At 41.7% G+C, this 46072-nt stretch carries 45 protein-coding genes, 3 tRNA genes and 4 pseudogenes; 18 read left to right on the top strand and 34 right to left on the bottom strand.

Annotation, left to right across the window (positions count from 1 at the left end; translation table 11 throughout):
• Nucleotides 1–866 precede the first annotated feature (866 nt).
• From LW728_RS09140 to LW728_RS09120, 5 genes are all read left to right on the top strand, one after another.
• Entirely contained in the window at nucleotides 867–1526 is a 660-nt protein-coding gene (locus LW728_RS09140) for a hypothetical protein (RefSeq protein WP_287766406.1), read from the top strand.
• A 286-nt stretch (nucleotides 1527–1812) separates the two neighbouring features.
• Nucleotides 1813–2448 carry a bifunctional phosphoribosyl-AMP cyclohydrolase/phosphoribosyl-ATP diphosphatase HisIE gene (hisIE, locus tag LW728_RS09135; protein WP_002804335.1) on the top strand — a complete coding sequence of 212 codons (636 nt, stop codon included), beginning with the start codon at nucleotides 1813–1815 and terminating at the stop codon, nucleotides 2446–2448.
• Nucleotides 2449–2909: 461 nt separating this feature from the next.
• Complete coding sequence (locus LW728_RS09130; protein WP_287671280.1) at nucleotides 2910–4295, top strand: dihydrolipoyl dehydrogenase family protein; 1386 nt, start codon at nucleotides 2910–2912, stop codon at nucleotides 4293–4295.
• A gap of 25 nt (nucleotides 4296–4320) precedes the next feature.
• On the top strand, nucleotides 4321–4944 hold the full coding sequence (gene tmk, locus LW728_RS09125; protein WP_287766404.1) for a dTMP kinase: 624 nt from the start codon (nucleotides 4321–4323) through the stop codon (nucleotides 4942–4944).
• A 4-nt stretch (nucleotides 4945–4948) separates the two neighbouring features.
• Nucleotides 4949–6442 (top strand): thymidylate synthase, encoded by a 1494-nt coding sequence (locus tag LW728_RS09120; RefSeq protein WP_287671284.1) that lies wholly within the window; start codon nucleotides 4949–4951, stop codon nucleotides 6440–6442.
• A gap of 270 nt (nucleotides 6443–6712) precedes the next feature.
• On the opposite strand, the gene LW728_RS09115 is transcribed toward LW728_RS09120, so the two are convergent.
• The 4 genes from LW728_RS09115 to LW728_RS09100 form a co-directional block, all read right to left on the bottom strand.
• The gene (locus tag LW728_RS09115; RefSeq protein WP_004163613.1) at nucleotides 6713–7144 is read right to left on the bottom strand and encodes a DUF4278 domain-containing protein; all 432 of its coding nucleotides are present in this window, start codon (nucleotides 7142–7144) and stop codon (nucleotides 6713–6715) included.
• 617 nt (nucleotides 7145–7761) lie between these two features.
• On the bottom strand, nucleotides 7762–8517 hold the full coding sequence (locus LW728_RS09110) for an ABC transporter ATP-binding protein (protein ID WP_004163611.1): 756 nt from the start codon (nucleotides 8515–8517) through the stop codon (nucleotides 7762–7764).
• Nucleotides 8518–9321, bottom strand: a complete 804-nt coding sequence (locus LW728_RS09105) for an ABC transporter permease (RefSeq protein ID WP_173351115.1) — start codon at nucleotides 9319–9321, stop codon at nucleotides 8518–8520.
• A gap of 349 nt (nucleotides 9322–9670) precedes the next feature.
• The gene (locus LW728_RS09100; RefSeq protein WP_287671290.1) at nucleotides 9671–10546 is read right to left on the bottom strand and encodes an ABC transporter ATP-binding protein; all 876 of its coding nucleotides are present in this window, start codon (nucleotides 10544–10546) and stop codon (nucleotides 9671–9673) included.
• Between the two features lie 164 nt (nucleotides 10547–10710).
• Here LW728_RS09100 and LW728_RS09095 point away from each other — a divergent pair, with 164 nt between their 5' ends.
• The 5 genes and pseudogenes from LW728_RS09095 to LW728_RS09075 all read left to right on the top strand — a co-directional run.
• Nucleotides 10711–11211 (top strand): L,D-transpeptidase, encoded by a 501-nt coding sequence (locus LW728_RS09095; protein ID WP_130757564.1) that lies wholly within the window; start codon nucleotides 10711–10713, stop codon nucleotides 11209–11211.
• A 125-nt stretch (nucleotides 11212–11336) separates the two neighbouring features.
• Nucleotides 11337–11591, top strand: a complete 255-nt coding sequence (locus LW728_RS09090) for a SemiSWEET transporter (protein ID WP_002739519.1) — start codon at nucleotides 11337–11339, stop codon at nucleotides 11589–11591.
• A 153-nt stretch (nucleotides 11592–11744) separates the two neighbouring features.
• On the top strand, nucleotides 11745–12998 hold the full coding sequence (locus LW728_RS09085; RefSeq protein ID WP_287766402.1) for an FIST signal transduction protein: 1254 nt from the start codon (nucleotides 11745–11747) through the stop codon (nucleotides 12996–12998).
• Between the two features lie 38 nt (nucleotides 12999–13036).
• Nucleotides 13037–13417 (top strand): annotated as a pseudogene (locus LW728_RS09080) (Uma2 family endonuclease); the annotation flags it as partial.
• A gap of 110 nt (nucleotides 13418–13527) precedes the next feature.
• Nucleotides 13528–13776 (top strand): annotated as a pseudogene (locus LW728_RS09075) (Uma2 family endonuclease); the annotation flags it as partial.
• Here the strand turns inward: LW728_RS09075 and LW728_RS09070 are convergent.
• The 11 genes and pseudogenes from LW728_RS09070 to LW728_RS09020 all read right to left on the bottom strand — a co-directional run.
• Nucleotides 13773–14552, bottom strand: a complete 780-nt coding sequence (locus tag LW728_RS09070; RefSeq protein ID WP_002781173.1) for a DUF1350 family protein — start codon at nucleotides 14550–14552, stop codon at nucleotides 13773–13775. The pseudogene LW728_RS09075 and the gene LW728_RS09070 overlap by 4 nt on opposite strands.
• A gap of 319 nt (nucleotides 14553–14871) precedes the next feature.
• Nucleotides 14872–15420: a response regulator gene (locus LW728_RS09065; RefSeq protein ID WP_287766400.1), complete on the bottom strand. Its 549-nt coding sequence runs from the start codon at nucleotides 15418–15420 to the stop codon at nucleotides 14872–14874.
• A gap of 156 nt (nucleotides 15421–15576) precedes the next feature.
• Complete coding sequence (locus LW728_RS09060; protein ID WP_287766397.1) at nucleotides 15577–16785, bottom strand: RNA-guided endonuclease InsQ/TnpB family protein; 1209 nt, start codon at nucleotides 16783–16785, stop codon at nucleotides 15577–15579.
• Between the two features lie 301 nt (nucleotides 16786–17086).
• Complete coding sequence (locus tag LW728_RS09055) at nucleotides 17087–18865, bottom strand: S8 family peptidase (protein ID WP_287709745.1); 1779 nt, start codon at nucleotides 18863–18865, stop codon at nucleotides 17087–17089.
• Nucleotides 18866–19000: 135 nt separating this feature from the next.
• On the bottom strand, nucleotides 19001–19435 hold the full coding sequence (locus LW728_RS09050; RefSeq protein WP_004163601.1) for a VOC family protein: 435 nt from the start codon (nucleotides 19433–19435) through the stop codon (nucleotides 19001–19003).
• Between the two features lie 248 nt (nucleotides 19436–19683).
• A complete protein-coding gene (gene ovoA, locus LW728_RS09045) occupies nucleotides 19684–21039 on the bottom strand; it encodes a 5-histidylcysteine sulfoxide synthase (protein WP_287766373.1) in 1356 nt (451 codons plus the stop codon).
• Between the two features lie 40 nt (nucleotides 21040–21079).
• Nucleotides 21080–22090, bottom strand: a complete 1011-nt coding sequence (gene egtD, locus LW728_RS09040) for an L-histidine N(alpha)-methyltransferase (RefSeq protein ID WP_287766370.1) — start codon at nucleotides 22088–22090, stop codon at nucleotides 21080–21082.
• 229 nt (nucleotides 22091–22319) lie between these two features.
• Nucleotides 22320–22604, bottom strand: coding sequence for a DUF7734 family protein (locus LW728_RS09035; protein WP_004163598.1), 285 nt, complete (start codon nucleotides 22602–22604; stop codon nucleotides 22320–22322).
• A gap of 32 nt (nucleotides 22605–22636) precedes the next feature.
• Complete coding sequence (locus LW728_RS09030) at nucleotides 22637–23230, bottom strand: DUF3177 family protein (protein ID WP_002740183.1); 594 nt, start codon at nucleotides 23228–23230, stop codon at nucleotides 22637–22639.
• A gap of 175 nt (nucleotides 23231–23405) precedes the next feature.
• A complete protein-coding gene (locus LW728_RS09025) occupies nucleotides 23406–23630 on the bottom strand; it encodes a Calvin cycle protein CP12 (RefSeq protein WP_002739926.1) in 225 nt (74 codons plus the stop codon).
• A gap of 315 nt (nucleotides 23631–23945) precedes the next feature.
• Nucleotides 23946–24116, bottom strand: a pseudogene (locus tag LW728_RS09020) (DUF4164 domain-containing protein); the annotation flags it as partial.
• Between the two features lie 146 nt (nucleotides 24117–24262).
• On the opposite strand from LW728_RS09020, the gene LW728_RS09015 reads away from it, so the two are divergent.
• A complete protein-coding gene (locus tag LW728_RS09015; RefSeq protein ID WP_287766367.1) occupies nucleotides 24263–24598 on the top strand; it encodes a hypothetical protein in 336 nt (111 codons plus the stop codon).
• A gap of 4 nt (nucleotides 24599–24602) precedes the next feature.
• Here LW728_RS09015 and LW728_RS09010 read toward each other — a convergent pair whose 3' ends face one another.
• From LW728_RS09010 to LW728_RS08960, 11 genes and pseudogenes are all read right to left on the bottom strand, one after another.
• The gene (locus tag LW728_RS09010; RefSeq protein WP_287671174.1) at nucleotides 24603–24989 is read right to left on the bottom strand and encodes a hypothetical protein; all 387 of its coding nucleotides are present in this window, start codon (nucleotides 24987–24989) and stop codon (nucleotides 24603–24605) included.
• Nucleotides 24990–25599: 610 nt separating this feature from the next.
• Nucleotides 25600–25684, bottom strand: a tRNA-Leu gene (locus LW728_RS09005).
• Entirely contained in the window at nucleotides 25663–26550 is an 888-nt protein-coding gene (locus LW728_RS09000; protein ID WP_004163593.1) for a M48 family metallopeptidase, read from the bottom strand. Before LW728_RS09000 ends, LW728_RS09005 begins: the two co-directional genes overlap by 22 nt.
• Nucleotides 26543–26962 carry a tetratricopeptide repeat protein gene (locus tag LW728_RS08995; RefSeq protein ID WP_004163592.1) on the bottom strand — a complete coding sequence of 140 codons (420 nt, stop codon included), beginning with the start codon at nucleotides 26960–26962 and terminating at the stop codon, nucleotides 26543–26545. The genes LW728_RS09000 and LW728_RS08995 overlap by 8 nt, the downstream gene beginning before the upstream one ends.
• Before the next feature lie 119 nt (nucleotides 26963–27081).
• Nucleotides 27082–27819 (bottom strand): sulfite exporter TauE/SafE family protein, encoded by a 738-nt coding sequence (locus LW728_RS08990; RefSeq protein WP_004163591.1) that lies wholly within the window; start codon nucleotides 27817–27819, stop codon nucleotides 27082–27084.
• Between the two features lie 31 nt (nucleotides 27820–27850).
• A complete protein-coding gene (locus LW728_RS08985; RefSeq protein ID WP_004163590.1) occupies nucleotides 27851–28618 on the bottom strand; it encodes a proteasome-type protease in 768 nt (255 codons plus the stop codon).
• A 111-nt stretch (nucleotides 28619–28729) separates the two neighbouring features.
• Entirely contained in the window at nucleotides 28730–29506 is a 777-nt protein-coding gene (fabG, locus tag LW728_RS08980; protein WP_002775997.1) for a 3-oxoacyl-[acyl-carrier-protein] reductase, read from the bottom strand.
• Nucleotides 29507–29647: 141 nt separating this feature from the next.
• Nucleotides 29648–30547 (bottom strand): lysophospholipid acyltransferase family protein, encoded by a 900-nt coding sequence (locus LW728_RS08975; RefSeq protein ID WP_287671179.1) that lies wholly within the window; start codon nucleotides 30545–30547, stop codon nucleotides 29648–29650.
• A 105-nt stretch (nucleotides 30548–30652) separates the two neighbouring features.
• Nucleotides 30653–31138, bottom strand: coding sequence for a DUF29 domain-containing protein (locus LW728_RS08970; protein WP_287766365.1), 486 nt, complete (start codon nucleotides 31136–31138; stop codon nucleotides 30653–30655).
• 228 nt (nucleotides 31139–31366) lie between these two features.
• Nucleotides 31367–31771 (bottom strand): annotated as a pseudogene (locus LW728_RS08965) (type II toxin-antitoxin system VapC family toxin).
• 6 nt (nucleotides 31772–31777) lie between these two features.
• The gene (locus tag LW728_RS08960) at nucleotides 31778–32074 is read right to left on the bottom strand and encodes a hypothetical protein (RefSeq protein ID WP_002804618.1); all 297 of its coding nucleotides are present in this window, start codon (nucleotides 32072–32074) and stop codon (nucleotides 31778–31780) included.
• A 276-nt stretch (nucleotides 32075–32350) separates the two neighbouring features.
• Here LW728_RS08960 and LW728_RS08955 point away from each other — a divergent pair, with 276 nt between their 5' ends.
• Together LW728_RS08955 and vapC are read left to right on the top strand one after the other, a co-directional pair.
• Entirely contained in the window at nucleotides 32351–32605 is a 255-nt protein-coding gene (locus tag LW728_RS08955; protein ID WP_045362322.1) for a hypothetical protein, read from the top strand.
• Nucleotides 32602–33003, top strand: coding sequence for a type II toxin-antitoxin system tRNA(fMet)-specific endonuclease VapC (vapC, locus tag LW728_RS08950; protein WP_061432511.1), 402 nt, complete (start codon nucleotides 32602–32604; stop codon nucleotides 33001–33003). The genes LW728_RS08955 and vapC overlap by 4 nt, the downstream gene beginning before the upstream one ends.
• 82 nt (nucleotides 33004–33085) lie before the next feature.
• Here vapC and LW728_RS08945 read toward each other — a convergent pair whose 3' ends face one another.
• Nucleotides 33086–33808, bottom strand: coding sequence for a hypothetical protein (locus tag LW728_RS08945; protein ID WP_042790633.1), 723 nt, complete (start codon nucleotides 33806–33808; stop codon nucleotides 33086–33088).
• A gap of 285 nt (nucleotides 33809–34093) precedes the next feature.
• On the opposite strand from LW728_RS08945, the gene LW728_RS08940 reads away from it, so the two are divergent.
• Nucleotides 34094–34870, top strand: coding sequence for a class I SAM-dependent methyltransferase (locus tag LW728_RS08940; RefSeq protein ID WP_287766362.1), 777 nt, complete (start codon nucleotides 34094–34096; stop codon nucleotides 34868–34870).
• Here LW728_RS08940 and uvrA read toward each other — a convergent pair.
• Together uvrA and cysE are read right to left on the bottom strand one after the other, a co-directional pair.
• Nucleotides 34827–37739, bottom strand: coding sequence for an excinuclease ABC subunit UvrA (gene uvrA / locus LW728_RS08935; protein ID WP_002800357.1), 2913 nt, complete (start codon nucleotides 37737–37739; stop codon nucleotides 34827–34829). The genes LW728_RS08940 and uvrA overlap by 44 nt on opposite strands.
• A 212-nt stretch (nucleotides 37740–37951) precedes the next feature.
• Nucleotides 37952–38725 (bottom strand): serine O-acetyltransferase, encoded by a 774-nt coding sequence (cysE, locus tag LW728_RS08930; RefSeq protein WP_002800356.1) that lies wholly within the window; start codon nucleotides 38723–38725, stop codon nucleotides 37952–37954.
• A 215-nt stretch (nucleotides 38726–38940) separates the two neighbouring features.
• Here cysE and LW728_RS08925 point away from each other — a divergent pair, with 215 nt between their 5' ends.
• Complete coding sequence (locus LW728_RS08925) at nucleotides 38941–40596, top strand: choice-of-anchor I family protein (protein ID WP_287766361.1); 1656 nt, start codon at nucleotides 38941–38943, stop codon at nucleotides 40594–40596.
• Between the two features lie 331 nt (nucleotides 40597–40927).
• Here LW728_RS08925 and tsaB read toward each other — a convergent pair whose 3' ends face one another.
• The 4 genes from tsaB to LW728_RS08905 all read right to left on the bottom strand — a co-directional run bounded on the left by tsaB (nucleotide 40928) and on the right by LW728_RS08905 (nucleotide 43423).
• Entirely contained in the window at nucleotides 40928–41530 is a 603-nt protein-coding gene (tsaB, locus tag LW728_RS08920; protein WP_287766360.1) for a tRNA (adenosine(37)-N6)-threonylcarbamoyltransferase complex dimerization subunit type 1 TsaB, read from the bottom strand.
• 29 nt (nucleotides 41531–41559) lie between these two features.
• Nucleotides 41560–41631, bottom strand: a tRNA-Lys gene (locus LW728_RS08915).
• A 63-nt stretch (nucleotides 41632–41694) separates the two neighbouring features.
• The gene (locus LW728_RS08910; RefSeq protein WP_149976517.1) at nucleotides 41695–42567 is read right to left on the bottom strand and encodes an aldose epimerase family protein; all 873 of its coding nucleotides are present in this window, start codon (nucleotides 42565–42567) and stop codon (nucleotides 41695–41697) included.
• A 169-nt stretch (nucleotides 42568–42736) separates the two neighbouring features.
• Nucleotides 42737–43423: a diacylglycerol/polyprenol kinase family protein gene (locus LW728_RS08905; RefSeq protein WP_002800351.1), complete on the bottom strand. Its 687-nt coding sequence runs from the start codon at nucleotides 43421–43423 to the stop codon at nucleotides 42737–42739.
• 55 nt (nucleotides 43424–43478) lie between these two features.
• Between LW728_RS08905 and yidD the strand changes: the two genes are divergently transcribed.
• Entirely contained in the window at nucleotides 43479–43709 is a 231-nt protein-coding gene (gene yidD / locus LW728_RS08900; protein WP_004162269.1) for a membrane protein insertion efficiency factor YidD, read from the top strand.
• 16 nt (nucleotides 43710–43725) lie between these two features.
• On the opposite strand, the gene LW728_RS08895 is transcribed toward yidD, so the two are convergent.
• Nucleotides 43726–44484 (bottom strand): LmeA family phospholipid-binding protein, encoded by a 759-nt coding sequence (locus tag LW728_RS08895; protein WP_287766358.1) that lies wholly within the window; start codon nucleotides 44482–44484, stop codon nucleotides 43726–43728.
• 198 nt (nucleotides 44485–44682) lie between these two features.
• On the opposite strand from LW728_RS08895, the gene LW728_RS08890 reads away from it, so the two are divergent.
• Entirely contained in the window at nucleotides 44683–45822 is a 1140-nt protein-coding gene (locus LW728_RS08890; RefSeq protein WP_287766355.1) for a ferrochelatase, read from the top strand.
• A 56-nt stretch (nucleotides 45823–45878) separates the two neighbouring features.
• Nucleotides 45879–45951: transfer RNA gene (locus LW728_RS08885), tRNA-Arg, on the top strand.
• Nucleotides 45952–46072 lie beyond the last annotated feature (121 nt).

The following is a 46072-nucleotide window of genomic DNA, read 5'->3' as shown; positions in this document are numbered from 1 at the left end:
CGACACCCCCCTTATCAAGGGGGGACTAAGGGGGGATCGACACCCCCCTTATCAAGGGGGGACTAAGGGGGGATCGACACCCCCCTTATCAAGGGGGGACTAAGGGGGGATCGAACCTAAAATCCATTTTTAATTTAATCATAACCAGCTACTTAACTCGGTTTTAAATTAAAGAAATTTATCAGGGGAGAATTGTCCCAACTGAGACAGTAGGAAAATTAATAATACTCCTTTAGATAGAGGTATTAAACAGGATTTTTTGTCTTTCTAAAACCTGAGTTTGTTTCAGGGTCACACGGGTTATCTTTTTAGAGGAGCAAAAGTACCTTGCTGTAGGGATGAATTGCCTTCCCCCTGTTTTCTTCCGTTAGGGAATTAATTCTTCTGCAATTCCAGTTTTAACGATCAAAACTGTTAAGTTTTATACATTGTAAGTAGGTGGGTGGAATTAAATATAAGACGAACGTAGGTTGGTTTGAAGTATGAAACCCAACGCCCGCTCATGTTACGCTACCGCTAACCCATCCTACAAATAATTGTGCCGCTCTACTTACCCCTCTTGATTAAGTTTTGTAAAGAATTGAGAGATTTTTTTAAACTAGAGCCTGTTTATTTGTCCAACTTTCACCCAAAAATTTTGGGTATATTTGTTAACTTTTGGGTAGTTATGTTTAAGAAAAACTCCGATAAATTGGACAAAAAATAGATAAATATTGCCAAAAAAAAGTTTTATAAAACACTTGATTTTTTTGAAAAGTTTCGCTATAGTTCTGTCAAGTCAAACAAAAAGTTATCAGCAAGCTTAACCCTTGCCTGACCTCTTTTGATGGCTATAGGACACACAATTAACGCTGGATAATTCAGTTATGATGACAACCAACAAATTAACCAAAACCTTTGCTTCTGGCTCTCTAGCGATCGGCATCGCTACCCTTTCCTCTGTTGCCGGTTCTCTACTCGTTGCTCCCTCTGCCCAAGCAGTTCAAGTATTCTGCAACACGGGCGGTTCGTGGATGGTAGGAGACAAGACGATCTCCGATATCCTGTGCGATGGTTTTACCACCCCAGATAGCTTCCTCAGATTCGCCCAGTCTGGCCTTACTTACGATTTTGGTGGTCTGTTCGACCCCCTTGAAAACACAGCAGGAAGTGTTTCCTATAAGCTCCAAATCAACGGTCCTAAGGAATTCGCAGGTGTGGAATTAGATAGCGATTGTGACGATCTGCAGGGTGGTGCTTGCAACGTAAATAAAAAAGTATGGGGCGATGCTCTAAATGGTACAAACCTTCTTGCCGACCTGTATTCATTCAACGGTGAAGAAGACTTCGGCTCCCTTTCAGGACAAACTATCTATGTTCTCGATTCATGGACTCCCACCGATTCAGCTGCACTTTCTGGTATCGAAAACGCCTACACCCAAACCGTCCCCGAACCGGGTACTATCCTCGGACTTTTGGCAGCAAAAATAACAGTTACCAATGTCTTGCACACATTGATAACTGTGACGTTGAACAAGAACAGCTAAAGGTTAGCTCCCCGTCTGGGTTTCTAGCTTTTAGCTTTCCCTGTAAGTATTGATTGTAATATAAGCCAACACCTGATTTTTGTTTTTAATCAGCTTCTGTAGGGGCGTATGGCGTCGGCCCTCCCTGCCAAGGCAATGCCTGGCGAAGGCAATTAGCCCCTACGGTGGGAAAAATTAGAGTATTGTACAGTGTAATTCTGTGCGGCCATTTAGGGGAATTCCTCAAGGCTATATAATTAAGCCTTGGGTAATTTGTCCCACCATAATTCTTGACCGCGAAAAACTGATGTCCTCTTTACTCTCCGCTATTCCCCTCGACGCAATCGCTTATAATTCCCAGGGTTTAGTACCAGCGATCGCTCAAGACTATCTTGATGCTACAGTGTTAATGATGGCCTGGATGAATCGGGAATCCCTCGAAAAAACCCTCACCACCGGGGAAGCGTGGTATTGGAGTCGTTCTCGTCAAGAATTGTGGCACAAAGGGGCCACCTCGGGCCATATCCAAAAGGTGCGTCAAATTCGCTACGATTGCGATAGTGATGCTATCCTACTGACTATTGAGCAAATCGGTGATATCGCCTGTCATACTGGCGAAAGAAGCTGTTTTCATCAAGTAAATTGGCAAAAATCACCGCCAGCGGCCGACACCCTCTCGGAATTGTTTAAGGTAATTTGCGATCGCAGAGACGATCCTCATCCGGAATCCTACACCTGTAAACTTTTGGCCGGGGGAGATAACAAAATTCTCAAGAAAATCGGCGAAGAATCGGCAGAAGTGGTCATGGCCTGCAAAGATAATGATGGCGATGCTATTGCCTCAGAAGTGGCCGATCTTTTTTATCATACCCTCGTCGCCCTCGCCTATCATCAAGTCCCCCTGCGAGATGTCTATAAAAAACTGCAAGACCGGCGCCGGTAATCAGTTATCAGTTATCAGTTATCAGTTTTAAGTGTTAAGTGTTAAGTTTCCGATTCCTGAATACCGTCTCCTGAATTCCGACTCCTGACTTGAAAATAGAGGCTGAAATAACGCAAATTCGTCAATCATACTAAATCCATTGAGTATAGGCTACATATCAGGAGCATCCCACCGAAAAACTAATGCGCGGGGGGTTTGGGGGCGGCGCCACGCCCCCAACGGGGGGTTTGGGGGGTAGAACCCCCCAAAGGCTTGGATTGAGTGATAAAATCGGAAGTAATACTAAATCCGTTGAGTATAGGCTACATATCAGGAGAGGCACTGATTTGGAAATAGAAGCTGAAATAACGCAAATTCGTCAATCAGAATATTTTCATGCTTGGCGGTGCCAACTTTGGCATCGGGACTGACGACCGACGACCGACTCCTGAATACTGTCTCCTGATTCCTACTTTATATTTGTGGTTTACGACTTAGTAATTATCGGTGCCACTCCTGCGGGGATAGAAGCGGCTTTGTTGGCTGTTCACCTCAAAAAAAGGGTGGCTTTAGTGCAACAGCCTTCTAGCGGCAATTTAGAGGCATCTGAGGACATTTTTAGCAAAGGGTACAGCCAAATTATCCATCTTTATAAACTGCTTAATCATTGGCAAGAAACGGCCATTTATCCCCAATGGCAACAGTTGCGGCAATGGTTAGAGGAAGTAGATAAAACTATTAATAAACATCATTCTTTAGCGAGATTAGCCACGGAAGGAATAGATGTGATCCCGGGTGGGGGGGAATTTGTCCGGCTGCCCCATTTGGGATTCGTGGTTAACGGTCGGCAATTGTTGGCTAAACACTATCTTATCGCTACTGGTTTTTATCCGCAAGTCCCGAAAATTTTCGGCTTAGATGAGGTTAATTATTTTACCGCTCAAACCCTTTGGCAAGAGCCAAATTTAGACAATTTAGGACAACATTTAGCGATTATTGGCAACAGCAGCATGGCTGTGAGTTTGGCACAAATTCTCCGACGTTTAGGGAAAGAAATTAGCTTAATTATCGAGGATAGTTATCTACTGCCGGATGTTGATCGGGAAATCTCCCATTTAGTTACTGCCATTTTAGAAGCGGAAGGAATTAAGATTTTACCCAACTATTGTCCTAGTCAAGTGAAAGCGATCGAGGGTCAAAAATGGTTACAATTAGGCAATCGTGTTATCGAAGTCGATGATCTCATTTTTGCTGGTAATTATCAAGTCAATGAACGGGGATTAAATTTGGCCGGGGTGGGAGTTAAACTAGAGGAGGGATTAATTAGGGTTAATCAGCAATTACAAACCGATAATTCCCGCATTTATGCCCTAAATTTGCTCAGAAATAATTATCCCGATCCTACTTTAAATCACCGGGCTGCTTTTGGGTTAGTCAAGCATCTGCTCACGGGAGAAAAATTTAACTTTAATCCCCAGCAAATTCCCTCATTTATTGCTTTCGATCCTGCTATTGCTTGGGTGGGTTTAACTGGAAAAGCGGACCAGGAGAGCTATGGTGAGGAGGTAAAGATGATCAACTATCCAATTAAAAATATAGTCCCACAGCAAATCTGGGGGGAAACCACGGGATTTTGTCAATTAATCTACCGACAAGATGGTAAAATACTGGGAGCGCAAATAGTCGGTAATCAAGCAGAGGAAATGATTAGTATTATCAGTTTAGCTTTACAAGAAAATTTAACCATACAATCCCTCAATAAAAATATTTATGCTTGGGGAAGTATGGGAGAAATTATCGGAGAAATGACGCAATTAATCCCCCCGAAAAAATCTTGGTTAACTTGGCTAAAACAATTATTTAGATAATTAGATCGAGAAGGAAGATTAAATTATGAAACCGAAATTTATTGTCTTTGAAGGTATTGACGGATCGGGAACAAGTACCCAAGCAAAACTCCTACAAGAATATTTTTTAAAGCGAGGGGAAAAAGCAGTTTTAAGTCCGGAACCTTCCGAGGGAGTCATCGGTCGTTTGATTCGAGAAATAATGCAAACTAATCTTATTTCTATCAAAGATCAAAATCAATTTGACCGACAAATGGCCTATTTATTTGCAGCTGATCGCCATTATCACTTATATAATGATTACGAGGGCGTTTTTAAACTTATTCAGCAAGAACAAACCCACGTTATCACTACTCGTTATTATTTTTCCTCCCTGGCCTACAATTGCAATAATCCCGAAGAATTTGCTTTTGTTCGACAGTTAAATCAACATTTTCCCAATCCAGATTTAGTTATTTATATCGATGTTCTTCCCGATATTTCTCTAGCAAGAATTAAAAACAGAGCCATCACAGAATTGTACGAAAAACAAGAAAAATTAATAAAAGTTCGTCAAATGTTTATCGAGATATTTAAAGAATATAAAGATAATTGTTTACAACTGGATGGTAGTGATACAATAGAAAAACTTCACCGAAATATTATTAATTATCTTGAACGACTAATTTAAATCCATGCTTAGTACAGAAACCACCCCTAAATTCACCTACCAACCCCACTATAAACCCAATCAATTAATCTGCGGTCACGGCCAAACAGCAATTATCACGGGATGGACAGTAAAACAGTCCCTTGCTAAACATTTAAATCCCGACCAATACGCGGTGATTGGTAATCTTTATAGTCCCACCAGAGGAATTAGTCCCCTGCTGAGAAACTTAATAGCAAATCCCCACGTTAGATACTTAGTTATTCTCAACGCGACTAAGGAAGATAAGAACTCTGGTAGCTGTCAATGTTTGCTAGATTTTTTTAGTCAAGGATTCCAACTAGGAAAAAGTGACACAGGTGGAGAATGTTGGCTAATTAATTCTTCTATCACGGGATATGTTGACAAAGAAATTGACCGAGAAATTCTCGAAAAATTGCGTCAATCAATTCAATACCAACTGGTTAAATCCATCCCAGAAGCGATTGAAACTGTCAAAAATTATGCAGAACAATCCCCCTTACCAACTTGGGGAGAACCATTAACCTTTCCTATCTCAGAAAATCTTCCTTCTCTCCTACCTGGGACAAGATACGGTCATCGCATTGAAGGAAAAACTATTGCCGAAACTTGGGTAAAAATTCTCCAAAAGATTAAAACCACTGGCACAATTAGACCGACAGGATATGATGGTAAATGGCAAGAATTAATTGACCTAATGGCCGTTGTCACCGATGAACCCCCAGACTTTTATTTTCCCGAACCTAATTATTTGCCTATAGATAGAGCTTTTCTTACCGAATATATCGGACAAATTCTCGATGATTCCCCTATACACCAAGGAGTTAAATACACCTACGGTCAAAGATTGCGCTCTTGGTTTGGACGAGACCAAATTGAACAGGTTATTAATAAATTAATCTCAGAAATTGACGCAGCTAGTGCAGTTATGTCCCTTTGGGATGTGAAAGACCACGAAAAGGGAGGTAGTCCCTGTTTAAATCATATTTGGGTGCGAGTGGTGGAAAATGAATTGTCTCTCACTGCAATATTTAGAAGTAATGATATGTTTGCCGCTTGGCCAGCAAATGCCATGGGATTGCGTGCTTTACAGCAACATATTTGCCAAGAAATCAATCAACGCTCCCAGTATAATTTAACCCTCGGTCCATTGATTACTATTAGTCAATCGGCCCATATATACGATGATACTTGGGAGAATGTCGAACGATTAATCGCCACCCAGTACGATAAGATTGTCAATCAGCGCGACTTTTTTGACCCTAGCGGTAACTTTTTGATTTCTGTGGAAAAAGAACAAATTCTTGTCCAACAAACTACCCCCGGCAGTGGGGAAGTTGTCGCTTGTTATCAAGGCAAAAATCCCCTCAAATTAATCCGCGAGCTTGCCGCTACCAATCCCGCAATTATTCCCGAACATATCGGTTATCTGGGAATCGAGTTACAAAAGGCATACAATTGTCTCAAAAATAATCAGCTTTATATTCAAGACCAGTAGTATGTAGGAATTATGAATTATGAATTATGAATTATGAATTGGGAATTGGGAATTGGGAAGTATTTTCAGTGAACAGTGAACAGTAAACAGTAATCAGTGGGGTGCATCTCAATAATATTATTGTAGGGGCGAATTGCATTCGCCCTCTTTTAATAACTTCTGCTGCTCACCATAAGTGAGAGAAAATCACAAATACAAGATGCACCCAATCAGTGAACTGAAAACTCAAATCTGATAACTGATAACTGATAACTGATAACTGATTACTGATTACTGGTCTTTGTTTGCCGAACCGGCGCCGCGATATTTGAGAGATGAGGAGCGAATTGGGTTGGCCACCGTGGGATTATTGGTGATTTTAACCTCCGCACCCCGATATTTACCCCCTCGCTCCTTGACAGGAGCTTCGGCGACTGTTGGCTCCATATAGGTGGCCCCACGATACTTTTTTTCGCCGGCGGTTTCCGGAGTGGGGACGGGGACATTCTTCTGCTCTTCTCGTCCTTGCCATAAAAAGGTGACGACAATCACAACTGTCAAGAGAATTAGTAGCTGAATCTGCCAAGGAGCCAAAACCAGACTCAACACTAAACTAATTACCGTGGCGGCACTGGCCAGATAAGCGATCTCATCGCTGGACTTCTGCCAGAAATAGGCAGCCAGAGCAGCGGTGAATAGTGGTAACAAAAACAAATAGGACATTCTGGGTACACCTTGTCACGCTAGTGAACCAATCTCCCTATATATTACCTCCCTAGCTTCGATCGGCGAAAAATATTAACTTAGCTTATATTACATATAAGTTTTATTTTGTCAATCCTTCTTTACAATTCGTAAAAATATTGTTACATTTATTTACATGAACTAAAAGTTAAAGCAAAACAGCCAAGACACCAAGCCGGTTCAGATTGTCTCGAGGAGTATAGGACAGAAGATGATTCCTTGAGTCCGAGACAACGGCAAAAAACTTGGCCTACTAGCTTAAAAAAGTTTTCGGGGTTTGGGTTTACCCCATTGACAGATTTGCTTGAGTTCTCCTACATAACTTAGCGCTACCTCGGCTGGACACCGAGGTTTTTTATTTTGTTACAGCGTTTTCAACTAAGTCAAACGTAGGCTCTCTTCTTCTTTGTGTGATAAGTTTAGATTATCTAGAAGCGATCAATCTTTGTGTCCTTTGTGTCTTTGTGGTTCGTTCCAGTTGGTCTCGCGTAGCGAGCGCGTTGCGACCGCCAGCAGGAATGTACCCTATAATACATTTTACCCACCAAACCCAAGAGAGCCAAACGTAGATAAATTAACTGAGCTTACCTACTTAATTAAAAATTAACTTCATTTTGATGTACAGAATCCAAATAAAACTTGATTACATCTTCTGGTGTACCCTGAGATTGCAACTGGCCCTTATTCAGCCAAATTGCTTGGTCACAGGACTCTTGAATTAAAGTCAAATCGTGGGAAACTACTAAAATAGTAGCGTTAGAATTCCAGAATTTTTTTAAACGTCGTTTACACTTATTTTTAAAACTTTCATCCCCAACGGAAAGGACTTCATCAAGAATAAGAATATCGGGGTGAACCTCTGTTGCGATCGCAAATCCTAAACGAGCCACCATCCCGGAAGAAAGAGATTTCACCGGCGCTCCCATATATTCTTCTAACTCAGCAAAGTCAAGGATATCTTTGGTTTTTTCCTTCATTTCCTGACGAGAAAATCCCAGCATTACCCCATAGAGAATAATATTATCTTTTACTGGTAAATCTGGATCAAAACCCGCTCCTAATTCAATTAGAGAGGCAATTTGTCCCCTGACTCTCACCTGTCCCTTTGTCGGTTCTAGAATACCACAAATGACTTTTAAAAGAGTAGATTTTCCCGCGCCATTAGCTCCAATGATACCTAATTTTGCTCCAGAATTAATGACTAAATCTATATCATCTAGAACTAATTTTTTGGCAGGTTGACGATATTTACCTTCAAGAAGAGAGAAGATTGTCCTTTTTAGATCATAGGAGAATTCTTCTTGAGTACGTCTTTCGAGAGACACTTGATCGAGTCGAATTACTTCTGTCATTTATAATAAATCCATAAATAAATGTCGCCAGAGTCGGAAGCAAGTCCAACCAATTCCTAAGATGATAATCCCCCCAAGTAGAGATTGAAAAATCAAACCAAAATCTGGCAATCCCGGGGAAAGGGACAATTGACGAATACTTTCGATTACCGGTAATAATGGGTTTAATAGGAGGAATGGTTGTACGGAAGGAGGAATAATTTCTGGGGGATAGAAAATCGGGCTGCTAATCCAAGCGACAAAACAAACAATTTCGTAAAAATAGGGTAAGTCTCTGAAGAAAACGTAGAGGGTACTGACAAAGAAACCCACTCCCGTGCAAACCAGAGAAAGACCGATAACGGGAAAAATCAGAGCAATTACATTAATTAAACTTTGAGACTTCCAAAGAGTTACTATAGCCAAAAGTGGAAAGATACTAATAGCAAATTGAAAAATATTTGCCACTACCATCGAAACGGGAAAAATGCTAACTGGCAGACGAATTTTATTTAAAATACTGCCATTACCGACGATACTAGGTAAAGCTTGGTTAGTGGAAGCATTAAAAAAATTTATTACTACTAAACCAGTGAAAGCCGCTAGGACATAGTTAACTATAGAATTATCAAAATAAGAGGCGAAAACCGTGCCGAAAATTGCCGTGTATAGTGCCGTCATAATCAGGGGATTTAACAAAGACCAGTAAACCCCCAGAAAAGAACCCCGATAGCGTCCCTTGAGATTACGTTCCACTAAAACACTAAGCAATTCGTAATATCGCCGCGCTGTTGACCATCTAGTTTTTGCTTGGAGATCGGTCATAGGGATAATTATCATCTCGTCAGTATTCAGTGCTTTATTCTAAACGATTACCGTCAATTTTGTCTATCGATCGAGGGAGGACTCTAGTTTTTATCCAGTTCCCGACGACTCTCCCTCTCGGGAAAAAGTTCCCCTACTAGGCCATTTATCCGGCTCAAAAAGCTTTAAAACCGCTAAAAGCCTCTTTTTTTAGGGTCGAACTCGGTTTTTAGGGATAGCCTCAGCTAATTGACCTAGACTCTAGCAGGTTTGCCAATAAAATAGATGCCGATTTAAACACAGCTAATCTCAGAAAAACCGGAGTCAAAAACCGATAACTGAACAACTTCCTAACGGCCAAAACAAGAATTTAATCTAATTGATGTCCCGTGAGTTCCACGAATATATCTTCGAGGTTGGAAGGACGACACATTACCCCAGTTTTATCGCTCAAAGTGTCCAGATAAGAGTTAGCATCGGCCACAGTGGGGAAGAATTTATAATCGATTTTATCGCCAACTTGTTTGATAACTAAACCCTCGCCATACTTAGTGCGAAAATCCGTTAGAGTTCCTAATTCGATTAATTTGCCTGCGTCCATAATGCCAATTCTGCCTGGGTTTCCCGTGGCGTTATCCTGACAGAGAAATTCCACTTCTTCCATGTAGTGAGTGGTTAATAAAATTGTCATTCCTTGCCGGTTTAAATCGCGAATTACTTCCCACAAACGACGACGATTTTGGGGGTCTAAACCGACAGTTGGTTCATCGAGAAAGAGTATTTTTGGTTCGTGAAGAAGAGCGCGAGCAATCTGTAAACGTCGTTTCATCCCTCCGGAAAGAGTTTTGGCAAGGGCAGATTTTCGATCGCTTAAACTGACATAATCTAAATAGCGATCAATTAATTCCTGTCTCTGGGGATTGGGGATATGGTGCATCCGGCCGTGAAATTCCATATTTTCCCAGACGGTTAATTCCCCATCAACGCTAATCTGTTGTAAGACTACCCCAATATTTTTCTTCACCTGATCGCGGTATTTTTTCACATCATACCCCGCCACTTCGATTTCTCCTTGACTTGCTTCGGTTAGAGTGATAATCATGCGGATTGTCGTCGATTTTCCCGCACCGTTGGGACCGAGTAAACCAAAGATTTCCCCTTTTTCGATGGCAAAGGAAAGCTCGTTAACTACCGGGAGATTATTATAGATTTTAGAAACGCGATCGAGAGCAATAGCGGCGGTCATAGTTACAAAAGTTAATATTCCAGCTATAGATTAGTGTAACCGAATTAGCCCAACTCGACGGCGATTTTATCCTTCCCCCTCGGGATCGTCCTATCGACTTTGGTTTTATCTCATCACAATCAGATTAGAATGCAGATAAAAAATCTTGACTTTGCTGCTATCAGATGCGAGTTTTTCTGCCAATTCTCTGTTTATGTCTAGGAATAGGGGAATTTTTCCTCAATCCCCCCATTAGTCCCGTCAATTCCTTTCCCGCAACCACGGTAACTCGAACGGAAACCCGTTTGCTGCTGAATTTAAAAAAAAGACGAGTTTTTGTTTACCAAGGACAGAAAATAATCGCTTCTTACCCAGTGGCGATCGGTCGTCCGGGTTGGGAAACCCCGACGGGACAATTTAGGGTGATTCAGATGGTGCGGGAACCAGTCTGGGAACATCCTTTCACTGGTCAACTGGTGCCATCGGGAAAAAACAACCCCTTAGGGGCTCGTTGGATTGGATTTTGGACCGATGGTGCCAATTTTATCGGTTTTCACGGTACACCCCAAGAAAATCTCATCGGCCAGGCCGTCTCCCACGGTTGCGTCAGGATGCGCGATCGAGATATAAAAGCTTTATTTGAAAAGGTAAAAATCGGCACTTCGGTGATAGTAGTCGCTCAATAGAAACAATGGGAAAAAATGTCACATTTACCAACACTTTACCCGATGATGTCGAGAGATCCGTCTTAACCAGCAATTTAGATAGTCAACAGTTTAAAATGAGAGAAACTGAGCCAAGAGGATAATCGGTGAATATTATTGAACTAATCGGGATCGTGGCGGGAATATTAACCACTGTATCTTTTTTACCCCAAGTGATTAAAACTTGGCGTTATCGTTCGGCTAAGGACTTGTCCTTAACTATGTTTATTTGCTTTTGTCTGGGGGTTTTTCTTTGGCTCATCTACGGCCTTTATATGAACAGTAAACCGATTATTATTGCTAATTTTGTTACTTTTATCTTAGCGGGGACAATTCTCTATTTTAAGATTAAATATGATTAAAATAACTGACAATCCCTTGCGGCCTTATTGGCTCACGTCATGACAATTCTACAATTTATTGCGCCATCTAGGGGCGCGGATAGGATTTTTAGGTTAATTTATTGTTAAGATGATCATCTTTGACCATTGAGACCAAATTTGGGGTCAAGAAACATGAGCGATCGCATCGAGTGGATTAATGCCCTATCAACCCGTCCCTCCCTAGAAGCAGCGGTGACGGAAGTAGTGGAAAAAGTGACAGATAAGTTAGTTGGATCGGCAGATCTAGCCATAATTTTTATTTCTTCTGCCTATGCCAGCGACTATCCCCGTTTAGTTCCCTTAATCTTGGATAAACTCCCTGTTCCTGTGCTGATCGGCTGCGGTGGGGCGGGGATTGTCGGCATGGGTGACAGGGAAAAAGCGCGAGAAATCGAAGCGAGTCCGGCTTTAAGTCTCACCGTCGCCCATTTGCCCGATGTGGAAGTGCAGCCCTTCTATATCGAAGCGGCGGAAATGCCCGATCTCGACAGTTCCCCCTCTAGTTGGACAGAATTATTAGGGGTAGAAGCGGCCAAAAATCCTCAATTTATCCTTTTAGCCGATCCTTTTTCCAGTCGCATCAATGATTTGTTAGAGGGTTTAGATTTTGCCTACCCCGGTTCGGCCAAAATCGGCGGTTTGGTCAGTGGTGGCATGATCGAACGTTCTGGGGGTCTATTCTACCACGATCAACAAAAACCGCGTAATAGCTATCTCTATCGTCAGGGAACCGTAGGAATCGCCCTTTCTGGCAATATTATCGTCGAAACTATCGTCGCCCAGGGTTGTCGTCCCATCGGACCGATTTATCAGGTGAGTGAGGGAGAACGCAATATTATCATCTCCATGACCGGTAAAGGGGCCGATGGGACTCCCCAACCACCTTTAAACCTACTGCGGGATTTAATCCCCTCCTTAAGGGAAAAAGACCGAGAATTAGTGCAAAACTCCCTTTTTATCGGTATTGCTAGGGATGAGTTTAAAATGCAGTTGCGGGCCGGGGATTTCTTAATTCGCAGTGTTTTGGGAGTAGATCCTCGTCAAGGTGCGATCGCAATTGGCGATCGAGTTCGTCCGGGGCAGCGGGTACAATTTCACCTGCGCGATGCCGACACTTCCGCCCTAGATTTAGAATTACTTTTGCAAGCTTTTCCCCAAGAAAGACCTAATAGTTCAGAGGTACTAGGGGCTTTAATCTTTTCCTGTCTCGGTCGCGGGGAAAATCTCTACGAAAAACCCGACTTTGATTCGGGTCTTTTTCAGCGTTATTTCGCCAATGTTCCCCTCGCCGGTTTCTTTTGCAATGGAGAAATCGGGCCGGTGGCTGGTCGCACTTTTTTACACGGTTATACCTCGGCCTTTGCCCTCTTTCGTCAGGGAATTTAATGTTATACTAAATAGTTAGTACGCTAGGGAGTAGAACGATGGTAAAAGCCCAATCTTTCTCTGAGTCGGAGATTATCTATCCCGATAGTGATGGTAAACCGATGGCCGATAATACCAAACAATTTCGCTGGATTGTGACGATTAAGGAAAATCTCGAATGTTTATTCGCAGAGAATGACCATGTGTTTATCGCCGGCGATCTGTTGTGGTATCCGGTCGAAGGGGATAATAAAACTTGTCAAGCGCCGGATGCTATGGTGGTGTTTGGCAGACCCAAGGGCGATCGAGGTTCCTATAAGCAATGGTTAGAGGACGAGATTGCGCCGCAGGTGGTCTTTGAAATTCTCTCTCCGGGCAACACAAAAGCGGAAATGCGCCGAAAATGGCAATTTTATCAGCGTTTTGGCGTAGAAGAATATTAAGCCGAGTTTTCAAGGTGCTGCGCCGTCCACTTGGTTTTCGAGACTGGCCTTTTAATTCTAACGTAAAGCCAACCTAGAACGGCGGGGTTTCAGACCCAAAATTTCCGATGATTCCCGCGATCGATAATTGGCAGAGTCCGCTTCTACAGATTCGTTTTCAACTGGAGAGTCCCCAGTTAGCTATTTTTTATCCCGATGGCTCCCGGTTTTTGACCACCCTAGAAATCAAGCAAAAAGCGGAATTAGCCGAACAGCAAGCCCAACAGGAACGTCAACGGGCCGAATTGGCTGAGGCAAAATTAGCCCGCCTAGAGGCGCAATTACGGGCAATGGGGATTAATCTAGAGGAAAACTAACGAGAGGCGGGAAGGACGGGATTTAACCACTGGAGAATCTCATCTTTAAGACGGGAATTATCCCGGGCAAGTCCCTGTTTTAACCATTGGCCGATCGCATCGAGGGGAGTAAATACTTCTCCGGTTTGCCAACTGACATCTTGACTCAAGGGAGTGAGATGATTACCTGGGAGAGTTCGCAGGGCAATTAAATCATTAAAGCGTTTTTTTAGCAGGGGATTTAATACCAGCGATTGATCGATCGTGTCGTCTTGAAAACGGATTAAAAGATTGCGACGAATGGCATAATCTTGGAAAATTAACTCGTTTGTTTCTTCGGGGGAAGGGGTAAATTCGAGGTTAAAAGTGGTGTCAATTTGCAAAGGTTCGATAAAAGGAATAGCCCGACGAATCGGATAATTATTAAAGGAAATGAGGATATTTCCTTCCCGTTCCACTTCGTAGAGACTACCGATTAATAAATGCAGTTTACACCCCATACTGTGACCCAATCCGTAGATGGGGAGATAACCTTGGGGCAGACTATGATTCCAGCGCAGACGTTCAATAATATTATCAAAACGGTTTAAAACTGTGCGGGCGATCGATTTGTGATCGAGGGTATTAACAAAGGGAGTCGCGACAATAGCGTATCCTGAATTCCCAAGACTTTCTAATAACCAACGATAGGTAATATTCGGGGCCGCCGCCACAAATGCCCCACCTAAAAAGTGAATGATACCCCGGGGACGACGGGGGAGAAAAACCCAATTACCTGCTATTTCTTGCCAATTCATAATTAGTTATCAGTGAATTAAGTAGCTGGTTATAATTAAATTAAAAATAGATTTTAGGTTCGATCCCTCCTTAGTCCTAGGGTTGATTCATAGTAGGGTTGATTCATGAATCAACCCTACCCTTAGTCCCCCCTTGATAAGGGTGGTGTCTGATAATTTTTAACGCCTACCTACTTAATAACTTAGTCACTCACCAAATAAAGACTACTTGATATTATACTAAATCCTGTTTAAAAGGGATAGGAGATTAGCCAGAGATTGGCACCACCAGATAAGGATAACTGTTTGCCCAAGTTATAAAAGATCGGAATGAATATTTTTATGCCAGTTTTTGCTTAATAAAAGCCACTAATTGAGACATTTGTTTCTTGATAGTTTCCATTTCTGTTTGCATTTGGGCAATTTGGGCATGGAGAGTCTGAATATCGGTGCTATAATCCCCAGTGAGTTCCTCTAGTTTCGGGCTAGAAACTGTCGGTTTGGGAGAATACTGTTTTGCCTTGGCTATCGCTTCTTTAATCGCTTGTATCAATTGTTTTTGGTCGAAAGGCTTCTCAATAAAGGCAAAATGCTGGAAAGGTTCGGGGATTTTCTCTACTACCTCCTCTTTCCGTCCTGACATTAACACTAGGGGGATACTTTTGAGATTATCTTCGCTTTGGATTTGCTGAAACACCTCCCAACCGCTCATTTTCGGGAGAAGGAAGTCCAAAATAATCAAATTCGGGTTTTTGGTACGGATGAGATTATAACCCTCTAATCCGTCTTTAGCTTCGAGGAATTCAAAGTTACCCTCTGGTAACATATCGCGAATGTGCATCCTGATCACTTTACTGTCATCGATAACGAGAATTTTATGATTTGACACGATAGACACCTTAGAAAAGAGACAATAGATCAGCTCGATGCTCCGAGGGGGTATTGAGGAAAACTGTCGGGATAGGCATTGAGGATTCCCAAAAAACCCTTAGAAACTAAGATACACCTTGACACTCCCGTCGCGCTCATGCGAGAGATTCTTGGTTCATCGAGTTTCCTTAATCTGGCAGGACGTATCCAACCAAACCAGAGGGAATCTCTCCCCAAGCGTATTAGTTTCGGTATGCCCTACCGTACTTAGTCCCTTTTTGAGAATGTTGATAGCGGCGTTAATATCTCTATCTTCTACATAGCCACAGTGGGGACAAATATGGGTTCTTGTCGATAGAGATTTAGGGACTTTTTGACCACAATTAGAACAATTTTGACTCGTGTTATGGGGGGCTACTGCTACCGTAGCCTTACCATATTTAAAGCCAAAATATTCTAACCATTGCCGAAAAGTTGACCAAGCCACATCATTAATAGATTTAGAGAGTTTAGAGTTTTTTACCATGCCTTGAATATTTAAGTTGACCTGGGCGATGAAATCGTTAGATTTAATGACGTGCAATGCCTCTTTTTCGACAAAGCCTTTACGTTGCCTACTTACTCTTAAATGCTTTCTAGCATATCTCTTTCTAGCTTTTTGGTAGTTGTTTGATTGGGGTTGACCTTTTCTAAACTTTTTAGATTTTTTCCGATTCAGACGGTTTAATCTTTTTTCTGCTTGGCGATAGTATTGCGGTATTTCTACCGTTTCCCCATCACTATTAGCGTAGAAAACTTTTAAACCTACATCCAATCCCACACATCTTTTAGTCGGTTCTAGCGGTTTAGCATATTCCCGAATATCAACACTTAGACAGAATTGGACATAATAACCGTCTGCTCGTTTAACAATCCTAACTCGTTTAATTTGGTCTATGGGGTAAAAGTTTAGGTCTCTAGTTCCTTTTAGTTTAACCGTGCCAATGTTTTTCTTATCTGTGAAAGTGATTTTCCTTCTATCCTCTGATAATTTCCATCCAGAGTTTTTATATTCCACAGAACGATTATTTTTCTGAAATTTAGGATAACCTTTTTTTCCTTTAACCTTTTTCTGACAATTATCATATAAACGGGCAATAGCTGACCAAGCTCGTTCGGCCGATGCTTGTCTGGCCGTAGAATTTAGAGTATCGACAAACTTGAACTGTTTGGCGAGAACTGCACAATATTTATTGAGAGAATATTTATCGATTTTGTCTTCTCTCTTGGCATCCATCCAAAGCCTTAAAGCCTTATTTCTGATGAATTGTACTGTACGAATAGCTTCATCAATGGCAGAACATTGACTTGGTTTGACCACGGCTTTCATTTCTAAGACAATCATTGTTTATCGACCTCAAACAACTTATTTTAAGTTAACCTGTAGAGCATCGGATTGTCAAGATTTTAGTTGTGCTTCGCTGTTTTATATTGGTCGGGGTTTCATCCCGTTGCGCTCAAGCAAGGGCTTCGGCCGTGAGCTCAGCCGAACGGTCTTCACCCCGACATTTGAGATAAAGAAAAAACCTCGGTTAATGTCCGAGGCTGCTGTTGTAGGAGAACTCAATGCAAAACAAAAGGAAGATACCAAAACCAAAGAGGTTTTTATCGGTAAATCACCCTTATTGTCCCATTGTAACCCCTGTTTAAGCGTATCGGGATGAAGTAGCACTTTTTAGGGCTAAATAACCTAAACCGAGACATAAAAGCGCATTTACGCCCAAAAATGCCTGAGCGATCGTACCAGAACCTAACCAGATCAGAGTAGGATGGATAACAGCACTGATACCTAAAGTCACCGCCATGGCTAAAGATACCCCCACTGCTAACCATTTTGCTTGGGGATGACTCAAAAGCAGAGCAATCAGGACAAAGGGCAGGATAACACTAGCAAAAAGCGGATTAAGGGCAGAACTTCCCTGAATAACGCCTCCTAGGTCGGAAAGAGAACTCCCCATCACTCGGAAAGGCCATTGGGGTAAATCGAAGATATAAAGACCTCTGAGGAAAAATAAGCCAGAACTGCCAAAAATTAGACCAGCATTCAAAAATCCGTTCCAGGAGAAGGGAAAATAACTTCTCAGCCACCAAGCAAGAAGATAAGAACCCAAAACCATAGCCATTTTGGGTAAAACTGCCACCGCACCGCCATCAATCCAGAAACGGGGATTGAGATAACCGTTATCGCGCAACCAACGCCAAAAATCCCGGAAAGTAATCTGTCCTTTCAGGGCCAATTGTAGGGCATTGCCCGCGTCTAATTGTCCGGCCCCAAAATGATTAAAGGGATCATCATTGATCTTACGGGCCGACTGTTGCAAAACCTCTAAAACTGCACTGGGTTCTTTAATTCCCGCAGCTTTGATTAAAGCTACCACCCCAGCAACGTGAGGGGCTGCCATGCTGGTTCCCTGAAAACCGAGGAACGCCGGTTCCCCCCCCTTAGCCGGATCGATGGTTTCTTGGATAATTTTACCCGTATCGGAGCCGCCTGGGGCAGCAATATCGATTCCGGCCCCGAAATTAGAATAGGGGGCTTTATTTCCGGAGGCATCTACCGCAGAAACGCCGATAACGTGGGGAAAACGGGCGGGATAGGCGGCGGAATTATCATCGGCATTACCGGCGGCGGCGACGATTACCACACCTTTACTATAGGCATATTCGATCGCCTCTTTCATTACTTGGGTTTCGCCCCCACCCCCTAAACTCATATTGATGACATCAGCTTTATTATCGACGGCAAAACGGATCGCTTCGGCAATATCTCCCACGGTTCCCCCACCCGTCCCGGAAAGCACCTTGAGGGGCATAATTTTGGCTTTGTAGGCGATGCCGGCCACCCCGTAGTTATTATTGGTCGATTGGGCAATTGTTCCCGCTACATGGGTTCCGTGACCGTTATCGTCCTCGGCATTGCCGCGATCGTTGACGAAGTCGTAGCCTTCGACAAACTCGGTTTCTCGCAGATCGGGAACTTTTGATACACCTGTATCAATCACGGCGACGGTGATCCCTTCACCGTGATTTTCTTCCCAAGCGCGTTCGATGTTAATTCCCCTCAGGTTCCACTGTTTGCTATAGTCGGGGTCATTGGGGGCGATAAAAGCATGATAAATATAATCGGCTTCGATCGATTCGGTGTATTTTTTTAGGTCGGAATTGCGGAGAGTTTTCAGTAGTTTGCTATCTCCTGCCACGGTGTAAAGATGTTCATCGATGGAAAAGATACTATTTAAACTGGTGGTTTTTCCGGCTTTTTTGTTGATAGCATTTAACTGCTCATCGAGTACGCTGACGGGTATATCGTCTTTAAAGTCGATCAAAATTGATTGATATTCGCCCCGATTTGCTAATCCGGTAAAGTTAAAAATAGCAAATCCTAGACCGATAATAAATAGGGTTAACAATAAAAGTTTTTTCATAGATTTCCTAAGAATTTATCATTACAAGCTAAGGTTTTTGTAGTTTTGATGAGAAAAGCTTATCGAAGTTCCCCTATTTTTGTCTCGGTTAAAGATAGAACTAACCGGTCACAAAAAAGTCACCTGTTGTTTATTTTAAGCTCGATCGCCGATCACTGTTAATTCCCGACTGGCAAAAATAGCTTCGTAGTGGCGATAATGTTTAAATTCCAGGAGATTATAGAAAGGATCCTCCAGGAAAAAGGTTTTATGTTCGGTTATCTCCCCATTAAAGCGAGTTTTTGGTTCTAGATAAAATTTTAGTTGATTGACTCGTGCTTTTTCGAGAAGATTGTCCCAATCGCTGGCATCCGGCAGAATTAGACCAAAATGGCGAGGATAAATGCTATTTTGGGGAGTAAGAGGCATTTCGGTGACGTGAGCGACTACCTGATGACCGTAGAAATTTAAGATTATCGCTTTCTCGGTTTCCCTTCCTGCTAAACAACCTAAACCATCACAGTAGAAGCTTTTAGCGGTGGACACATTGGTAATCGGAATAGCGAGATGAAAAATTGCAGGTTGATTCATGGCGATCGATTTTATCCGCGCTCTACTAGGTTCTATTGTAGCGATCGAGGGGCAACTGTTACAGGAATTTTTTAAAAAATTGGCAATTACCTAAAGTTTGCAGAATAAATCTAAAAACCTTGTTGGATAATATCTTTAGGCTTTTTTGACATCAAAAAGTGCCGACTCTTAGAGTAATCGCAGGGAAATTTTAGGCACTTTTTCCCTGAAAATCGATAAAACCCCACACCCCACACCCCACACCCCACCTAAAGACTTTGTGCGATTCTAAAACCAGCGTGTTGATAAAAATTCCGGCGAAACCAATTGCGATAGTAGGGTAGGATTTCTGTGCCGTTAGTCACCCAAGCTCCTCCTAACATCATTTTATGTTGACTATTAAAAAAAGGAGTGGAATTGTCAGCATAGAGGTAATGGGGTTGAAAGTCAGTTAAGGGATTAAAATCATCTTCTAGCCATTCCCAGACGTTACCGCGTAAATCATAAATTTCTGAGTTATTGCCCGTATTTTTTAACATTCCCACGGGAGTGGGAGAACAGAATTTTAAATTGAGGTTATAGTCATCAAAGTTATCGTTTTCTAGGCTATAACATCGATTTTTTTGATTGCCATAGGTGACTAAATTCCACTCAGCTTCCGTCATTAAACGTATTCCTTGACCTTGAAAACGACAGTAAGCGATCGCTTCATAATAGTTAACTTCTACCGGCCAATCAAGAGGTAAATCGAGAACATCAAACATGGCTCGATGTTGATAATTTCCCCCCTTATCTACCAGCCAAAATTTAGGATATTTGACTCGATAATGATTTTTCCATTGCCAAGCTTCCTCATCCCAATAACTGGGATTTTCGTAGCCACCATTATGGACAAATTCTTTAAATTCTCCGTTGGTAATCATATATTTACTCACCAGAAAATTGTTAACTTGAACTTGCCGATAACCATACTCGTTGTCCCAACCATAAATAGGAGAATCTTGGGGTTTACCAATTTCTACTATTCCCCCAGAAACCTCCACCATTTGATTAGGATAAGCTTGACCAAAAGAAGGGGCATAATGCCAACCTTGAGGACGTTGCAGACAGTCTAAGGGCAGTTGTCTGAGTAACATTGAAGATGTTTCAAAGTGAACACGCTGATGCTCAATTCCCATCATTAATGCCCAGAGAGAATGCTGAGGATGAATAGGAAGATTAAGGGGGATATTTTTAATTATTTCGACCACAATTTCATAGACTTGTTGCCGATATTCCCAAACCTTAGCCACCCCGGGCCACTGAATTTGGGCGATAGCAGAGTTTAATTCTTCAGGAGTTGCTGGATCTACTCCCACTCCAAACAATAATTCATAGTCAGGATTAGGGCTTTTTTTTAATAGGTTAACCAGCTGCAATTTATTCAGATAAAAAGCGGCAGCATGACCTAAATAAAAAATTAGGGGATTTCTTAAATCGTCAGGGTTACAATAAAAAGCTTCTTCTTTGATGATGCTTTTTAACAGCATATCTTCTAATTGCCAAGCATTTTCAAAATAGTCTAGTAGATTTTCTCGACTACAGTTGTTTAGAGAGATAGGAGCCTGTGCTTGAATCTTTTCCATGTTTTTATTCTTCTATTACTAATGATAATGTTTTCGTTATCTATAGGGATAACTGACAGAGAATTAAACCGAATAAATTTTCAGGATCGGTGAAAACCTTGAGCGGGTTTAATCCCTTTGATTCTAGGTCTTTTTGCATAGTTTCTAGGTTGAATTTACGCGAAATTTCTGTTAAAATACTTTCCGACGCTTGAAAATTAACCGTTAAATCGAGTTTTTTCAGATGAACAGGATGAGTTTTGTGACAAATTAAATACATTTCAATTTGAGATTTATCTTGATTATAGATAGCTTGATGACTAAATAAATCAAGGTTAAAATCAGCTTGAAAACGCCAATTTAAATGGGAAAGCATATTTAAATTAAAAGCGGCCGTCACCCCTTGAGCATCATTATAAGCTGCTTCTAAAATTGCCACCGGTTTTTGCAGATCAATCCCCAATAAAAAATAATCTCCAGCTTTTAGTACATTGGCAATCTTTTCTAAAAATTTATCACATTCAGATGCAGAAAAATTACCGATCGAACTTCCCAAGAAAAAAATCATTCTGGTATTATCGGAAGCATTTTGATAATAAGCTAAGGCCTGTTCATAGGTTCCAATTAACCCCTGAATAGGTAAATTAGGATATTCTTTTTGTAATTCTATGGCACTAGCTTGGAGAATAGTTTCACTAACATCGATAGGTACATATTTAGAGGATTTTTGCTGTTGATAATAAGCATCCAATAACAGACGAGTTTTAGTGGAACTACCACTACCTAATTCTATCAATTCGCAGGGACCTGTATAGGCGACAATTTCTTGAGCATATTCTTGGAGAATAGCCGCTTCTGTCCTAGTGGGATAGTATTCTGGCAATTGACAGATTTCTTCAAAAAGTTGCGAACCTTGCCGATCATAAAAATATTTAGATGGTAAACTTTTGGGGGTTTTAGTTAATCCTTCAATCACATCTTTGCCATCATCTCTAACTATATTTTGTCCCGTAGCAGCGGTGGCTAAATACTCAATTTGTAACAGTTCTTGGTTAGATTGTTTAAGTTGCATAGATTCTCCAGATTATTCTCCAGTTTTTTGATTGTTCTCGATCGATACCGAGGATGAAATCCACTTTGACAGCTTGAATGCTGGCAGAGATTATCATTCCCTAGTAATCTTACCACTAAAATGCCGCAAAATTTACCTCTTGTCTATCTAGACAAGGTTTATGGATGGTAAATAAAAGCTGTTAAATTGATCGCCAGTAAGCTGATGTTATTCAAGTAAAATTACCAGTTCAATTAATCAGTAAAGACTGCATTTCCTCTAAGGTAAGATTTTCTTGAATATAGCGAGGATTAAGGGGATGATAGGGACTAGCAAGACGATCTATCTTAATAATTGTAGCCGTTTCAGGAATGATCGGAATATCGGGATCATAGGGGGTGCTGCGAGTAAGGGAACTAGAAAAACCCTTAAAAATAGAGATTTCTTCCTCCTCCCCATCCACAGCAATAGTCACTAATAAAACCTCGTGGGGATTTTTGAGGGTGTATTGTTCGAGTTGTTGACCAATATTCATAGAAAAATGGCTAATTATCGATAGCTAAAAACTTACTGTTGTAAAGCTGAACGTCCCTGTTTGCCAAGGCGAATAAGAAGAAAATGGGCAAAATAGAGAGTATAAAAAGAGAGACCAACTAAACCAAAAAAGCCCAAAACATTAGCAGTAGCTTCTGAATGAAAAATCTCGCGAAACTGCCAGGGTGCTTCCTGCCAAACCTGACAATAGGGAGAATTTAGCAATTCCCCTGACATAGCACAGGAAAGAAAAGGTAAGGTAGAAATCGCGCCCAAAGGAGAATAGATAGTCACTGCCCAACGCCAAGCAGTGGTGACAAATTTAATCGGACTAGCGGGTAAATCTTTAATTTCATCGTTAATATCTACCCAAAACCAGAGAGAAATCGGGATTAAAATCTTAGCTAAAAAACTGGTGACAAAACCAATTGGCCAGGAAGCGATCATTAAATATACGGTAATTAATAAAAGACTAGCCACTCGCCAATAGATAATCAACAATTTTTGTAATGATTCGATTTTTGCAAATAAAGACCAAATTAACAAAATTGCCGGAATAATCACCGTAAATAGGACGGCTAAACGATAATCTATCCAAACGAGAGGACGAAACCAAAGTTGATTCATAAACTATTCAGACATAATTACACTGTCACCATTTTACTGTCTTCCGGTGCGGGAGCCAAAATCGGCCACAGCTTGACCAACAAACAAAAAAACGAGGGGCGATCTCAGCTATAAAGAGATCGCCCTAAAGCTAGGATTCTAATGTGAGGAGAGAAAAAACCGCTGCCCGACTCCATTAATCGTCATAAACGCGACACTCGGCGGCATCGGGATTATCATCACAATACTTTTCGAAGTAGGTTTTTTGGGGGTGGTCTTGACGTTGGTGAGCTGCTTCTGCTTGTAATTCTTCCACCGCATCCCAAGCGGCGGCGCATTCGCCAGAGGTGGCACCTTCCGTACTACAGACGGCTCTGGCGTTTTCTAGCTCTTCTTGAATTTTATCTTGGATATTGCTCATGATTCCTCTGGAATTGATCTATTGACACTCTAACAATTATACAGTCACCTTCTCAAACCACAGGATCGGTTATCCCACTCGATCGCCTTTCCTGTGCTATTGAGCCGATCCTAGCGCAATTGTTGGGGAATTTAAGATCAAGATTTCCTGACCGGGCCAATTTTTAGCCCAGATTTCGCACTGGAGAAATCCCTCTGGCATTTCTCCCCGGGATAGACAGCGAACAGAACCATATACTGACTTATTTAGGCCGTCTTACCAGTCTCGATGCTCCCTTAGACAGGGTGGCGCAGATCGAATAAGTTATTCTAGGGACTAGGGGAAAAAGACTGTTTTGCCGGCAATAGTCAGCATTCCTGTCACCAAAATGCCGACAATGCTAAGGAATCCAATGGTGGTAATGTTGACTCGTGCGTTGAGATCGTCAACCCGCTTTTCTAGTCGCGTAACTTTGGCATCTAAGGCCTTAATATCCCCTTTAATTTCTCCACTCTATCAATATTTTCTCGGTCGAGCATTTCTACTCTAGAATAAAAGATATTGCAATCCCTGTTAGGGAATTTCTCAGAAACTTGAGGTATATTAAGTGTGACATAATCACAGTTTCGCATTTAACCTTCATAACCTAGAATATGAATATCATTGACGCTTTAAATCTCAAAAAACCCCAAGATTACCCCTCTAGAGAAGCTTATCAGCAAGACGTTGTCAAAGCGGTACAGGTCTTAATGCGTTTAGGTATTATGGACAATCCCTCGGCCGATTTAACCGCTTCCCTAGACTCTATCCTTGAGAAATTACAAGAGGATGAACTGGCTATCTACGGTAGAAAACGCAGTAAACAAGAAATTATCGCCGATTTAAAGCAAGTTAATAGTGAAATTGCCGAACTCGATCGAGAAATAGCCGACTTAGAATGGCAAATTGCCCTCAAAAAAGCTGAAATATCTGTTAATGAGGCATCTTAGGTTTTTATCTTGATTCTGGTTCGGTTTCTCCAAACTGAGCGTAATAATCATCAAGACGGTTTTCCAGAAGCATCCTTAAGAGTTTAATAATAATTAGGGCTACGATCGCTAAGGGGATATTACTGCCAAAGGTAATTCCGATCACCCCTTCCACTATATCTGCTGTCGTTCTCGTCGCTCTTCGATGATAAAAATGGCAAAATTTTGCCTTAAAAGTCGGTGATTCAGTAGCTGTCTCGGCAATTTCTGCCAGTCCTTTCAGTTTTTCTGGTGTATCGTAGGAAGTATATTCATTCTCCAGTTGTCTGCGCTGCTCTTCCAACTGACGACGACGCAGACGAGCAGACTCTAAACTGCGCTGAAAAGCTTCCAGTTCTTCTAAATCAGTCATTTTATCCTCTCTTTTTTCTTAAGTGAAAGAACTATATTAGAACTCTTGCAAATTTAAAACGAAACATATTTATTATGCCAAAACTGCCTTAAATATGTAAATTCTGCACATAATGCACACTATAAATGTGTTAACATTGTGATGTGTATATATTGTACTTAAGTAGCTGGTTATAATTAAATTAAGAATGGATTTTAGGTTCGATCCCCCCTGCCCCCCTTGATAAGGTAGGGTTGATTCATGAATCAACCCTACCCTTGATAACGGGGGTGTCTGATGATTTTTAACGCCTACCTACTTATTATGTATATACATAAGGAACGCTTGTTACCCAGTTTTAAGAATTGCCTAGGGGACAATTGATACTTATAAATCAGCAACGCCGAGAATTGAACCTATAATGGAGAGAAGTATTCTCCAGAGTCAAGAATATGTCACTCAGTCAACTGTTGCCCACAGTTAATCAGTTATCTCACCAAGATAAGCTTCGACTCATTCACTTTCTGCTCCTAGCAGTCGCCAAAGAAGAGGGATGCAGCCCAGAACCAACTAGAGAACCTGATTGAGAAAATGTACTGCAAATTCTTATGCTTAGTTTTTGTCAGTTTAATGGGCGGAGTCGGACTCGAACCGACATGAGGGGCTACCTCGCCACATTTTGAGTGTGGTGCGTCTACCAATTTCGCCATTCGCCCTTGGCATTAGTTTTATCATTATAACCTATTTTTGGCCCCTTTAACAAATTTTGATAATCGGGGGAACTGGCCCAACGATCGATTTCTCGCGCACGCAGGACGGGGAGGGGATGGGTTAACTGTTGGGTTTGCAAACCCTTTAACATTTCCCCCATTTCCGAGGTGCTGACGGCATCGTAGGACTTGGCCTGATCGATAAAAGCCTCTAAATTTAATAAAGGTGCGAGACTGGGGGAACCTCCGGCTAACTTCATTAACACCGACATGACGATTTTTGGGTCTTGAACTGCCAATAAAGCCGCTCGATCGCAACTAAACTCGGCGCAGCGCACCCAGGCTAACATTCTCTCCTGTAGGGATCGTGCTAACATTGTCCCCCAATTGGGCAGTAATCCCGCCGCTAGGACCATAATATTGGCTAAAGTCAGATAAACGCCGTGTTCACATTTGAGATGACCTAATTCGTGGGCCATTACCGCTTGAATTTCTGCGGGAGTCAGCATTTCAATTAGGGAAGTGTGCATCACCATAAACGGTTTTTTGCCGCGCATGGCGAAGGTATAGGCGTTAGGAACGGGGTTTTGTTGAATGTATAATTGAGGTGGTTCTAAGTCGAGAACTCGGCAAGCTTCTAGGAGGAGATTATGCAGGTCGGGTAATTGTTTTTCTCCCACCAAAACACTAGCAGCAATATTATTTAAGTAAAAGAATTCCTCAGCGACGGAACCTAACAAACTTCTCACGGCTATATCTAACCCAGGCAATTGTTTAAGGGAATTAGTGGCCTCTAGGTCGATGGGATGCCGAAAATCATTGGCTTTTAAGCCGAGTAATAACTGTTTTGATAATTCCATATTCTTATTCATTTAACCAAACTTTAACGCGTTCTAAACTTTTCCAATCGGGTTTTCTAGCTAAACCATCGGCGATATTTTCATCCACTTCTTGGCGAACTTCTTTGTTTAAACTAATTAATTGTTGCACCAGTTCGATATGTTCCCTAACTCCGGCGGTTTTGGTTTCCAACATAGCTAAAACCAAATTGATCCGGTTTTGGGGGGAAACTTTATCGAGTTTAACGGCTTTTTGGGCGGCTTTTAGGGCTAATTCCGGTTTATCGGTGAGCATATATAACCAAGCCAAACAGGACCAAACGGCGGCATTTTTAGGAGTGCGATCGCTTAATTCTTTAAATTCGGGCAATAAACTGGCGGCACTTTCTCCCTGTTGGTAGCGTTCTAAACCTTGTTCGAGGGTAAAATTGGCGGTTTCTGTCATTTTCAGTTGCGGGGTTAATCAAGGAGCAAATTTAACGGTTATCGCTGTATTACACGGGGTTAATACAATTCACCTTCATCTAGTATTCTAGCAAAATTTGTCCCCTTGTCAGTAAAATTTTAAAAGACGATGCCCCGTTCTCGCCAGATCATCAATAGGCCACTCATCGAAACGAATAACATCACTGCTTGTTTAAATTGCTGGGGACTCATTTTTTCTAAAACTTTTTGTCCTAACCAATTACCTGGCCAGGCCGCTAATCCTAATAATAAACCGTAACCGATAAAAGGCAGATGTAAAACTCCAAAAGCTGCGTAGGCGATTAATTTGGCCACATGAACTACTACCATGTGAACGGATTTCGTTGCCACCATTGGTTCTTTAACTAGCCCATAGTTGATATAAAACAGGTTCATCATCGGGCCAGTACTACCGACTAATCCCGATAGGAAAGCGTAGATAAATCCCGAGGGCATAAAATACCAAGTTTTAATCTCAAAAAAAGGATTTTCTTCTTGGGGAAATAATTGTTTAAGCGAGGAGAAAACCAGAAAAATTCCCAAAACTAGCGGCAACCATTTGAGTTGTAAATGGGCAAAGACAAAAGCACCGAGGGTAGATCCCATAATTGCCCCGGGTAGATACCACACCGTCGAGGGCCAGTCAATGGCGCGCCAATACATTCCCATGCGTTGGACGTTACCGAGTAGCATCCCCGTGGTTAAAACCGGAGGAATGACGGCAGCATCGAGAAACCAACCTAAAACGGGGAGTAGAATCAGGGGACTGCCCCCACCAGCAAGGGTACTAAAAAACCAAGCTAGACTACCTGCCAACATCAAGGTAACAATGATCATCGAATTGTCAAGTTAAGTTAAAAAGAGCTACTTAATCTATTATGATATCCTCTTTGGGGTCTTCATCGGTATAATGCCATTCCACATTGGGCATAGCCTCGAAAGCTTGCCGGACGTAATCCTCCCAGAGTTTCCGCATTTTGGCTAGGTAGGGATCTCCTAGGCGCAATTGTAACTTATGACGTAGGCTTAGGCTATTAGCTTCATACATACTCAAATAGATGGGCGGTCCGACGGAAATATTCGATTTCATGGTCGAATCGATGGAAAGTAAGGCACATTTGGCCATTTCCTCTAGGGGTGTATCATAGGTAATAGTGCGATCGAGAATCGGTTTACCGTATTTAGTTTCACCTATCTGTAAAAAGGGCGTTTCTTTGGTGGCTTGAATATGATTTCCCTGGGGATAAATCAGGAATAATTGCGGATCTTCTCCTTTAATTTGTCCCCCAAGAATAAACTTACATTTAAAATCAATATTATCTTTTTCTAGCCAAGTTCTTTCCCTAGCTTGTACTTGACGACTTTTATCACCGATATAGTGGGCGATATCGTAGAGATGAGTCAGAGAATGGAGATTTTTATCCTCTTGATTGTGCAGATCTCTTTTTAGTTCGTGAATCACTCCTTGGCTAATCGATAAATTCCCCGATGTACAAACCATAATTACTCTTTCTCCCGATACCGAAAAGTCAAATAATTTCCGATAGGCCGAGATATAATCGACTCCCGCATTCGTGCGAGAATCCGCCCCCATAACAATGCCAAAACGATTGATAATTCCTAAACAGTAAGTCATTTTAAATTATAAATTATGAATTATGAATTGGGAAGTGGGGAGATGAGAGTGCCAGAGTTGGGATAAAAAAGCTAAATTCTGACGACCAACAACTGATAACTGATAACTGAATTAAGCCATAACCATACCACCATCGACGTTAAAGACTTGACCAGTGATATAAATAGCGGCGGGATCGGCGGCTAAAAAACGCACCATTCCGGCAACTTCTTCCGGTTTTCCATAACGGGAGAGGGGGATATATTTGAGAATTTCATCTGCTTTGAGGTCATGAGTCATATCGGTTTCAATAAAGCCGGGGGCCACGGCATTAACAGTGATGCCTCGACTGGCAAATTCTTTGGCTAAAGTTTTCGTTAAACCGATAACACCGGCTTTAGCGGCGCTGTAATTAGATTGACCCGGATTACCCATCAAACCAGATACAGAAGTGATGTTAATTATGCGGCCGCTTTTCTGTTTTAACATCAATTTACCGACGGCGCGAGTGCAGAGAAAAACTCCGGTTAAATTGAGATCGATGACCGCTTGCCAGTCTTCTAATTTCATTCTTAACATTAGGGTATCCCGGGCAATACCGGCATTATTAACTAAGACATCAATATGACCGAATTTTTGCTTGGTACTGTCCACTAAATTATCCACTTCTTCGCTTTTAGCCACATCTGCTTGTAGAGCTATTGCCTTTCCCCCGGCCGCGGTAATTTCTTCGACAACGGCATCGGCAGCACTGCTAGATTTAGCATAGTTCACCACTACAGTAGCACCCTGGCTGGCTAATTCCAAGGCGATCGCTTTACCGATCCCTCGCGAGGCCCCGGTTACTATGGCTACTTTGTCTTGTAAATGCTGGCATTCTGCGGGTAATAGTTTCATAATTTTCTGCATTCCCCAAATAATCGTCAAATCTCAAGAGAAAACTTTGTACTGATAACTTTGCTCAAAACAATTCATTATCTCACAAGCGGGTTAATTTGACCGCAGCCATCCTCAAGTGCGATCGCTCTGTCCCCACTTTCCTCTATAGTATCAGGGAGAATTGGCTGCCACTAATTGATCGAGTTGTTGCTGCATCAAATAACAGACTTTCTCATAACATTCGCGTACATAACGGCGGTCCCGGGCCGCTTTTTTGCCGTAACGTTCAAAAATAATTGGGGGACAAACCCGCGTCTGTATCGGCACAGGTAAGGGAATATTCGGCAAGGGACCGATAGCTAGTCCCCAGGGTAAACCGAAATAGATGGGACAGGTCCCTGGGTCAATACCGAAAGGCCAAGGCATACCCTGTTTATGCAATTCTTTTAATTGAGGATAAATATCTTCGAGGACAAACAGGGTCGAGTGAGCGCCGTGGGAAATGGCGGGAATAATCGGCACTTCGTACTGTAAAGCTAGTTTAACAAAAGCTAGATTACCGGCAAAATGAATTTTATTTCTTAAACTGTGGGGACGGAAAACATCCGTAGCACCTCCGGGATAAATTAGTACACTAGCACCACTATTCAAAGCGGCGATCGCCATTTTCGGATGTGCATGAATGGCCCCCATTTGGGCCGCTAGACTAGCTTGGGGTGGAAAAACTCGCCAGACTCGCGAATCCATCAAACCATAGATTAAGCGATCGCTGCCAAAGCGCTGAAACCAATCATACATCATCATAAACATATCGGGAGCTGCTAAACCGCCGTTATGGGAGCCGATGAATAATACCTGTCCTGAGGGGGGAATATTTTCCCAACCATCGGTTTTAACGCGAAAATAATGGTGATAAAACCAATCCAGAAGGGGGACAAATTTTTCGATCACTTGCGGATCGCGATCCTCTAATGACCAACCGGTGAGGGTATCAACAGGGGCCTTGGCCGCTTGTAGGGATAATTCGGCAAAAGTGGCCGTAGATGAGACAAAAGAACTAAAAATCTGCATTGATGGCCAGTGGATAATTTAATCGCATCTTATTATCGCAAATTTCGCTTAAAAAACCCATCGTTTTAGAACGGTTTTCTTTGATTATTTTATCATGTTTAATGTCTAATCTTCACAGTGAAACCAATTTTTATCTAATAATTGCTCTAAACTGTAAGGACATTCTGAGGGAAAATCGCCAGAAAAACCAGTTTTTTGTTGAACATAATCGAAAGCATCCTGATAGATTATCGGTAATTCCTCAGCCAAATAATTCTGTAAATTCGTCGTTAAACATTTTCTTAATTGCGTGCGAAAACTGATAATTTCCGCTCGCCAATGATTCCGATTTATTTCTGCTTCTGTTGTCCAATATTGTAAAAGTAATAAATGCCTGATCACTTGTTCAAGTAAGCTACTGACTCGGTTTTTATCTCTTTTACTCAAGCTTTCTAATTCCTCAATTAAATGGATTGCATCTAATTCATCTAAGCGATTTTCCTTGAGGAGTTTTATTATTTCCTCTAACCAGAGATGTTGATCAATTTCGTAAAGTAGGGGTAGGGTTTCTCCTCCCTCTACTTGCCAGGGATTCTGATTTAAAGTTTTCATTGCATTGTTTACGGTTCTTAATAGGAGATAAGTACCCTCATATATATATTAGGCCACTTTCTCCTAATTTTGATAGTGACACAGGAAAAATCACCGTCCCGCCAATTCTCGTTCATAGTATCATTAGTGCATAGCCAATTTTGTAGGGTGCGTTAACGTAGTGTAACGCACGTCTTTACTGACTCAAGCTATTAAAATATGTCGGATGACTTAAAGATTGGGTTTAATTTATAACTCTACCCAATTCTCTAAACTTAATCCTTCAACCCTCAATAAATCACTGCTATTATAAACAACAATTAAACTTTTAACTATAGCAGTAGCAGCAATTAAAATATCTTCTGTTTGTATGGGTAATCCTCTTAATCTAAGATGAGCATGAATTTCGGCTGCTTTTTATAAAATAGCTAAATCATCTAATAAAATAATTTGATAATCCTGAGAAAGTTTGTTAAATCTTTCTCTTTGTTTAGGTGCAGCAACTGCCAACAATCCCCTCTTAATTTCAAAATAAGTAATGCAACTGATAAAGATACTTTTTCTTTGAGCTTTGACATCTTCAATTTTTTGATAAACTTTAAGATCACGCTTAATAATCAAAGAAACGATATTAGTATCTAACAAATAACTCATAATTACCTATTTACGCTTAATTGCTTCATCGAAAATAGCCATTTGTTCAGGAGTAAAATCGCCGCCAATTTTTGACAGGATTTCTGTGGACATAATAAAGCTACAATGCTCTTTCAATTCTGCCTCTGACATAGTGTTAAATTCCTCAAAAGGTAAATTTTTTTCAAATAATTCAACCAAATGTTTCACTATTTCTGAACAATTAAGCTCCTCTTTGAAGAAAGGGCGGTCTTCCATTAAAATAGAAACAACTTGCTCAATTCTCTTAATCATTGATTTTTGTCTGACATCAGTTGATAACATACTTAGGTCTCCAGTAAATTTTCAATAATATTTATCAACTGCCAATATATCAAGTTTCTCGTGGTTATGCAACATCGTGAGTTCGATCTCGAATAGATCCCTGTAACGGTGTCTTGGGTGGGATGTATCACCATTCTCATCCGATGGTGATTTCTACCATGTCCAACCTCTTTGGGGTGAAGATGTCTTTATGGTTAAAAGACCCCAAGGGACGCACCTTGTCAGACGAGGACATATTACACTATCCTTATGATAGTAGTAACCTTAGCCGAAACCATGAAAACAATTAGTTTTAAAACCCATGTAGGAGAAGATGGAACATTACAAATATCTTTACCGCCTGAACTTAAAAACACAGATTTAGAAGTTACCTTAGTTTATCAGCCAATATCTCTAAAAGAACAAGAAGAAAAAACTACATTTAGCCAATGGCAAGAAGGCTTCTTTGAAGAAGTAATTGGCGGTTGGGAAGGTGAATTATTAGTAAGAGAAAAACAGCCAGATTATGAGGAAAGAGAACAACTACTATGACTTATCTGTTAGATACAAATGTTTGTATTAAGCTACTTAATAATAGTAGTTTGGCTGTTACTCATGAGTTAGCAAAACATCAGCCAGACGAGATTTATTTATCTACTGTGGTACAATTAGAATTATATTATGGGGCTTACAAAAGCAGTAGAAAAGAGCAAAATTTAGCAAAGCTAGAGCGTTTCTGTAATCAATTTAGTATTTTACCTTTTGACCAAAATTCTGCAAAAATTGCTGGAAGAATTCGTTCTCAATTAAATCAATTAGGTATTCCTATCGGTGGTTATGATTTACAAATTGCAGCTCTTGCTATGGCTAATGAGTTAATTTTAATCACTCATAATATCCGTGAATTCAGTCGTATAGATGGTTTAAAATATGAAGACTGGGAGATTTAATTATGGCTAATACTATAAAATAACGTAAAATAGCGTTAAACTAGCTATAATTTTTGATACAGTATTAGCAGGATCTATTTAATTAAAAAACCTGCCTTTTGATGATTGACATTTCATCAACAATTTCACCAAATCTTTCGTGTTTGATTCTGATTCTTTCTCTGACTCGATAAACTTGACCATTGCTAGAATTAAAAATATCATAAATAAATGATGTTTCTGTTGGATCTTGACCGTAAGAAGAACACTTAAAAGCAATTTCTAATGAAGAAATAAAGCCTCTATATTCGACCCAATCTTCTTCTTGACAAGCTTCTATATAAGATAATTTATCGGATTTTAGATCGTATGTGAAATATCCAGTATCTACTGAACCCCAGTTATTAGCTAAATAGTATCGAGCTAAAATATAATTATTTTTTATATCGAAAGATATGGGTGTGAATATTATATATCCAGGAAATTTTTCTGAACGTAATTCAATCTTTTTTATTTCATTATTATTTTCAATAATAATCTTAATAGATAGAGTTTCCCTGTCCGTTGCTGGTTCACAAAATCCCGATGTATTTGTTTGATCTTCATCTTTTCCTATTCTTCTTAAAAACCCTTCAAAATAAACTTTTGTGCTAGAGTCATTTGATGCTAATTTTTCTGATTGATAGATCAATTCAACTACTCGATTACAATTATCTCCTTCCAAAGCTCGAATAGGAAAAGAAGCCTCATTCTGAGTATATCCATGACTAACCGTCGATAAAAAAAACGTCATAAATATTGCATTGCTCAAAATAGTTTTGTTCATATCATCTCAAGACAAATGTTTTTTCCTATTGATTAAGATAATATTTGAAGTTTTTTATCTAAGTGTTAATAATGACTGGTTGTGGTAATTTTAACACAGACAGACACCAAAGACAACTACTATAAAATAACTTTACATTTCTTTTATCACTTTTGGAAAATGCTATCCTTGTAGATAAGACAAAAGAACTAAAAATCTCCATTGATGCCAATTGGATAATTTAAGCGCATCTTATGATAGTCTAAATATTTTCTTAAAGATGGCAGTAGGAAAGAGCGATCGAGAATGATTAAGGACAAAAATCAGCAAACCTATAGAGACCCTAGTATTGTCGGTTATTATGCCCAATTAACCGCCCTACAGCCGGCAGAAAAGACAATTTTAACCCTGCTGCAAGAGCGTTTATCAACCATGAAAATGCTTGATTTAGGGGTAGGTGCGGGACGAACTACGAAGTATTTTGCCCCTCTTGTGGGAGAATATATCGGTGTTGATTATTCTGCGGAAATGATCGCCGCTTGTCGTCAAAAATTCCCCCATTTAGTCTGGCAAGTGGCCGATGCTAGAAATCTAGAACAATTTGCCGATAATTATTTTGATTTTATTCTCTTTAGTTTTAATGGCATTGATTATATTTCCCCTGCTGACCGTTTTCTAGTTTTAGAGGAAATTAGCCGCATCGGTAAAACTGGCGGTTATTTTTGTTTTTCTAGTCATAATCTTCAGGGAATTATCCCAGAATTTGATTGGAAAAAAAAGATTAGTTTCAATCCTTTTAGTAGCTATGTAAATTTAGTCCTCTGGGTGATTTTGCGTGCCTGTAATCCCTCTCTTAGCTACCAAAAGTTATTGACTGCTGACTATGCAATTATTCGGGATGAACCCCATAATTTTCGTCTCCAAAATTATTACGCCACCCCCAAAGAACAATTAAGACAGTTAAAGTCTTACTTTCAAGAGATTAAAATTTATTCTTGGAAAACCGGTCAGGAAATTAAAAGCGAACAAGAGTTAAATACTAATCTTGATCATTGGCTTTATTATCTCTGTGTTCTTCCCTAATATTATCCCGCTTTTTTGGGGGATATTGAAGTAATGCTTGGGCAAGATAATGACCGGTGTAGGATTTTTCACATTTAGCCACGGTTTCCGGTGTTCCCACCGCGATTAATTCTCCTCCCTTGTCCCCTCCTTCCGGTCCCAAATCAATAATCCAATCGCTACAGCGAATCACGTCGAGATTATGTTCGATGACGATAATCGAATTACCTTTATCGACCAATCTTTGTAACACATCTAAGAGATGATGCACATCATAAAAAGATAATCCCGTAGTCGGTTCATCGATCAAATATAGAGTTTTTCCCGTGGCCCGTCGGGATAATTCGGCCGCTAATTTCACCCTTTGCGCTTCTCCACCGGATAAAGTGGGCGCACTTTGACCGAGTTTACAGTATCCTAAACCCACATCCACGAGAGTTTGTAATCTGGTGGTGGCCCGGGGGACATTTTCAAAGACCTTTAATGCTTCCTCGATCGTCATATCTAAGACATCGGCGATCGAATAACCTTTATACTTAACCTGTAGGGTTTCCCGATTATAACGCGCCCCTTTACACACATCACACTGCACATAGACATCGGGGAGAAAATTCATCTCGATGACGTTTACCCCTTGGCCTAGGCAAGCTTCACAGCGTCCTCCCTTAACATTAAAAGAAAACTGCCCCGCTTTGTAACCCCTAGCTTTTGCTTCGATGGTTTCGGTGAAAATCTCGCGAATAATGTCAAAAACCCCCGTATAGGTGGCAGGATTTGACCGAGGAGTGCGTCCTATCGGTGATTGGTCGATGACAATTACTTTATCAACCGCGTCCAATCCTTCCACTTTATCTAACTCTTTGGGGAAGGGAGTTAAACGGGTTAAATGATGTTGTAAAGCTGGATATAATAACTCATTAATTAGGGTGGATTTGCCTGAACCAGATACCCCCGTAATCGAGACTAATTTTCCTAAAGGAATCGTTACATCAATATTTCTTAGGTTATTTTGATGGCAATTTTTTAAAACTAAAGCATTACCATTCCCTTCCCTTCTTTGGTGAGGAGTTTCAATAACTTTGCGTCCCGATAGGTAGGCCCCTGTTATCGATTTTTTGGACTTTAAAAGGGTTTTAAAACTGCCTTGACAGATGATTTCTCCGCCATGAATCCCCGCTTTCGGACCGATATCGACCACATAATCGGCTGCCCGAATCGTTTCTTCATCGTGTTCGACGACGATTAAAGTATTACCTAAATCTCGCAATCTTTGCAGGGTTTCTAACAGTTTACTATTATCTCTTTGGTGTAATCCGATGCTAGGTTCATCGAGAACGTATAAGACTCCCGTTAATCCCGAACCGATTTGAGTCGCTAATCGAATTCGTTGGGATTCTCCCCCGGATAAAGTCATCGCTGGTCGATCGAGGGTAAGATAATCTAATCCCACATCGATTAAAAATTGTAGTCTCGCTTTGATTTCTTTGAGGGCTAATTCCCCAATTAATGCCTGTCTTGGGGTTAAATGACAATCATTAATTCTCTGCAAACAATCCCGAATGGGAACTCCGGTAAAATCCGTGATCGTATATTGTCCTAAACGTACCGATAAAGCTTCCGGTTTTAATCTTTTTCCGTGACAAACTTCGCAGGTTTGGTTAACAATATATTTTTCTAGTCTTTGTTTAATAACTTCCGAAGTGGTTTCTTGATAATTCCTATCTAAGATATTGATAACTCCGGCAAATTCTCGATAGTAACCGCGACCAGTATCGTAACGGTAATCATCTTCAAAATAGATCGGTTCTTTACTACCATAGAGAATGATATCTTGCTGGGTTTTTGTTAGTTTATGCCAAGGAGTTTGGATTTCAAAACCTAAAGCTTGCCCTAAACCGTAGAGGAGAGAAAGATAGTAGGAATTATCCTTATCTGACCAGGGGGCAATAGCAGAATATACTGGTTGTTTCGGGTCTGGAATGACTAAATCTGCCGAAAATTTCCGTAAACTGCCCAATCCGTGACAGTTGGGACAAGCACCATAGGGAGAATTAAAAGAGAATAAACGGGGAGATAATTCTTCCATAACTGCCCCGTGTTCGGGACAGGCAAATTTCTCGGAAAAGACAATTTCTTTGGTAACTTCGGGATTATCTTCGTTATTCTCATCGAGAATTTCCACAATCGCTACACCGTCGGAATGCTTTAAACAAGTGGTTAAAGAATCCACTAATCTTTCCTGTAAACCCTCTTTTTTGATCAGGCGATCGATAACAATTTCAATATCATGAAGATGTTTTTTATCTAACTCGATGCCCTCGGATAATTCTACTACCTTGCCGTCAATCCGCACCCGGGCAAAGCCTTGGGAGGCCAAACTAGAGATTAATTGCTTATGAGTGCCTTTTTTGCCGCGAATTACCGGGGCCAAGATTTGAAAACGGGTTTTCTCGGCTAATTCCATCACTCGATCGCACATTTGATCGATGGTTTGGGGGGCAATATTGCGATCGCAATGGGGACAATGGGGTTCACCGGCACGACCGAACAATAAACGCAAGTAATCGTAAATTTCCGTAACAGTTCCCACACTAGAGCGGGGATTGTGGGAAGTGGATTTTTGGTCGATGGAAATAGCCGGACTTAAACCCTCGATCGCATCCACATCGGGTTTATCTAATTGTCCTAAAAATTGACGTGCGTAGGCGCTGAGGGACTCCACATAGCGGCGCTGTCCCTCGGCAAAAATGGTGTCGAAAGCGAGGGAAGATTTGCCCGATCCCGAAACTCCGGTAAAAACAATCAACTGATTGCGGGGTAATTCGAGATCAACATTTTTGAGATTGTGTTGTCGTGCGCCACGGATACGGATTGAGTCAGTTTGAGCCATCGGACGGTGCCAAGTAGTCCTTAACAATCATAGCCTTGATGAATGAGTTTCAGCTAGTAAGTAAGTAGTTATTAAAAATTGTCAGATACCCCCCTTATCAAGGGGGGATTAAGGGGGGGGCAGGGGGGAGCGAAGGCAAAATCTATCTTCTATTTAATTAAAACCACTTATTTAGAAAACCAGTCTTCTATCATATCAGAAGATTCTCGGGGTTAAACCGCTCTTTCGAGAAACTCGCGCATATCCCGATCGGCCGCAGGACAAAAGCTATGACTCGCTTCTTCTTCTAAATGGGCTAAAACTGGGCAATTAATCCGATAATCTGGTTCTTTTGACCGTTCTAGCCGCAATTCGTACACTTGTTTTTCCAGTTGTTCGATGCGGTCCACCAAAGCGCGAATAGCCACCGCTTCCGAGTCGGGTAAATCACCGTGTTCTAGGGGTTCCACCCGCGTCCCGGCCCGATAGATTAAACGACCTGGTACACCAACAACGGTACAATCGGCAGGAATATCGCGCAGGACCACAGAACCAGCACCGACGCGAACGTTATTACCCAGATAAATATTACCTAAAACCTTGGCCCCAGCGCCGACGACCACATTTTCCCCTAGAGTCGGATGACGTTTACCGCTTTCTTTCCCCGTCCCTCCTAAAGTAACTCCTTGATAGATGAGGGCATAATCACCGACAATGGCCGTTTCTCCGATGACCACTCCCATGCCATGGTCGATAAAAACACCCTGACCTATTTGGGCGCCGGGGTGAATTTCGATACCAGTCAGAAAACGGGCAAGATGGGAAATTAAACGGGGAATAAAGGGAATCCCGATCTGATATAGCCAATGGGCGAAGCGATGGCACAGTAAAGCTTGTAATCCGGGATAACAAAACAGTACCTCTAACCAGTTGCGGGCAGCGGGGTCACGTTCAAAAATGATCTTGAAATCGGCTAGGAGAGTAGATAACACGAGTCTTGATTCCATATTGATCGAGCTTATACTAATCCATGTTATCACTCCGGTAAATGAGCCGTTCAACTAAAAATCGAGCGAGTAACCCGTTTTCCTAGTTCGCTTTTACTGTTCTCGGCCAAATTTTGAAGATATCCTTAATTTCTCTCCTGTTTAATCTTCCTTTAACTTGGGTCTGAAAAAATGCGATTGTTTAGCCCTTTTTTTGCAGGTTTTCAGCTAAAAATATGATTCATGCTATCTATCGTCACCATTGGAAATTTTTATTAACCTTGCTGTCAATTGCTGGCAGTATCAACATCGTTACCGAATCGGCCTCAGCTTTAAATATCACCCGATTGAGCAGTCTTGGCAATAGTACAACTGCTGCTAATAACTTCGGGGCAGAAATTCCCGCTTATGACCCCTCTAGTCGCAGATTATTCCTGACCGGTCCCAATAATCGTCTAGATATTGCCGATATCAGTAATCCCGCTAGTCCTATTACCTTATCATCGCTCGATCTTAGCTCCTACGGTGCGGGGGTTAACAGCGTTGCCATCAAAAATGGTATCGTGGCCCTGGCCATGGAAGCTAATCCCATTACCAATAACGGCAGTGTAGTATTTTTCGATACTAATGGTGTCTTTCAGAGTCAGGTTACTGTGGGCGCTTTACCAGATATGTTAACCTTTACTCCTGACGGTAATCGGGTTTTGGTCGCTAACGAGGGGGAACCAGCTAATGGTGTCAATCCCGATGGTTCCGTTAGTATTATTGATCTTAGTGCTGGTGTTCTCAATCCCACGGTCAACACTGCTACCTTTACCAGTTTTAATGGTCAAGAGAACACTTTCAGAAGTCAGGGAGTCCGTATTTTTCCCGGTCAAACGGTTTCCCAAGATGTGGAACCGGAATACATCACCGTTTCCGACGATGGAACCACTGCATGGGTGTCTCTACAGGAAAATAATGCTATTGCAATAGTCAATATTGTTAACGCTCAAGTCACCAGTATTTTACCCCTAGGAGCCAAAAATTTTAACGCACCGGGTAATGGTTTGGATCCTAGCGATCAAGATGGGGTAGTATTTGGAGGAGCGACTAATTCCCCAGCAGTCAGAATTAATAATTGGCCGGTTTTTGGCTTATATCAACCGGATACGATCGCCACCGTTACCATCGCCGGACAAACCTATTTAATTTCTGCCAATGAAGGGGATACTAGAAATGAGGCTCGACGAGTTTCTACTCTAACTTTAGACCCCAATGCTTTCCCTAATGCGGCCACATTGAAATTAACCCAAAATCTCGGACGTTTAGATGTTTCTAGCATTGACGGACTCAATGGCCAAGGTCAATATAGCCAACTTTTTGCCTATGGTGGTCGTTCTTTTTCGATTTGGAATGTCACTAATGGACTGTCCCAAGTCTTCGATAGTGGCGATGATTTTGAACAAATTTTAGCGACTTTTTCGGCAACTCCCCTAACTGCTAGTATTTTTAATTCCGATGGCACTCCTAGCAGTTTCGATAGTCGTAGCGATAACCGCGGGCCGGAACCGGAAGGTTTAGCATTGGGAACTGTGGGTAATCGTCTCTATAGTTTTGTGGGAATAGAAAGGGCTGGCGGTTTCATGGTTTATGATATCACCAACCCTAGTAATCCTTTGTTCACCAATTATATCAACGATTCGCAATTAGGCGATATCTCTCCCGAAGGATTATTATTTATCCCCGCTGCCGATAGTCCTAATGGTACTCCCCTGTTAATTGTTGCCAATGAAGTGAGTCGTAATGTGGCGATTTATTCCGTTGAACCCGTACCCGAACCTAGCGCAGTTTTAGGATTATTAACCCTCGGATTAGCTGGTTATAGTTTGAAAAAAAGAGGGAATTCCTAATTAGGGTCTGCTGAAAAAGTTTTTCGGTGGTGGCAGGGTGTAGGGTGTAGGGTGTGGGGTGTAGGGTTTTACCGATTTTGAGGGGGTCAATTACCTAATTTTCAGGGAAAAAGTCCAGGGATTTTCCCCCCGATCACTCCCATATCCATTACTTTTTGATGGCCAAAAAGTCTAAAAGTTTTACCCAACAAGGTTTTTAGATTTATTCAGCAAACCCTAATTAGAGCCTTTAATTGATTAATGCTCATTCTTAATTCTCCTGAATCCTGACTACTGGCTCCTTACTCCTCACCTAAGGTCAGATTTTTGATTTTTGCAAGAGATCCATTAATCACATCGCGTAAAATGGTAGCGCCTCGGACCAATGGGGGCGTTTTCCCATTTGCCAGTCCAAATAGGCTAAATCGAGGATAGCGGGGGCATTTATGCCTAAATAGCTGGGTGTAGCTAATCTTTGATAGGAAATAGTTAAGTTTTCTAAAGTCTGCTGCCATTGTTCCAAAGTCATCAGGCTATCAGCTAAATAAACCCGATTACCCCGATAGATGCCCACATACAATTGTCCCCTAGTGGCGGGCATTTCTAAGGCTAGATGGGTATCGACGGGGTAAAAATCCCGTTGTGACCAAGCAAAGGCCGCTAAACTGGAGACGGTAAAAATCGGTAGCTGTAATTGTTGTGCTAGGGTTCTACCGGTGACTATACCGATGCGGGTACTGGTAAAGCTCCCCGGCCCCTTAGCGGTGGCTAGAAAGGCTAAATCAGCCCATTTTTGCGGAGCCAGGAACTGTTTTAGATAGGGGTGGAATAGGTTCGATAAATCCCTGTCTAAGTCCCAAGTTTGTTGACGACTATCATCGCTGAAATTAGAGATGGCTAGTCCTAGTTGGGGACTGCTGGTATGTAAGGCTAATCCGTAAACAGGGGAAGACAAGTCAATCTTTCTGTATTAGTAAGTTTTTATGGGTCGCCTGGGATTCGAACCCAAGACCAATCGGTTAAAAGCCGAGTGCTCTACCGCTGAGCTAGCGACCCGTTTCGTGTTCTGCACACGATTTATCAATATAACATCTGATCGGGGCTAAGTCAAGGGGTAATTTAAATTTGATTGACTCGCATTTCCACGATCGCCTCGCGGCTACTCTGGGGTTCTAGGTAGGTCAAATGTTCGCCTGTGTTGAGGGCGTTGCGGGGGGCGCTCCAGGGTTCGAGACAGATATAATTTTTATCTTTCAGGGTCCAAAAAACTAGAGTCGTATAGAGATCGTCGTAACCGAGGACAATTTGACGCTGATGATAGGAATCACTAAAACTACTTTGATGGCGCGTAATTTGCGGAAAAGCGGCATCAATTTCTTCGAGATTAAAGTCAAAGTTGCCGGAGTAGGAATGGAGGGTTTTCGTGCGTTGGTCGAGGTATTGAGAGGAGGGAATATCAAAGGATAATCGGGTTTTATCGGTGACTTGAAAATAGGGATGGAACCCGATAGAAAAGGGCATTCTTTCGGGAGAAAGATTAATCACTTTTTGGTGAATTTTGAGGCTGTTTCCTTGCAGTTGATAGGTAAAGATTAATTGAAAATCAAAGGGATAGACTTGACGAGTGGCCGGATTACTGTTTAATTCTAGGGTTAAACTAGCGGCGGTTTCGCTGCTTTGTTTGCTCACTTGCCAGGGTAAATCACGAGCAAATCCGTGTTGTTTGAGGGTGTAGTTTCGGCCTTGGTGTTGATAGCTATTATCGGGTAAGTTGCCACAGATAGGGAATAAAATCGGGACTCCTCCGCGCACACTGAGGTTAGGATCTTTGAATCTTTCTGTGTCCAGATATAAAATATCTTCTCCGCAAATTTGCCAACGGGTGATGATTCCTCCCCTAGCGGGAACCACTTCCAGATAAGCGTCAGCTTCTTCATCCTTGAGACAATAGGTAAGATATTGATTTTGGTTTTGAGTGATCGTAAAAGTCATATCAGTTATCAGTTATCAGTTATCAGAACGTAGGTTGGGTTGAAGCATGAAACCCAACACCCGCTCATGTTACGCTACCACTAACCCATCCTAACAAATAATTGTGCCTCCCTACTTAGCTTAACCAATGAGGTTTTAGATTCGGCCCTTGTGAATAAGCTGAGATAGCCTAGCTTGAGATGAAAATTTGGGTAAGAAAATAGGCAATGGCGGCACTACCAACCGGTACAGTGAGATTATCTATACCTAGTTTCGAGAAAGTTTCTAGAATAGTAGCTCCGATCGCTGTCAATAAAGATACTAGAATAATTGGCGGATTTATGCCATTAATAAAAGATAAAATAATCAAGCTGACTAAAAAGCTGATTACTAACATAGTCAGGGAACCCTCCAGACTTTTGCCACTGCCGAAAATTTTGTAGGGATGTTGACCAAAATTTTGTCCGACTAGGGCCGCAAATCCGTCTCCCAAAGCCATAATTAAAATACCCATTGCCGCATATTCGGGGTGAGAAATTGGCCAAAAATAACCCACGAGAACACCGATACTAACAGCATAAAAAAAAGTTCCCCAACTGCGGCGACCGACACTATTAAGACTGGGTAAAATGGGGAAAAAATAGGATAGGATAGCGATAGTTGCCGCTAGGATCGCCGCGCTTATTCCCACCCAAGCGGGGATATTTAACCACCAGGCAAAAAGGATGACGTTTCCCGTGCCAATGTGGACAACCTTGCGGGTAATTTCGCCATTGGTGCTGAAAAGACTTTTTAATTTTTCAGCGATCAGAATCAGAACAGCTAGGTAACAGGCGACTAAACCGATCGAAAATAGGAGAGAGTGGGATAGTTCCACGTGGCAAAAGCGAAAATTGACTATCTATTTAGTTTAGGTGATCGAGGTGACATTGTTGAAAGGAATTTTTATTGGCTTAATTGAGGGATATCGACGGTTTATTTCGCCGCTATTTCCCCCTTCCTGTCGTTTTCAACCCACCTGTTCCCAGTATGCCATGGAAGCGATCGATCGCTTTGGTGTGCTGCGCGGTTCTTGGTTGGCAATTAAGCGTATTCTCCGTTGTCATCCCTTTCACCCCGGAGGTTACGATCCCGTGCCTCCCTGTCACCACAAGCACGATTAAAAGGCAAAAATACTGCCTATTTTCTTTGGGGAAAACGCTCGATATCGGCGATACCATAAAAGATAATCTGTTTATCTTTTAAACGTAGTCGATCGACTCTTAATTGAGTACCATCGAGGGCAAATTTATCTAAATCCATAAGGTTGTTAACGTGGCTGATTAAAGCTTCTCCTAAAGCTTTCGATCTTTCGTCGCCTTGATAAACCACATCAACAAATTGAATTTTTCGCCGTTCTTCCACAACCACAGCAGTGGTCATTTCTAGAAGAATTGGTTCTTCTTCTCCTAATTTAATTAGACTTTTCAGAGTTAAAGTTTTATCGTCATTGAGAATTAATTCCGTATTCTGACAGTGAATTGATTTACCTTCGTACTCTAATCTTTGCAGTTTTTCGACAATAAAAGGTGTATTAAAAGAGGTGGTTAAGTCTTCTTCCGTTAAAACTACCCGCAAAGTGGCCCGCGTCGGTTGACGGAGTTTCACCTGTCCGGTAAAAATGGCACTAAAATCGATCGCCACCGCCTGCACATACAATTCCATGGCTTCGATGCGTAGGCCATTGTACATGAGCATTGACTGACCGATAAAGTCAAAACCGTCGATACTGCCTTGCAGTAATTTGGCTACGGGTTCGGCGCGGACAGTCGCTGTCAGCTTGCCTGTGCGTTTGAATAATGCAGCGATTGCAGCACTCACCACTTTACTGATGAGTTGATCGCCGCTCTGATTGGAAAAAGGTAAGCTACCAAACACGCCTGCTGTCATATCTCTCATAGGTGGGACTGCAACGATCTTAACATTATTTAAAGTTTCTTTACATATCGTTTTATTAATCAGGATGATAAGCAATCTGTATGATTCTGTAGAGGTTATAAATTTTTAGCGGTCTATCGCGTGCGAGGGGATAGGATGGAAAAACGCTACTATCCCAGTGATATAGCGTTTTTCACTTAAAAAATCGGGGTTAAAAACGTGGTTGCCATTTCAGATCAACAACCGTTAGCCGCTACCCACAACCACAGCGATCGAGTGGCGGTATTATTGATGGGATACGGGGAAGTGGAGAGTTACGAGGACTTCGCCAACTATAATGAACAGGCCTTAAATCTGCTGACGGCTAAGTTCGCTCCCGTACCGACTTGGGTTTATCCTCCCCTAGCGAAATTATTGGCTATATTTGACCTGCACGAATGGCAGCACCAGCATAATCACTTTATTTCCCCCCATAACCACATTTTCGAGCATCAAAGACAGGAAATCGAGCGCAATTTACAGGCAAAATGGGGTAATCGGGTGGAGGTATTCAAAGCGTTTAACTTCTGTGCGCCTTTTTTACCGGCACAGGTGTTAACGGAAATCCGCGAGCGGGGATTTGAGAAAATTTTGATCTATCCTCTCCTCGTTGTTGATTCTATCTTTACCAGTGGCATTGCCATCGAACAAGTTAACAAAGCTTTAGCTCAAGGACAAACGGGGGAACATTGGGTCAAAGGATTGCGCTATATTCCCTCGTTTTATAACCAACCCGCTTATATAGAGCTAATGGCGCGGTTAGTGGAGGAAAAAATCGCGGCCGAGGTAGCTAGTAGCTGTCTTCCCTCGCAAATTGGCATTATTTTAATGAATCACGGTTGTCCCCACGAAGCTAAGGGATTTACCTCGGGAATCGATGAAAGTCAAGCTTTATACGAGTTGGTCCGGGAAAAATTAATCTATCGTTATCCCTTGATTTCTGTGGGTTGGTTAAATCACCAAACCCCTTTAATTAAATGGACGCAACCGAATGCAGAGTTAGCGGCGAAGAATTTAATCGAATTGGGGGCCAAAGCCTTAATTTTCATGCCGATTGGCTTTGCTACGGAAAATCACGAAACTTTACTGGATGTGGAGCATATTATCGAAGCTTTACGCCGCAAACACGACCAAGTTAATTATGTGCAGATGGCTTGTGTCAACGATAACCCCGAATTTTGCCGGATGGCCGCCGATTGGGCCGAGGAACATATCGAAGCTTTACTATCACAAGAGGCTTTATCTGTCAATAGTTCTGTAACAATTCCTCACATTCATTCCGACCACCATCATCACCACGGACATCACCATCATCATTGAAAATCAGTCCTACCACTTGTCACTTTTGGAAGTATAATCTATAATTGTGCTTTCCTGGGTACGTAGCTCAATGGATAGAGCATCCGCCTTCTAAGCGGACGGTTGTAGGTTCGATCCCTACCGTACCCGTTATTGTTAAGTAGGGTCTGCTGAAAAAGTTTTTCCTGGGGGTAGGGTGTGGGGTGTGGGGTGTGGGGTGTAGGGTTTTACCGATTTTCAGGTGGTCAACTACCTAATTTTCAGGGAAAAA

This window comes from Microcystis sp. 49638_E5 (assembly GCF_021300285.1).
GTDB classification, from domain to species: domain Bacteria; phylum Cyanobacteriota; class Cyanobacteriia; order Cyanobacteriales; family Microcystaceae; genus Microcystis; species Microcystis aeruginosa_C.
Note: the sequence above shows the minus strand (reverse complement) of the source record. Positions and strands in the feature narration are given on the sequence as shown.

Excerpts from the sequence above, each read along its gene's own strand:
- LW728_RS08895 (WP_287766358.1), bottom strand. The coding sequence starts at position 44,484 with ATGAGAGATATGACAGCAGGCGTGTTTGGTAGCTTACCTTTTTCCAAT.
- LW728_RS09095 (WP_130757564.1), top strand. The coding sequence starts at position 10,711 with ATGCGAGTTTTTCTGCCAATTCTCTGTTTATGTCTAGGAATAGGGGAA.
- LW728_RS08975 (WP_287671179.1), bottom strand. The coding sequence starts at position 30,547 with ATGCAGATTTTTAGTTCTTTTGTCTCATCTACGGCCACTTTTGCCGAA.
- LW728_RS08955 (WP_045362322.1), top strand. The coding sequence starts at position 32,351 with ATGAAAACAATTAGTTTTAAAACCCATGTAGGAGAAGATGGAACATTA.
- vapC (WP_061432511.1), top strand. The coding sequence starts at position 32,602 with ATGACTTATCTGTTAGATACAAATGTTTGTATTAAGCTACTTAATAAT.
- LW728_RS08995 (WP_004163592.1), bottom strand. The coding sequence starts at position 26,962 with ATGACAGAAACCGCCAATTTTACCCTCGAACAAGGTTTAGAACGCTAC.
- LW728_RS09035 (WP_004163598.1), bottom strand. The coding sequence starts at position 22,604 with ATGAATATTGGTCAACAACTCGAACAATACACCCTCAAAAATCCCCAC.
- LW728_RS09110 (WP_004163611.1), bottom strand. The coding sequence starts at position 8,517 with ATGACAGAAGTAATTCGACTCGATCAAGTGTCTCTCGAAAGACGTACT.
- LW728_RS09060 (WP_287766397.1), bottom strand. The coding sequence starts at position 16,785 with ATGATTGTCTTAGAAATGAAAGCCGTGGTCAAACCAAGTCAATGTTCT.
- LW728_RS09015 (WP_287766367.1), top strand. The coding sequence starts at position 24,263 with ATGAATATCATTGACGCTTTAAATCTCAAAAAACCCCAAGATTACCCC.
- LW728_RS09050 (WP_004163601.1), bottom strand. The coding sequence starts at position 19,435 with ATGAATCAACCTGCAATTTTTCATCTCGCTATTCCGATTACCAATGTG.
- LW728_RS09030 (WP_002740183.1), bottom strand. The coding sequence starts at position 23,230 with ATGAATCAACTTTGGTTTCGTCCTCTCGTTTGGATAGATTATCGTTTA.
- LW728_RS08970 (WP_287766365.1), bottom strand. The coding sequence starts at position 31,138 with ATGAAAACTTTAAATCAGAATCCCTGGCAAGTAGAGGGAGGAGAAACC.
- ovoA (WP_287766373.1), bottom strand. The coding sequence starts at position 21,039 with ATGGAAAAGATTCAAGCACAGGCTCCTATCTCTCTAAACAACTGTAGT.
- LW728_RS08910 (WP_149976517.1), bottom strand. The coding sequence starts at position 42,567 with ATGACTTTTACGATCACTCAAAACCAAAATCAATATCTTACCTATTGT.
- LW728_RS08940 (WP_287766362.1), top strand. The coding sequence starts at position 34,094 with ATGATTAAGGACAAAAATCAGCAAACCTATAGAGACCCTAGTATTGTC.
- tmk (WP_287766404.1), top strand. The coding sequence starts at position 4,321 with ATGAAACCGAAATTTATTGTCTTTGAAGGTATTGACGGATCGGGAACA.
- LW728_RS09000 (WP_004163593.1), bottom strand. The coding sequence starts at position 26,550 with ATGAATAAGAATATGGAATTATCAAAACAGTTATTACTCGGCTTAAAA.
- LW728_RS08945 (WP_042790633.1), bottom strand. The coding sequence starts at position 33,808 with ATGAACAAAACTATTTTGAGCAATGCAATATTTATGACGTTTTTTTTA.
- LW728_RS09105 (WP_173351115.1), bottom strand. The coding sequence starts at position 9,321 with ATGACCGATCTCCAAGCAAAAACTAGATGGTCAACAGCGCGGCGATAT.
- LW728_RS09025 (WP_002739926.1), bottom strand. The coding sequence starts at position 23,630 with ATGAGCAATATCCAAGATAAAATTCAAGAAGAGCTAGAAAACGCCAGA.
- LW728_RS09100 (WP_287671290.1), bottom strand. The coding sequence starts at position 10,546 with ATGACCGCCGCTATTGCTCTCGATCGCGTTTCTAAAATCTATAATAAT.
- LW728_RS09115 (WP_004163613.1), bottom strand. The coding sequence starts at position 7,144 with ATGTCCTATTTGTTTTTGTTACCACTATTCACCGCTGCTCTGGCTGCC.
- LW728_RS09140 (WP_287766406.1), top strand. The coding sequence starts at position 867 with ATGATGACAACCAACAAATTAACCAAAACCTTTGCTTCTGGCTCTCTA.
- hisIE (WP_002804335.1), top strand. The coding sequence starts at position 1,813 with ATGTCCTCTTTACTCTCCGCTATTCCCCTCGACGCAATCGCTTATAAT.
- LW728_RS09120 (WP_287671284.1), top strand. The coding sequence starts at position 4,949 with ATGCTTAGTACAGAAACCACCCCTAAATTCACCTACCAACCCCACTAT.
- LW728_RS09070 (WP_002781173.1), bottom strand. The coding sequence starts at position 14,552 with ATGAATTGGCAAGAAATAGCAGGTAATTGGGTTTTTCTCCCCCGTCGT.
- LW728_RS09085 (WP_287766402.1), top strand. The coding sequence starts at position 11,745 with ATGAGCGATCGCATCGAGTGGATTAATGCCCTATCAACCCGTCCCTCC.
- LW728_RS09010 (WP_287671174.1), bottom strand. The coding sequence starts at position 24,989 with ATGACTGATTTAGAAGAACTGGAAGCTTTTCAGCGCAGTTTAGAGTCT.
- uvrA (WP_002800357.1), bottom strand. The coding sequence starts at position 37,739 with ATGGCTCAAACTGACTCAATCCGTATCCGTGGCGCACGACAACACAAT.
- egtD (WP_287766370.1), bottom strand. The coding sequence starts at position 22,090 with ATGCAACTTAAACAATCTAACCAAGAACTGTTACAAATTGAGTATTTA.
- LW728_RS09055 (WP_287709745.1), bottom strand. The coding sequence starts at position 18,865 with ATGAAAAAACTTTTATTGTTAACCCTATTTATTATCGGTCTAGGATTT.
- LW728_RS08960 (WP_002804618.1), bottom strand. The coding sequence starts at position 32,074 with ATGTTATCAACTGATGTCAGACAAAAATCAATGATTAAGAGAATTGAG.
- fabG (WP_002775997.1), bottom strand. The coding sequence starts at position 29,506 with ATGCAGAAAATTATGAAACTATTACCCGCAGAATGCCAGCATTTACAA.
- LW728_RS08985 (WP_004163590.1), bottom strand. The coding sequence starts at position 28,618 with ATGACTTACTGTTTAGGAATTATCAATCGTTTTGGCATTGTTATGGGG.
- LW728_RS08990 (WP_004163591.1), bottom strand. The coding sequence starts at position 27,819 with ATGATCATTGTTACCTTGATGTTGGCAGGTAGTCTAGCTTGGTTTTTT.
- LW728_RS08925 (WP_287766361.1), top strand. The coding sequence starts at position 38,941 with ATGATTCATGCTATCTATCGTCACCATTGGAAATTTTTATTAACCTTG.
- cysE (WP_002800356.1), bottom strand. The coding sequence starts at position 38,725 with ATGGAATCAAGACTCGTGTTATCTACTCTCCTAGCCGATTTCAAGATC.